This is a genomic window from Eisenbergiella tayi (assembly GCF_001881565.1).
GTDB lineage: Bacteria > Bacillota > Clostridia > Lachnospirales > Lachnospiraceae > Eisenbergiella > Eisenbergiella tayi.
This window is the reverse complement of the sequence record NZ_MPDJ01000001.1, coordinates 1,839,286-1,896,956: the sequence shown is the minus strand read 5'-3', so window position 1 is coordinate 1,896,956 and position 57,671 is coordinate 1,839,286. Positions and strand designations below refer to the sequence as shown.

Genomic DNA, 57,671 nt, shown 5'->3' with positions numbered 1-57,671 from the left:
TACGGAAAACACCTCGGAAAAGATCCGTAACACCTGTATTATGCTGGGACGGGATGTGGTTTATCTTGCCACCAACCCGGATCTGGTCTGTCCGGTAAGCTTCGGCTTTATCCCTGACTGCGGATCCATGAGCATCATGCTGAAAAATGCAACCGGCAAAGAGCCCTTCTTTATCGGAAAGCCGCAGCCTATTATGGTGGACTGTGTGCTGAAAAATACAGGCTGTTCAGCCGGGGAAGCCGTCATTGTGGGAGATCGGCTGTATACTGACATCGCTACCGGCAAAAATGCGGGCGTGGATGCCATCTGTGTGCTTTCCGGCGAAGCTACTTTGAAAGATATCGAAGACGGAGACATCAAACCGGATTTCCTGTTCCGGGATGTAAAGGAAATCTGGCAGAAGCTTCGGTAAGCTTCGGGGTTTCCGATGTGTCGGTTTCCGCACAAAAAAAGTGCAGACCGCATGGATTGCTATCTTATCCACAGCGGTTCTGCACTTTTTCATGTTTATCCACAATTTCAGGAAAATCTTTTTTTGATTTCCTCATATTTCTCAGCCGTAATCAGCGCGTCCCTGTCCAAATCCTTAAAGGCCACTATATAGGTCCAGCGCCCGTAGGGTTCTATCTTTTTGATTTTGGACAGGTTGATAATATAGGATTTATGGCTTCTTAAGAACAGCTCCGGATCCAGCTTCGCCTCGATATCCCCAAGTCCCGCCGAGGTGGTAAAGGAATCCTGTCTGGTGTAAATGACGGTGCTGTTGTTTTCCCGCTGTACCAGGACGATATCCTGGATATCCACAAAGCTCATGCTTTCCCTGCCTTTTACAAGAAGGCGGTCCAGTCCTTTTTCATAGCGCACGATTTTATCCGGGTGCTCCTGCGGCTCCTGCTCCTTCAGGGAAAGGATACGGGCGAGAGTACGATCCACTCTTTCGATATCAAAAGGCTTTACCAGATAGTCGAAGGCATAAACCTCAAAGGCTTCCGGCATATACTCCGCATGGGCGGTGGCAAAGACAATTTTGGTCTTTGGCTCCATGTCCGCAATGATTTTGGCGCAGTCAATGCCGCTGGCCCCATTGATTTCAATATCAAGGAAGACCACCTCCGGCTTCAGCCTGGCGAAAAGACTCACCGCATCCGCCAGGTTATCGCATTCCCCGGCCACTTCAAAGCCATCGTTGCGCTCTATGATTTTTCTCAGAAGCTTCCTTATTCCGCTTTCATCCTCTACTACGATTACCCTGATTGCCATATGCTTTCCTTTTTCTTTTTCTGCAGACCGGTTCGCCGATAATTTCACTTAATACTACCGCTTTCCTGAGAACCGTCCGTCGCTGCGACACAGCCTCCGGACGAGGAATTCTATCCCGGCTCTCCCCTTTTGTTCCTGCCGCTGTTCCCGGCAATGTCCCGGGTGCCTGCTGTTCCTGCCATGTCTTCTGTACGGCAGGGTCCGCGGCATCTTCCTCCGGGGAGAAAATCTCCGAATCCTCTTCCTCCGGGAGTGATACCCCCGGGGGAAAATAAGGATTCCATGCAAACCTGCTGCCTGCCGATTTATTGGACATGAGCACGCAGGACAGCCTTCCAAGCTCTTCCTGCAAACTTCTCTTTTTCATTGCCTAATCATTCCTTCCGTCGCCGGTCAAATCCGAATCAACGATTCCTGTTCCGGAAATAGACGAACGCATATCGGTATCCGCTTTCAGATTCTGAAGCTCATAATAATCCATCACGCCCATTTTTCCTTCACGCAGGGCATAGGCAAGGGCTTTGGGAACTTCCGCCTCCGCTTCCACCACGTACGCACGCATTTCCTGTTCCTTTGCAACAGCCATGGCGCGTCTTTCCTCCGCCTTGGCCTGGGCAATATTTTTATCCGCTTCCGCCTGCAGGGACTGGAGATGGGCGCCGATGTTGCGGCCCACGTCAATATCTGCGATATCAATGGAAAGGATTTCAAAAGCCGTACCGGAATCCAGGCCTTTGCTTAACACACGTTTTGAAATGTCATCCGGGTTTTCCAGCACTTCTTTATGGGATTTGGCAGAACCCACGGTGGTTACGATACCTTCACCGATTCTTGCCAGGATAGTGGCTTCTCCGGCGCCGCCCACCAGGCGTTCCAGATCGGCTCTCACGGTAACTCTGGCCTTAACCAGAAGCTCGATACCATCCTTTGCCACCGCCGATACATTGGTGGTTTCGATTACCTTGGGATTTACGCTCATCTTAACTGCTTCCAGTACGTCACGGCCCGCCAGGTCGATGGCTGCCGCTTTTTCAAAAGGAAGCTCGATTCCCGCTCGTTCCGATGCTATCAGGGCATTGACCACATTATCCACATTTCCGCCTGCCAGATAGTGTGCTTCCAGCTGGTTTACTCCCAGATCCAGCCCTGCCTTCCTCGCTTTGATAAGAGGGATGACGATACGGGAAGGAACCACGCGGCGCAGCTTCATTCCTATCAGGTTGAAAATGCTGATTTTAACATTTGCGGCCAGGGAGGATATCCACAGACCTATAGGTACAAAAATAAAAAACAGGACAATAAGCAGTCCGATGATACCGATAATGCTGATTACTATTATATTACTCATTACAAAGCCCCCTTTACTATTGTTCCTTTACAATTAATTTGGAACCGTTTACCTTTATGATTTCCAGGTTCGTTCCTTTTGATATATATTTTCCTTCCGAAATCACATCAAAATTAACACCCTCAAAATTTCCTACTCCCGTGGGTCTTAAATCAGTCTCCGCAATACCCTTTTTTCCCAGAAGATAATCCAGATCCGTGGAGCTGATATAGCCCTCATCCTTCTTCTGCTCTTCCTCCAGAATAATCGGTGAGTGAATCTTGCCTTTGGACAGCAGCCACACAATGACCGCCATCATAATTCCCAGAAGCGCCAGCACAATAACGGTAATGAACGCTCCTTCCGCCACGGAATCCGCAGTCAGGAAAACTCCTGCAATAAGACAGGCGATTCCGCTGATCCCCGGCGCTCCGAACCCGGGAATTACCATTTCTATGGCAATCAAAATGAAGCCTGCAATGAAAAGGATAATTCCCAATATCATCAATGTATCCATTCCTTTATTCCTCCTTTCCGGCACCGGATTTACATCTGCTGTAAAAGAATATCCCGTACCGCCCTTTCTATGTCTGATTATAGCCGTTTCCTCATTTCAGGAAAGTGGTATTCTGCAACTTATACAAAACGGGGGCTGTAATGTCAGTATCCAGTTTTCAAATGCATGCACAGATACTGCCCCTGTCACATGAAAAACAGGGTGCAGATAAAAAAAGTATTTACCTGGGCAGGCGGATCGCAAAGCAGGTCTCCTTTTCATCGGAGGAAAGGCTGATTTCTCCTTTGGCTTCCTTAACGATCTGGGAAACAATGGCAAGTCCGGTACCGTGGCCTTCTTCTTTTTTGGTGGAAAAACCCTGCTTAAAAATGAGAGCCTGATGCTCTTCGGGAATGGCGGGGCCGTTGTTGCGGACGGCAAAGGTATAGAATCTGCTGTCCTGGCGGATTTCTACCGCCAGCTTTTTTTCTCCCTCTTTTTCTTCCAGGGCTGTAATCCCGTTATCGATGAGATTGGCGAGAAGCTTGCACAGCTCCCACGGCTCCAGCGGAATCTCCTTCAAAGGCGTTCCCACCTCCACAATCATATCGACTCCCTTTTTCTCCGCAGATTCCATTTTGGCCTGAAGCAGGGCGTTTACCGCGGGCTGGGAGGTTTTCATGGCTCTCGTCACCCTGGTGATATCCTTGAATACCGGCTCCATATATTCCCTGGCATCCTCATATTCCCCCAGCTCCAGCAATCCGTAGATCACCTGCAGGTGGTTCATATAATCATGTCTCTGGGCGCGCAGCTTCAGATTCAGGTTTTCCAGGTTCTTCATACTCTCCCGATAGCTGTCATTCTGGTACCTGCTGGCCATATATAATCCCATAATGGTGAGAAGGCTGCTTAACAGCATGATACCTATCGTAAGATAAATAGCGGGATTCACCCTGCCCAGCACCTGGGAGCCTATGACCAGCCAGAGAAGAAAGGCCGCCACAAACTGAAGTCCGTTGATTATGAGGAGTGCCTTAACTGTTTTTTTAATATTCATGTCCTATTCCCTCATTGGATTCTTGCCAGATATTCTTTCGACAGAATTTTCTTTATATTTATACAAAACAGTATTCCCGCTGTTGCCGCAGAAATAATATCGGATATGGGTTCCGCATAATAAATCCCCATCACTCCAAAGAACCGGGGAAGCACAAGCGCCAGGGGCACCAGGAGGATCACCTTTCGGAACATGGCGATAAACAGGGATATTTTGGCCTGTCCCAGAGCGAGGAAGGTGGGCTGGATCCCGTTTTGCAGGCCGAAAAACAGCATTCCGAAAAGAAATACCGGCATGACCTTCGATACCAGGCCGATCAATTCCCTGTCGTTCGTAAACAGGGCGGCATAGGCTCCGGGAAATATCATGGCGGTCAGGTTGGCGGTAAAGGAAATGGCAAAGCTGATTCCTATCATGCTCCGATATAGTTTTTTAACCCGATCAAAATTGCCTGCGCCGTAATTATAGCTGATGATCGGCTGCACTCCCTGGGTAAATCCGGAGAGCGGAGCGGAAAAGAGCTGAAGCACACTCTGCATGATTGTCAGGGAACCTACGTACAAATCTCCTCCGTATATCTGCAGTCCCCGGTTGAGCACAATACTGATCAGGCTTTCCGTGGACCGCATGATAAAGGGGGAAATACCCAGGGAACAAATCTGCCACATAATGCGGAAGGAGGGACGCACATGGCACAGAGACAGGCGGAGGGAGGATTTAGGGCTCATAAGGAATTTCACGTTCCAGGCCGCGCTTACCGCCTGGGAAAGCACGGTGGCTATGGCCGCGCCCTTCACTCCCCAGCCAAATACAAAAATAAACAGAGGATCCAGGGCTATATTTACCACCGCTCCTATCACGATGGATATCATGGCGATCCGGGAGCGGCCCTGGGAAATAATAAAGGGATTCAGCCCGAGGGCCAGCTCCACAAACAGGGTTCCCAACAGATATATGTACATGTAATCCATGGCATAGCCGATGGTGGCATCCGATGCGCCGAACATATAAAGGAACGGCCGGAGAAAACCATAGAAAACAGCCATGAGAAGCACGGTGAAAATAACAAGCAGACAGGTTCCGCTGCCGAGTATTTTTTCCGCGTGCTTCCTGTCCCCTTTTCCCAGCCAGATCGCCGCAAGCGGCGCTCCGCCCATTCCTACGAAGGCTGAAAACGCGGAAATCAGGGTAATGATGGGAAAAGTGATGCCGACGCCGGTAAGCGCCGCCGCACCCACACCGGGGATATGTCCGATATAAATGCGGTCCACAATATTATAAAGTATATTAATTATCTGTGCGATAATGGACGGAACCGCCATACTCACCATCAGCTTCGGTATGCTCTCCGTACCCATCTTCTGTTCGCCTTTTTGATTCATTGGTATCCATCCTCCGGCTTTTTTGAGAACATGCTCCGGGCTGACGAAACATATTCCTCTTTTGTTTTCCAGTATATCATGCTTTTTATTAAAATAAAATGAGGGAAGGACTGGCCTTACCTACGTAAAAGTGGTAATCTTGTATCAGACATAACAGACATCATGCGTAAAGGAGATTCACTGATGAAGGATTATACAGAGTATATTGTGGAGCAGACACAGAAACTGCTTTCCATTGACAGCCCTACAGGCTATACCAAAAATGTGGCGGCTTATTTGATGAAGGTCTATACCGAACTGGGGTATGAACCTATGCTTACCACCAAAGGCGGCGTATTTGTCAAAATTGCGGACGGCGTATCGGAAGACGGGGAAATCTGCGATCCCGCTGCCGGACCGATTCTCATTGAGGCCCATGTGGATACACTGGGGGCAATGGTATCGGAAATCACCTCCGCGGGGCACCTGAACCTGACCCCGTTAGGGGGCATGAACCCTAATAATGCGGAAGCAGAAAACTGCCGCATCGTTACGAGAAGCGGAAACGTATATACAGGTACCTTCCAGCTTCGCAATGCTTCCATCCATGTAAACGGGGAATATAACAATACCAAGAGAGCTTACTCGGAAATGGAAGTCCTCCTGGATGAAGTGGTACGCACCAAAGAGGACGTGCTTGCCCTCGGTATTCTTCCCGGCGATATCGTCTGCTTTGAACCCCGCACAGTGGTGACTCCTTCCGGATTTATCAAGAGCCGTTTTCTGGATGACAAGCTGAGTACGGGAGTTCTGCTGGGCTATGCCAAATATGTAAAGGATGAAAATATCACTCCTGCCCGCAGGATTTACCATCATATTACCGTGTTCGAAGAAGTGGGGCACGGCGGCTGCGCTTCCATTCCGCAGGATGTAATGGAGGTTCTTTCCGTGGATATGGGCTGCGTGGGAGAAGGACTGGGCTGTGATGAATATCAGGTTTCCATCTGTGCCAAAGACAGCAGAGGGCCTTATCATTATGATGTGGTAAGCGCGCTCATTGAAGCGGCGAAAAAGGCCGGCGCGGACTTTGCGGTGGATGTATATCCTTTTTACGGTTCCGATGCGGACGCGGCTCTCACCGCCGGTTATGATGTACGCCACGGGCTGATCGGCCCCGGTGTATATGCCTCCCACGGTTATGAGCGGAGCCATAAGAAGGGCGTAGAGAATACTTTCAGGCTGCTGAAGGCTTACCTTGGCTGAAGCCCATACGAAAACGGAGGTTTTTATGGATTTTCTGCAAAAGATGATACCGGTAACCGCCCTTATCCTGATAGTGCTGTTTGTCCTGATCCTGATTTTCCGCAGGCTCGCCTACAGGCGTACCGCCACCTTTAAATGTCCTGCCTGCGGACAGGTTTTCAGGCCTACCTTAATGCAGCTGATTTTTTCCGTAGGGAGCCGGAAGGGGCAGATCCTATATTGTCCCAACTGCGGGGAAAAGAATTATCTGGAACAATTGGAGAACGAAACACCGGAAAACGACGAGAATGCTGCTCAGAAATGAGCAGCATTCTTGTTACTATCGGTGTATAATCTTTATACAGGAACGTTATCCCATGCTTCCCCAGTCCCCCAAAGGCGCCGGGTTTATGGATAAATATTTATCGGATACGGATATTACAGGGGCGGCCTGGCGGAGGCGTTTTTCAAAGTCGGCATCACCAGCCAGATACTCCTCAGCCATCACATTTTTGATCGTGCAAATGTATATTTCACTCTCCTTTTTGTCATCCAGATGCAGGGTTTTATCCACCTGAAGCTCCAACGTCCACGGGCTGGCTTTCGGCACCGGCACATTCAGGACCCCGCCTTTTTCAGATTCCACTTTCTCCGACTTATCGAACTCATATCCGGGATGGGTTCCGCAGAAATCCGCGGCGGGCAGAAGCGCTTCGCTCACTACGGAAGCGGAAAATACGCCCTCAGCCCTTATTCTGTCACGGGTCAGCTTATCCTGCCCGATACAGGCCACAAATTTAAGCCCTTCATCCCAGCAATAGGTTGCCCAGCAGAACAGCCCGTAATTGGGTTCCCCGTTTTCTTTGTATGTACCATACAGATACAGGCACTGGGGACAGAAATCATTGGATCCTGACATGGAAACTTTTGACATAGTCCGTTCCTCCTTATTTTTTCGTCATGTGAATAACGCAGCAGCCATCCGTTTATTCAAAACGGTACAGCATTTCCCAATGGAACTGATCTTCATCCAGCCTGTATTGGGGCAGAAGCTCAGGCCCGCAGGAATTGGAGCCTACGCCGCTTTGTTTGTAATCGGTGCATACAATGACTGAGCCTGACGGTTCCAGTTCATAGTTATGATGCTTTGCTTCCAGCTCCTGTATGGTATATTCCGAAGCACTGAAGCTGAAGGGCCTGCTGCCGGACGCCTGCAGCCCTCCCACCTGAATGGAGGAGCAGCTGTAATGGCTTCCGTTTTCCTGAGGACGCACATAGTCCACATGAAGCTGGGGCACTGTGGTATGGAATACATCAACATAGCTTGCCTGATGCTTATCGCAGTAGCTTTCATGCGGTCCGTACCCCAGATAGGTTACCTCCTGTTCTTCCTGAGGAAGCTGGAATTTCAGGCCGAACCGGGGAAGGAACGGGAAGGATGTGTCTCTTTTCCCATCCACCGCGACCTTGATTTCCCCTTCGCCGTTTATGCTCCATACCGCATGAAGCCGCAGGAAAGGCTGAATATAAACAGCCGCTATGGAAAAATCACAGGTTATGGCAACCGTGCCCTGTTTCACCCTGGCCTCACAGCCGTATACCTTTACTACACTTCTGTCATATCCGGCCTCTTTCCAGGAAAGAACGATATTGCGGTCATTATCCGTGGGAGCACGGTAAACATTCCATTCTACAGGAGCCGTTATACAGGCTTTTCCGTTTTTCTCCAGCTTCAGGAAGCTTCCCTGCTTTTTCCCGAATTCATAGCATACAGAGCTGTTTTCCATCCGGAAAACATCCGGGGTTTCCGTGAGGATAAGAGGCTCGCCGTTCTTCTGCAGTGTCAGTCTGACATCCTTGTCTTCGGAAAGTGCAAACTGATCAAAGCCCAGCTCATGGCCGATCTGGGTAAGCTTATCCTTTGCCTTCTGATAATAGGTCAGCTTCAGATAGCAGTGATCCTTGGGTTTGCCCGGAAGCTTCAGGGTAATGTCGGTGAAGCCGTGAGGGGCCGCCTCCAGATCCTCTATCATACCTTCTTCCAGGAGGATTCCCTCCTCTTTGATTTCATAATGGATATAGATATAGTCTTTTAAGTTTCTGAAATCCAGTTTGTTGTACAAGCGGATAACACCCTTTTTCCGATCCAGCAGCTCGGCCCTTACCGGACGGATCGCATTTTTCCATTCATAAAGCCCTTCGTGAGGCCTTCTGTCAGGAAATACAAGGCCATCCATGCAGAAGTTTCCGTCGTGGGGAAACTCTCCCGCATCGCCGCCGTAATGGAACATTTCCTTTCCGTTTTCCGCCCTGCCTTCATAGGTGGCATGGTCACACCATTCCCACACAAATCCGCCGCAAAATCCGTCATAGCGGTATATCTGCTGCATGTAGTCTTCAATATCCCCGGGGCCGTTGCCCATAGCGTGTATGAATTCACACTGGACGAAGGGCTTTTTCTCACCCGGTTCTGCAAAATATGCATCGATTTGCTGCGTGGATGCGTACATATGACTTTCCACATCCAGCATGGACTCATCTTTTTCATGCCCTTCCGGCTGGAAATGAACGCTTTCATAATGAAGCAGCCTGGTGGGATCATAATTTTTCACCCAGCGTCCCGCCTCTTCCATATTAGTTCCGAAGCCGGATTCGTTGCCGAGAGACCAGAAAATGACACCGCACTGGTTTTTATCACGGATCACGCTGCGCTGCACTCTGTCCAGAATGGCCATTTTATAGGAAGGATCCTGAACGAAATAGCTGAAGGTTCCTTCGGTGCTGCCTCCGTAAATGGTGGCCGCCCCATGGGATTCAATATCCGCTTCCGCAATCATATAAAAACCATATTCGCTGCACAGCTCCGGGAACCAGGGCGCATTGGGATAATGGCTGGTGCGGATGGCATTGATATTGGCCTCCTTCATGATGCGCAGATCAAACATGGCATCCATCCTGGAAACCACTGCTCCGGTATACGGGCTGCTGTCATGCCGGTTTACCCCTTTGAATTTGACTGGCCTGTTGTTGATGAGCACCACGCCGTCTTTGATGTCAACCGTGCGGATTCCCACCCTCTGGATCAGGATTTCTTCCGGGGTCTTTATTTTCAGTATGTACTGATAAGGCTCTTCCGCATTCCACAGGACAGGGGCCTCCACCGGGAAGGACGCTTTTCCGTCTTCAACAGCGCATTCCCCCAGAAGGTTGTCTTTATCCCATAATTCACAGGTGATCCGAGGATTCCCCGCCACCTCATTGATCCTCACTTCCACTTCCGCCCTGTTTTTCTCAAATTCAACAGGTGTGGTAATGGTATAATCCCTGACATGTTCTGCGGGTCTGAAAAGCAGATGCACGTCACGGAAAATACCGGACATACGGAACTTATCCTGATCCTCCAGATAGCTTCCGTCGCACCATTTCAGCACCAGAACCGCCAGCTTATTCATTCCGGTTTTGGTTTTCCCTGTGATATTAAACTCACTGGGGCTGTGGGATACCTGGCTGTAGCCGACAAACTTTCCGTTTATCCATACATAAAAGCAGGAATCCACTCCTTCAAAATAAAGGTACTGTTCCTTTTTAGCCTCCGCAGCACTGATATCAAAATATTTGATGTAGGCGCCGCAGGGATTCTCGTCGGGTACAAAAGGCGGATCGAAGGGAAAAGGATACCTTATATTGGTATATTGTTTTTGATCAAAGCCAAGCATCTGCCAGCAGGAAGGTACCTCCAGCCTGCCGAAGGCCTCTTCGTCAAAATCCTTTTTGTAAAATTCCGGCACAGACTCCACATTGGGATAATAGCCGAATTTCCAGTCGATCCCGCTTAAGTTTCTAGCGTTTTCCTTTTCCTGCACATCAAGAGGAACATAATAGCACCTGTTCTCTTCTGTCCCGACATGCAGTATTTCCGGGTTTTCATAGAATTTTTCCAGAATCATAAGCTCTCCTTTGGAACAAACGTTCCATCTCCTCTTCTTGAGATTATACTTTTGGTACGCCCCATATTCTGTCAGGGTTCCCGTGCCTGCCCGCCCTTTGCTCCGCGCCTCCTGCCGGTACCTTTTTGCCTTCCCCTCAGGCTATCCCTCCCCGGCGGGTATGTGTACCCTGCGCAGGCACGTTTTCACTCTGCCAAAAACGCAGCGGTACTAAGATTGCAGAGGACGCAATCTAAGGACCGGCGTTTTTAGAAGGCCTTTGCAGGGTACACATACCCGCCGGGGAGGGATAGCCTGAGGGGAAGGCAAAAAGGTACCGGCAGGAGGCGCGGAGCAAAGGGCGGGCAGGCACGGGAACCCTGACAGAATATGGGGAGGGGCCGAACCTTCATTGCTACTGTAAATTATAAAGAAAATATGTTACACTTACAATACAAAAAAGGAAGAATAATCAGAAAAGCCTCAAAAATTCGTTATGGGCAGGATAGTTTGGGAGATAACGAAAAAGCGGCGGAATGTGAGGTAATATGTACGATACTCTTGTTACATTAAAAAAAGGGACCGGGAGGACTTTGAAATCCGGGGGAATGTGGGTTTATGATAATGAAATAGAAAGTATTGCCGGTGATTTTGAAAATGGGGATCTGGTTACAGTTCATGATTTTGACGGGTATTTTCTGGGAATTGGGTTTATTAATACGCAATCGAAGATTACGGTGAGGCTTCTTTCCAGGAAAAAGGGGACGGTAATCGATGAAGCTTTTCTGGAGAAGCGGGTGGAAAATGCGTGGGAGTATCGGAAGCAGACGGTGGATACCGGGTGCTGCAGGGTGATATTCGGTGAGGCGGACTGGCTTCCCGGGCTGGTAGTGGATAAGTTTTCGGATGTGCTTGTGGTGGAGTCCCTGGCGCTGGGAATTGACAGGCTTAAGGCTGTGATTCTGGATTCTCTCTGCCGGATACTGCAAAGGGACGGGATTGAGGTACGGGGAATTTATGAGCGAAGTGATGCCAAGGTACGGCTGCAGGAGGGGATGGAGCGTTTTAAGGGATTTATCAGCGCTCCTTTTGATACGAAGGTACAGATTGAAGAAAATGGGGTTAAGTATATCGTAGATATAGAGGATGGGCAGAAAACAGGGTTTTTTCTGGATCAGAAGTATAACCGGGCGGCTGTTCAGCGGCTGTGCAGGGGGAAAAGGGTTCTGGACTGTTTTACTCATACCGGGTCTTTTGCTTTAAATGCCGGAATTGCAGGGGCGGAAAGTGTTCTCGGGGTGGATTCTTCCCAGACGGGGATTTTGCAGGCTGAGGAAAATGCGAGGCTGAACGGGCTGGAGGATCGGGTGCGTTTTCAATGTGCCGATGTCTTTGAGCTTCTTCCCCGGCTGGAGGGACAGGGAGAAAAATTCGATGTGGTTATCCTGGATCCTCCTGCTTTTACCAAGTCCAGAAATTCCATTAAGAATGCGGTTAAGGGGTATCGTGAGATCAACCTGAGGGGCATGAAGCTTGTGGAAAACGGCGGTTTTCTGGTTACCTGTTCCTGTTCTCATTTTATGGATCCGGAGCTTTTTTCCAAAACGATCAGGGAGGCCGCTGCCGGTTCTCATAAGAGGCTTCGTCAGGTGGAATTCCGCACGCAGTGCTGTGATCATCCTATACTCTGGGCGGCGGATGAATCCTATTATCTGAAATTTTATATTTTCCAGGTATGTGAGGAACTGTAGATATCAGGAATGGTTCCTGGTTATCTGAACTGTTACCAGCTTTCATAATTCGTGCGAGGAAGGGAAATATCTCTTATGTACCAGACGATACTTCATGATTTTGATATGCGTATGCTGATGGATTCGGGACAGGTGTTCCGGATCTGCTGCTGCGGGGAAAATACATATGCGGTTGCATCCGGCCGTCATCTGGTCCGGATACGGCAGACAGCCTGCGGGCCTTCAAAGGAAGGGACTCTGTCGGCTTTCGGAATGTCCGGGGAAGGGGTTTCTGTGGAGTTTTCCTGTTCCCCGCAGGAATTTGATTCCTATTGGCATAATTATTTCGATCTTTCCACTGATTATGGGGCGATGAAAAAAGCGGTGGATCCGAAAGACAGCTTTTTGACGTCTGCGATTTCCTATGGGGGAGGAATACGTATTCTCCGGCAGGATCTGTGGGAAACCATCCTTTGTTTCCTGATATCCCAGAATAATAATATTACCCGTATCCGCAATAGTGTGGATTCCCTGTGCCGCCGGTATGGGGAGCGGCTGGAGCCGGAAGGCTTTCTGACCGGTGAGGAGTCTTTGTCCGAAAGGGATTTTTACTCCTTTCCCGAACCGGAAAAAATTGCCGCCGGAGGTCTGGAAGAGCTGCAGGGGCTGGGGCTTGGCTATCGGGACAAATATATTCTCGCCATGGCCAAACGGTGCTGCAACGGCAGCGGAAAAGAATTCTTCCATTCCCTGCAGAATGCGGATTATGAAGAGGCTATTGCTATTCTTACCGGGGAATTTGGGATTGGGCGCAAGGTGGCCGACTGCATCTGTCTGTTTGCCTTACATCATATCGGCGCTTTTCCAGTGGATACGCATGTAAAACAGATTCTGGCCGCCTATTACCCGAAGGGTTTCCCTTTCGAACGCTATCAGGGCTTCGCAGGGGTAATCCAGCAATATATGTTTTATTATAAGCTGTCACTTCCGTCTTCCCGGACAAAAAAAGAAGCGGTTAAGCCCGCTCCTGCCAGGAAAAAAATAAGCTAAGGGAGGTTTCTATGGATAAAACTGATTCCACCATTCTTTCTATATTAAAAGAAAACAGCCGGGCAAGCGCTTCCGACATCAGCAAACAGGTCTCTCTGTCCGTACCTGCTGTGACGGAACGTATCCGGAAGCTGGAGCAGACAGGGGTGATTGAAAAATATACCATCCGTGTGAATCCCGGCGCTTCCGGCTATAACCTTCTGGCTTTTATCCTTGTAAAAATGGATTATTCCAGGAATATGGAGGCTTTTCAGGATGTGTGCCTGCAGCTTCCCCAGGTGCTGGAATGCCACCATACCGCGGGGCCTGCGGATTTTCTCCTGAAGGTTCTTTTCCGGGATATGCAGGATATCGAGGATTTTCTGTCCTGTACTCTGAAGGATATCAAGGGCGTGACCGATGCCAATACTATCATCTGCCTGTCTACGTTAAAGGAAGAAATTACAGTTTAGGCTGGGAAAAAGGACAGACTTTTATCCTGCGTCAGTTTCTTTTCATAGATCGGATTATCTGTTTGGATTCTGCGGAAACGCTGTGTGATTCGGTGATTTTCTGAAGGGATTTGTTGTAGGTAAAATCGTCCAGGCGGTTGTTATGCAGATAGAGGGTGGTTTGGGCGGGGAATCGGACATAACACATGGAAATGGCCCAGGCGAGCGCCATTTTGACGTAATATCCCTGGTGGGTGATTCGGTCAAAGAGCGGGAAAAGGCTGTCTATGTATTCATCATTGATGTAGTAGTCGAGAAGCATGACGAGAACGAAGCGGAGGGTGAATTCTTCCTGACTGTTCAGGAGGGGCTGGAAAAAATCCCAGAATTCGGATGGGTATTGTGCGGCAATTTTCAGTGTGATGCAGAAGCTGTCACAAACGGACCAGTTGTTTATCCTTGGAAGGAATTGTGTAATCTGGTCAAGAATGACGGGAAGGGGTGCTTTTGCATAGCCAATCAGGAAGCCCCGGAGCATGATTTCTTCGAAGCTGTCCTGGGTACAGAGATTCAGGTTCTGCAGCCAGTTTTCTTTAGCCAGCTTTTTGGCAAGCTTACGGAGGGCGGGCAGTCTCACTCCGAGTATATTTTCCGTGCCGGGAAGCAGGGAGGATGCAAAATCCCTGTAGGCAGGTTCTGCCAGCAGGGATAATTGTTCTTTGATGGTGTTATTGTTTTTTCCGGAAGAAATCAGCATAGTCTTTTCCTTCTTTGATGTAAATCTCTGCATTTCTGCAGTTGCTTTCCACTTCCCGCTCCAGAACCTGGCGTTTTACAGATGCCGGGCTTCCGATGACCATGGAATTATCCGGAACGATGGTGTTCTGGGTTACCAGCGCTCCTGCGCCTATAATGCAGTTTTTACCGATGACTGCTCCGTTTAAAAGGATAGCCCCCATGCCTATGAGGGTATTGTCACCGATCCGGCAGCCGTGGATAATGGCCCCATGTCCGACCGTTACCTGGTTTCCGATGGTTACGGGATGCCCTTTATCCACATGGACTACTGAGTTATCCTGTATATTGGTGCCTTCCCCGATCCGGACAGAGGCATCCTCCGCGCGTATGACCGTATGGAACCATATGCTGCAGTCTTCTCCTATATGTACGTCACCCAGTATTACCGCGTCCGGCGCAACGAATACGCTCTCTGCAATCTCCGGTGTTTTCATTTTATCCGTCCCTTCCTTTAGCCAATCGTAACGTTGAGTTCCCCAAAGCCGGGGAAAACCCCGGGTTCAGGTTTATTATGCCATTCCTTACCCGGGGAGTCAATTACAATATAAGGATCTGCCAAAGAAGATATTTTACAGAGTATCCTGCAAAGTTATGAGACCGCAGGGTTCCAGAATTCCCTGTGAATAGTGAAAAGCCTTCAGTTCAAAGGGATCTAATTCCACCATTATCTCCCTTTCTATAAAAGTAAACCTTGTTTTCCGAGGCTGTGATGAACTATTGTATAAATGTATCAGATATCCTGCATCCGTCCTCTTTAAACATAACAGCTGTATCTGTTCTTCATCGATTTTTATATTTCCTCCGGCTGTGGGCTTGCCGGCATTAGTAAAATACGAACGGGCAAAAGGTGCTTCATTATATACTGCCGCTTCTTTATCTGCCGTGTTCAACTGACACTCCCGCTCCCCTCCATGAATAGAAAACAGAAATGACCGTTCTCCTATATCTATACGGGATAGAAATCTATCCTGGGGAAGAATTATCCTGTCATCAATAGGATGAGCAGTATAGGCAGGCGAACGCAGCAGAGTGAGACGCAGTTCCCCATTTTCAAAGCTGCTGCCGTAGCTTCCCCGGTTTAATATGGTCAGGCCCAGTTTATCATTACATACGGAAATCCACTTTTGTGAAACATTTTCCGTGCCATTTTCATATAAACGGGCTCTGCCAAGCATTTTCTGTCCCCAGCATTCCGCATTCTTCCAGGGAGTCGGAAGAGACAGCTTAACCATATGATTGGGTTCGTTCCACTGCAGGTGTATCTCCAAATCCAGCTTATTAGTAATCGGTTGAAATTTATAATGGACTATGGCAGCCGAACGTTTATAAAGGAAGATTGCTTCAACCACTGTTCTAACGGGGCCATGTTCTATTATATGTACAGGATCTATTGCCTTATCCAAACCACAGATTTTACCCGCCTGTTCTGGAGATGCAGGCGTAAATTCACCGATGATTTCAGGGAAGCTGTTTACTGTCATGCCCCAGGGATCCTCATTGTCCGCAATAACTACCAGACGGGCGGCTCCCGGGCAGAAAAGAGAGATTCCGTCAATCCTGTAGGAACTGATTAGCCCTGACTTTTTATCAATTATCAGCTCTCCCCCGGAGCCTTCCAGCCGGATCTCCGATTCGATTGTCTGAGGTAATTCCGGTTTCCCGGTAAGGACCTTTGGATAGGCGTACAAGGCCGCTGTGGCAAACGGAGGGATATCAGCCATGAATACAAGGCGTTTCCGCCAGTCCAACGGTATGGAGCTTCCCTCTTTTTCCAGCTGCGACGGGATTACTTCCCCTTGATATCTCACCTCGAAATCAGTATAGGTATAATCCCATCCCTGATCCTGAAGCTGGAATTCACACTCCAGAACCGCCTTCACAGGCCATGGATGCGGATTGCATGCAAATATGGGAATGACACCAGGCTCCAGCTTTTCAGTCTGGCGGCAGAGGTGCATAAACGCCCGGGTTTTCTCTTTTTCCAGAAGGGAAATCGCGCCTCCCATTTCTCTTAACGCCGCATCTTCTGCCCGTTGGACGGAAGTGCCCGGAAGGATATCATGAAATTCGTTAAACAAAAGAATCTCTTCAGCCTGTTTCAGCGATTCCCAATCCCCTTCCATACCGGTAAAGATTTCTGCGGCCGCCAGAAGCTTTTCTGTCTGGTACAGCATGTTTTCAAGAAGACAATGTGTTTGCTTGATACGGACCTGTGAGGTGTAGCAGCCGGGCATGGAGGGACCTATTTCCCTGTCAAACAGGGGCAGCTCTGATCCGGAAATGGAATCAAAATACATTTCAGGAGTGCTGTGTATTAACTGGACGCCTTCTTTTTCCCACTCTTTCTGAAGGAGTGATATTTCATCCAGATCTTCCTTAGACGGTCCACCCCCGTGATTCCCAATTCCCCATAATGCCAGTACAGAATTATCTGTTCCTTCCTGCCTGCGGTAATATTCCAGTTTCCTGCGGACTTTGCCAAGTCCGCTGTTGTAGCCTTCCGCTGCCAGATGAACCGGTATACAGGTGCCGTCATATCCTTCCCACAGAAAATCCGGTCCGGGAGCCTTGCACACTTCCAAAGATGGGCGTCCCACCAGATAGGAGGTATATCCGCTTTTGAGAAGAAGCTGTACCAGTCCGCGGTCATGTCCGAAGGAATCCACATTTATAGCTGTACGGGGGCGGCACCCAAACTTTTCTCTGAAATAGTTCAGCCCCTTTTCCATCTGTCTGAAAATTGATTCTCCGCTGCTCATCACACAGTCCGGCTGCAGATACCAGCCCCCCATGATATGCCATTTTCCTTTTTGCACAAGATCCTGTATCTTTTGAAACAGAGGCGGATCATATTCCTCAATCCACTGGTACAGCTTTGCTTCATTATGGTTGAAAATAAATCCGTCATAGGTTTCACAAAATGCGGCGGCTATACGGAAGGTGGACAGCGCCTCTGCCAGGCTTTCATGCCACTCCCACTGCCACACCAGATCAAGATGTGCATTACATACTAAATATAACGTTTTATTGTCTCTCATTTACTATCTCCATTCCGAACCTGCCGGAGATTCCTTCAGATATAATTCCGCATAGGCATTGGCATCCTTACATATTTCCGCAGCAGCGTCCGGAGCCTTTTCCAGAGTTCCGTCCACAATCGTTATCGTGGGGATAATTCCTTTGCGCAGCGGGCATTTTTTTATCGGATTGTATCCCAGTTCATGGACTCCGGTGCTTCCCCGGGAAACATCACCCAGACATAAATGGCCGAAGCCGCGGGCATAGGTGTCAAACATGGGGGCATAGGCCTCGTCATGCCAGTGGAAAACGCCGTCCGTATGACCGCACTGCAGAAGCGGAATGCAGGCGGTAAGACCGTCATACCAGCCTTCGCCGGCCAGGAGCATATCGGGATTATATTTTTTGAATCTTTCCATAAGCTGTTTCACGCCGTCATACAGATAGTGATTGGGATCGTTCATCCATACCGCCGCAATATCAAAAAAGGCGGCGTCAAACCCGAATTCTTCCATTAAGCCGGTGACCTGGCCGTAGAGACGGTTCTGCCACCGGGGCGCGGCGGGATTCAGATTACGGTTGGAATTATGGTCATAATGGCGGGAGCCGTCCCAATCCACACTGCCTCCGTACTGGCTGCCTCCCGGCCCTCTGAATTCGGAAGGAAGCCCCCATTCCTCATAGTTTTCAAAATGGCTGCCCACCACATTTATCCCGAACATGGGCATGACATGGACTCCCAGCTCCTTCGCGCCGTCACATAGCTTCCGGAAGCCTTCTTTTCCTCCCATCCGTTCGTCAGGGACATAATTCCCATATTTCCAGTAATAACGGCCTTCCCACCCTGGAAGGTAGGCGAGCACGCGTTTTCCTTCCACCTGCCTGCAAATTTTTTTCAGGTTTTCCAATACTTGTTCATAGTCATTGAAAATATATCCGGTCCAGTGCTGGCAGTGTATAGAGGCCACCAGGGAAATTTCTCTTGCCCAGCCGGGGACGTCCGTTCTTTCCTCCCAGGGCACAAGTCCGTAACACTTCTCCACGTGCAGTCTGTGAGGCTCATAAATCTCCGCAAGGTTTTTCCCCCATCCGATTTCCCATTCCGGAGCATCAATCCGGTTCGTCATTGAAACTGCCGCTTCTTCAAAAATAAGCTCTGCATTCAGTTTATCTCCGGTACGTACGAAGACAAAGCGTTTGTCTCTTACCTTTTCATCCAGGGAACGGAAATAAAACATCTCATTCTCCGGGGTCTGCATGACCACAAGGGGGGTGCCTACATCCCGCCAGCCCTCCGGATATTTCAGGTTCAGGCCTTCCTGCGGGATTTCACGGGGCTGCGCATTAATTAAATTAACCAGCTTTCCATCCGGGATCCCGTGAACAATGACTTTAATACAGCGGATATCTTCTCCGGGATTCTGTATTTCTGCTGTGGTTTTCACCCGGATGCCATGGCTGCAGATGCGGGCCCTGACTTCAAAACGGCCCGGCATTTCCATCTGGCCGCCTGCCCACCGCAGGCCTTTTCCCTCGGCCCAAAGCGTATCTCCGGGCTGTTCGACGGTCATCTGCGCCTCATCGGGCGCATACACATTCCTGAAGGTATAAATCAGGACGGAAAACTCAAATCCTCCCAGTTGGAAATGAGGTGTTGGAAAAGAAAAACTTAAATCCTGCATAATCTGTTTCCTTTCTTTTTCACCGTTCAGTGCTTTGTCCACCTGTAATTCTTTTTACGCAGCTTCTCCGAGGTCTGTTCTTCCGTGACGGACAGCTCCTGTTTTCCTTCTTCCCAGATCAGCTTTACCAGAGAATATTCTCCCTCTTCATAAGCATAGCTGGCCCCGTCATCCGAGTACAGGGAAAACGAGGCATCCTTTCCCGGATAAATTTGTATATCAATTTCCGTCTGCTCTTCTTTGCTGTTTGGAAGCACTTCCCCCAAAGGAAGCAGGGAGCCTTCCTTTACAAAAAGAGGAAGCTTTTCTATCGGTGCATCCACGGTGATCGTCTGACCGCCGTCCAGTTTTTCATCTGTCCAGAAATCATACCATTTTGTTCCTTCGGGAAGATAAACCTCCCGGGAAACCACCCCCTGTTCGGTTACAGGCGCAACGAGAAGGGCCGGGCCGAACATGAATTCATCCCCGGTAAGCGCACTTTTCCCGTCGGAAAAGTCCATCCACAAAGCCCGCATAAACGGGGCTCCGGTCTGCTCTGTCTGAAATGCGAGGGAATAAATGTAGGGCATCAGACGATAGCGGAGCCTTACATATTTCACCAGGATTTTTTCCGCTTCTTCCCCATAGGACCATACCTCATTATTTCTGCGGGTTCCATGCGTGCGGAATGTGGGGCAGAAAACACCGAACTGAAACCATCTGATATATAGTTCCGTATAATTTTTCTTGGTGACTGCTCCTTTTCCCGAACCGGAGGTCTGAATCAGAAGCTTGCTGTAATCCTCATCCGTGTCCTCATCGGGAAGCGCCTGCCACCCTCCGATATCGGATGACCAGTAGGGCATGCCGCTGGCACAGAAATTGAGGGCTGTGGGTATCTGTCTTTTGAGAACATCCCACTCCGGATAAATATCGGACGACCAGAAGGTGGTACCGTATTTCTGCGCGCCCAGATAAGCGGCCCTGGATAGTGTCAGGCAGCGATGGGAAAATGCTGCTCTGTGGCCTTCATAGATACATTGAGTATGGGTAAGAGGGTAGATATTATGAATGCGCGCTCCGGTTCCTGCATGCAGAAAGGATTCATGAGGGCTGATATCCGGTTCGTCTTCATCCGTCCAATAATATTTATATCCCAGATCACCATAGTTCTTTTTAATCGTATCAAAATACCATTTCCCGCATTCCGGATTGGTGGTGTCAATCAGCGCGCCTCTCTGATCCTCCGGCGTTCCGTAAACGGTATTTCCCCGGGCATCCTTCATGAACCAGCCCTTCTTTTCCAGGAATTCATAATTCTCACTTTCCTTCATAAACCGCGGCCAGCAGGATATCATTGTCTCATAGCCCATTTCCTCAAGCTCCCGGTTCATCTGCGCGCTGTCGGGCCAGAACTTCGTATCCAGGCTCAGATCTCCCAGAACCTTCCAATGGAACCAGTCCACTACAAAAATATCGCAGGGACAGCCCTTCTCCTTATATTTGGATGCAACCTCCAAAAGCTCCTCCTGGGAGGCGTATCTCTGCTTGCATTGAATGAATCCCAGCCCTCTTCTCGGCGGCAGGGGCGCCGCTCCGCAAAGGCATCTGTAGCCCCGGTAAATATCATCCGTTTCCTCTCCCGTTATCAGAAAGAAGGAAACCGCTTCCCCCACCTCGGCCTGCCAAACCGTATGGCCCTCCACACCGGGTACAGCCTTCATCCGGGAAGCATTATCAAAGATGATTCCGTATTTTTTATTCGTAACAAGGAAGGGCACGGCAACGATTTCACCGCCCTTATGGCTGTAATCATGCCACAGGATCTGCTCCCTGCCGCCGAGATCCAGACTGCCGTCCTGATGCTGTCCCAGGCCAAAATATTTCTCATCCTCCGAAGCGGAAAAAACAACCCGGATATGGAAGGTTTTTTCGCCCAGGACAACTGCCGGTTCCAGACGGCAGTCTAAAAGAGTGGTCAGCTTCTCTCCCATGGCCCCGGTAAATGTAATTTCCGCATGATTTCTGCTCACTTCAATTCCTGCGCCGGGCAGGCTGTAGAGGATCCTGTCCTCTTCCTCTGTCACTGCCGGCCGGCTGTCTTTGGACGGCACGGCCTCTATTCCCCACATGGGCAATTTTTCTCTGCCATCTGTTTCCTCCGTCAGGCAGGAGCTGTCATTCTGTGGGTAATATACAAAGTGCAGGATATTGTCTGCATAAGGAACAATCTGCATTACCCCCTGGGCGCATTCCATTGTCAAAATATTTCCCTGCATACCGCAGGACAGAATTTTTTCCGGTCTGATCATGTGTTTCCTCTCATCCTGCCGTAAATACGGCTTTTGCTGCTGTATCAATACCTATCCTTTCACCGCGCTGTCAATGGTCCCCTGAATAAAATATTTCTGGAGGAAGATGTAGGCGATGATCAAAGGGAAAATCGCAACACATGCGGCCGCCGCCGCACCGTTCAAGTCTTTCCCTCCTGCGGAGAAGTATTGAGATATCATCAGGGTCAATGTGTACATTTTGGGTTTCTGGAGAATGTACAGGCTGTATGCGTATTCATTCCATATGGAAACCCCGTTTAATATTACGATGGTTACCGTTACAGGCTTCAGCTGGGGCAGAATAATATAAAAGAAGGTCTGCGCCACCCCGCAGCCGTCAATAGCACTGGCTTCATCAAGGGAAGGAGGGATAGCCCCGATGAAGTTGGTAAAGAGGTAAATGGTCATGGGGAGCCCGAACGCGGATGACACGAGGATAATTCCCCAGAGAGTGGATATTCCTTTTATGGATACAAGCAGGGAATAGACACCGACCAGGATACTCAGAGACGGTATCATCATAATCCCCATTATAATACCTTTTATAAGCCCGTTCCATTTGCTTTTATTTCTGGAAAGCGGATAGGAAGCAAGCCCGCCGACCACAATTTCAATCAGAAGGACACAGACCGTCACAATGATTGTGTTCCTGAGGGCAGACGGAATGTTCCCGGACTGGAAAACCTTGACAAAATTAGCCGTATATACCTTTTCGGGCAGGGAAAGCAGAGAGGAGGAATCCGACATGCTTTTGAATGCCATTACTACCAGTACATAGATGGGCAGGACATGAAAAATAATGATGGCGACGCCCAGCAGATATTTCCACCAGTCCTTCAGCAGTGTCTTTTTCATTACATATCCACCTCCTTTTTACTGAAATAATTAGTGAAGATATTGGAAACTACCATGATAAATAAGAAGGTGAATATTCCCACCGCAGCGGAATATCCCGCATTCTGCGCTTTAAAATACTGGTTGCTCACGTAGGAAGCCAGGGAATGGGTGGAGAATCCCGGCCCTCCTCCGGAAAGGGATATGATAACGTCGTAAAGCTTCAGGCCTCCGATCAGATTGAGCACAACCGCTGATGATATGGAAGGAAGCAGCAGCGGAAAGGTAATGTGCCGGAAACGCTGCCAGGGGCTCGCGCCGTCTATTTCCGCCGCTTCCAGATACATCTGGGGAATGTTCTGAAGGCCCGCCATGTATATGACCATGGCGATACCTACATACTGCCAGGAATTCATCAATGTTATGATGATAACCCCTCTGGTTCCGGAGGCCATCCAGTCAATGGGCGCCATTCCGAAAATACCTATCATTTCATTAAAAATACCTCTGTTGTATTGAACAAAGAAGTAAATGATATAGCCCATGATCAGACTGGATATCATGACCGGCATATATATAAAGGTACGTACTACGGAATGACCTTTAAACCGGGAATTTAAGAATACTGCATAGGCGAGTCCCAGCAGATTCTGAAGCAGCGTACTGCCAAAACCATAGATGATGGTGTTACGGAAGGCGATCAGGAAGTTACTGTCCTTAAACAATTTAAGATAGTTTTTTAAGCCTATGTATTGATAATCCTGGGAATACCCGTTCCACTGCGTGAAAGAAATCCGGAACGCCTCTATCAGCGGCCACAGAACAAAAAACAGGATAAGAAGCAGTGCAGGAATATAAAATACATTCATTCTTAGGTTTCGTTTTTTCATATTATATAACCATACCTTTCCGACTCAGCTCCGCCGGCAGCCGTGCTGCCGGTTTTCATCCGGGACACAAGTAAGCCGCCGCGTATGAACCAGTCCATCACGCGGCGGCCCGCCTGCTTAAGCCAGCGCCCTGAAAATAGTATCTGAAAAATTACTGGCTGATTTTTTCATCATATGCGGTCTTAATTGTTTCCACACATTTTTCAATGCCTTTTCCCGGATTCATAAATATTTCATTTCCGGCTACTCCCATATCATTCCACATACCGCTGGGAAGGAATTCTCTGTCAAAATAATTCACATAGAGGAGATCATCGCCGAAGGCATTCATCATGATATTAAATTCTTTGGTCACATATTCATTATCATTGGTAACACCTTCCATAGCGGGAATCTTTCCGTTTATGGTGGCAACCTTTACAGAGACATCATCTCTTGCCAGATATTCAAGGAGCTTTCTGCTTTCCTCCGGATATTCGGTATCCTTCCAAATACCATAGCAGGCGCCTTCTCCTGAAGACACATAAACTTTGCCGCCTTCATTGGGTGAAGGAATTGCCATGATTCCAAGCCTTGCATCGGGATTATAGGAAAGAGCCTGTGTAATCGTATGATTTCCGCTGATTACAATAGCGCCGTCGCCATTGGCAAGGGCCTGAATGGAGGCATCATCACTTGCAGTCAGAATGTCCTTATTGAAGTATCCCTTCTGCTGCCAGTCATCCAGCATCTGTGCAAGAGGCGTCCAGTATTTTTCCCAGTCAAAGCTTCCGTCCAGCAGAGCCGCTCCCTGGTTATCCGCAACATCTTCATTCGTGAGGAATCCGGGGGCCATAACTTCAAACAGATTGGCAATGTTATTAACGGATTTTCCGCCTACATATACCGGCACCTTTCCGGTTGTAAGAAGCTTGTCACATGCCGCTTCGAAATCCGCCCATGTACGGATTGTTGTCGCATCTACGCCGGCCTCTTCAAAAATATCCCTGTTATAGCAAATGGATGCCGGATCAATGGACAGCGGGACCACATAAATATTTCCCTGTGAATCGGTGACTGTCTTTTTGATGGACTCTTTCACATGAGATACCCATGGCTCGTCATTTAAAGGGGTAAGATATTCGGAATATCTTGTAGTGCTCCATCCATGAGTTTCCCATAAATCAGGAAGATCTCCGGAAGCCATTCTGGTTTTCATTACATTTTCGTAATCATCCCCGGGTGAAATCACTTCAACCCCGATACCTGTTTCCGCTGTAAAATCATCCATGATCTGCTGAAGTCCTTCCAGCATTTCACCGGTCCATGTTGTCTCCAGCTCCAATACCACATCAGAAGCGGGCTGTGCCGCCTGTTCTGCGGAATCAGCTGTTTGTGCGGCTGCTTCGGTTTTGCTTTCCTCATCCTGCGCGGCCGGGGCCTGATCTGCCGTCTGGCTGTCCCCTCCCGAAGAACAACCGGACAGTAATGCTGCCGCCATCGCTGCAGTACATAACAGAGCTGTCAATTTCTTTGCATGCCTTTTCATAACTTAACCCTTCCTTTCCCATAACCTGCAGATTTACTTTCGTAAACTGCCTTAATTTCCGTATTCTTACCGGATGTATTCAGTTTATCATTATAAAAAACTATTCTAAAGTCTGTTTTTTTGTGTATATTGTACTTTTTTTTGTCATTTACAGGACTTTTTTTATTAATTTGACAAACCATTTTAGTTGTGCATATAATTACACCTGAAATAATTATGAATATTTCATTTTATCAGGGAGTGACATATGATATGAATTCTATAAAAAAGGCTCTGAAAAAAAACCGTTCCTTAAAATCCACTTCTATGCTTGCCTTTATTGTATCCTTCTTCATCCCTTCTTTTCTGCTTATATTGCTTTTGTTTATGTGTTATATACAGATTACAGTTAAGGCACAGGAAAAAGAGTATAAAAATACCTTAAACATTTTGTCCTCCCATCTGGTGAATCATATAAACGCCAACTCCGGATTATCACTCACTTATCTGTTTGATCCTGAGATTTCAAGTATGTTTTTTTATCTGAACAAAAAAGAATATACTGAGGACCTGATTACTTATACCCGTCTGTCCCAGAATTATACTGCCACATTAAATAACCGTATGACTCTGATCGGAAACAGTATTACCGGCATTGGTTTTATCCCCAGCAAGTCTAACAGTGATACTCTTTTTTACCTGAAAAAATATAATACCCTTCTTATCAACGAAGATTATGAGTATATGGACTCCGACTGGTACAAACAGCTTCAGAGGAATAACCAGGCCGCCCTATTCGTTCCCTCCAATACCGCTTCTGCGGCGAATACCATTTCTTTGATACGGACGGTTAAAAATATTGATAAACGTCAGGTGGTAGGATATGAGATTCTGGATATCTCCCTGGATTTTATTTTTGAGTCCCTGAAGGATATTTCCATGAGCCAGTACTCTGGGATCTTTTTGGAATCTCCCAAGCAGGAACTGCTTTTTTCCACCAATGAAGCGCTCACTCCTGTCCTCTCTTCCCTCCTCGGAGCGGATAACGGCATAAAGCAGCCGGAAAGAGGTTATGACTTATATTCTTATCGGGATAAGAACTTCGGCTTTACCTTTTATTATCTTTCCTCACGCTATGACCTGTACCGCAACCTGCGTTTTGCCACAGGCCTGGTCCTGCTTTTCTATTTCGGCATGGTCGTAATGGCCGCGTTTATCTTCGGACGCACCTCCCGCAGCTTAAGCAGCTCCATCAGCCCTGTCCTGGATACCATGGATAAATATCATGCAGGTGATTCCCATATCCAATGTGACATCTCCCAATGCAGTATTTCAGAAATTGAAACGATTGCGGTAAACCTGAATGAAATGATAGAAAAAATAAATACGCACATTGACAATGAATATAAATTTCAAATGGAACAAAAAATAGCGGAATACCAGACGCTGCAGTCGGAAATCAATCCTCATTTTCTGCATAACACACTGAATATCCTGATTGCGCTGAACCGGCTGGGGGATCGGAAAGGCCTGGAACAGTCCATTATCAGCCTCTCCCGCCTGTACCGGTATACCTGTGAGCATAATTTTAACAGCACCATTCAGCATGAATTTAATTTTATAAAGGATTATCTGTACCTTCAGAAGACCCGTTTTGATGAACGGCTGGATTTCCAGATATTTATAGAGCCGGGACTGGAGGATTTCGAAATCCCCAAGTTCCTTGTACAGCCGTTAATTGAAAATGCTATTGTCCATGGGTTAGAGCCTTCAGACCGCAATGAATTTATTCAGCTTTCGGCTTTTACTACAGAAAGCCGGAACGGAGAGGATTTTACGGTCATTACAGTGATTAACAGCGGCCTGCCCTATATTGAGAATAAATCCTACAAACGGGTGGGACTTAAAAATATTGAAGAGCGGCTGACTATTTTTTCTCCCAATTCCTTCTTTATTATCCGGGGAGGAATCGATAAACCTACCAAATGCACCATAATGATACCCAAGCCCCATACGGAGAAAGGAAAATGACATGTTTATACTGATCGCCGATGATGAAAAAATGATTCGTTTAAGCCTGCAGTCCATGCTGGAGGAGCTTTATCCCAATGAACACATGTATATTCATGCTTCCAATGGGCAGGCCGCCATAGCACAGGTGCAAAAGCTTCCTCCGGATATCGCATTTCTGGATATCCGCATGCCGCTCATGAACGGGCTGGAGGCCCTGGAAACCTGCCGTAAGCTATCTCCCTCCACGAAATGGATTATTCTCAGCGGTTATGCCGATTTCGAATATGCTCAAAAGGCCATAACACTGTCCGCCTATTCCTATCTGCTCAAGCCGGTGGATCTGGCAACGCTGAAGCAGGTGATGGATGATATTGTCGTGTTAAAGAATCAGGAAAAAGAACACGATAATAAATTATTTACATTGGATGTCATCCGCTCCTTCAATATGGCGGATCAGCTGGGCAGTGATGAGACGTCTTTTCTGCCTTACGGAACTAACTCTTACGTTATTTATCAGATCTATATTGATGAACAGGAAAAAGAACGGCAGCACATGCTCAAGCATGATTTATTCCGCAGTATTGATGATTTTTGTCGAAGAAACTTATTTTTATTTTATCATGCGGTATTTTTCAACACCAACGGGGAGCTTTGTGTTATCTGTTCCGTAAAAGATCCTTCTCACCTTACTTTTTTTATCAATTCCCAGATACGCTCCTATCCTCATGACATGATTTCCGTGTTTACCGCCGCAGCCGGTTCCTTATCGGAAATCTATGAAGAAAGCCGCCAAATCTCCCGCCTTTCGGAAATCCGTCTTGTATATGACTGCCGTTCCGCGGCGGATATCCGTTCACTGACAGAAATCCCCATACTACATGATCTTCTGTCTTTTTGTGAACAAATTGACCTCTTTATCCAGAACGCCCTTGTGGGCAGCAGGGAAACCATCCGACAGCTTTCCGCCGCTTTTATACAAAACCCAAAAATGAAAAAGATATTTGATAATATCTGCCTGAGTACCCTGTATCTTTATCTGGAGGACGTACTGGCTCATTCATTTACGGCGGATGACTTTGCCGGCTTTGTCAAAGAGCTGCATGCCGCGGCGGCGGAATTGTCCCATAACGAACCACTGAGGAATTTTGATATAACAGTTATCAAAGATTTTGTACACCAAAATTATGCAAAGGATGTCAGCATTGCTTATGTGAGCGAATATTTTAATCTGTCCCCCACCTATTTCAGCAAGCTGTTCCACGAAAAGACGGGACAGAAATATATTGACTTCGTAACGGAAGTCCGCATAGAAAATGCGAAAAAACTGATACGCAGCAATGCCAATATTTCTGTCAAGCAGACGGCTGAAGCCGTAGGTTATACAAGTGTGAGGCACTTTTCGAAAATATTCCAGAAGTATACAGGGGTGCTGCCTTCTAATTATTGATTTGTTAAGGCCATTTTGAAAAAACATAATTTTCGAAAAAACCATTGACATTTTTCTTTATATTTTGTATTATTGAATGGCTATATAAAGCCAGATCGAAGCGTGGCTCAGTTTGGTAGAGCGCTGCGTTCGGGACGCAGAGGTCGCGTGTTCGAATCACGTCGCTTCGACTTAGGGAAAGCCCGGGAACTTAATGTTTCCGGGCTTTTATATTTTTCAAATTTTCATTCTGATTGGTATTCAGATAAAAATATACTTATAGGTTGTATTTATCCTAAGTTTGTATATACTTATCCTATGGGCTAATTAAAATAAATTAACCTTTCAATTACTTAATTACTTGTATACTTTATATGCAGATAGGAGTAAGCATGCTTATAAATACAGATGTATTAATACCTATGACCGATGCAAATCAAAATTTTTCTAAGGTAGTTCGTCTTGTTGATGAACAGGGAGCCGTTGTTATTCTAAAGAACAACAAACCACGATATGCCGTAATAAGCTTTTCTGAATATGATGGCTTTCTGGAATATCAAAAGAGTATGAATAACCAAACTGCAGACTAAATGAAGAGAGGTAAATGGCTTTGGATGATGTTAAGTTGACTTTTCTACAAAGTGTTTCAGATTTATTGGAGCAAGCAAAAAAGAATGCAAAAACAGCAGTGAATCTTTCTATGGTCTATACATACTACGAAGTTGGAAAAAGAATTTTTCAAGAGGAGCAAAACGGCAAGGAAAGAGCTGGTTATGGAAAGTATTTATTAAAAGAATTATCTGATTATTTGTCGAAGCAATTTGGCAAGGGTTTTTCAGTCACAAATCTGAAGCAGATGAGACAATTTTATTTGACTTATCGTAATGATCAAATTGGTCAGAAGGTGTCTGACCAATTCAATCATTTACCAACTGTGGATAATGGCAGAAAATTTTTCCTGAGTTGGTCACATTATCTGAAACTTATGAGAATAGATAATATTGATGAGCGGCATTTTTATGAAATTGAGTCCGCAAAAAATGATTGGAGCCTTACGGAATTAAAAAGGCAATATGACAGTTCCCTATATGAACGTATCTTATTAAGTACTGACAAGGATAAAGTATATCTCTTATCACAGGAGGGACAGGTAATAGAAAAGTCAGGGGACATGGTAAAGGATCCATATGTATTAGAATTTTTAGGTTTACCTGAGCTGCCTGAATATTCAGAAACAGATTTGGAATCCAAGATCATTGATCATTTGCAGACATTCCTGCTTGAACTCGGTACCGGATTTGCTTTTATTGGACGTCAGGTCAGGTTTACCTTTGAAGAAGAACATTTTCGGGTAGACTTAGTATTCTATAATAGATTGCTGAGATGTTTTGTACTTTTTGATTTGAAAATAGGTGAACTAAAGCATCAGGATATTGGACAAATGCAAATGTATGTTAATTATTATGACAGGAAGGTAAAGCTGCCGGATGAGAATCCGACAATCGGTATCATTCTGTGTAAAGATAAAAATCAGTCAATAGTAGAGATGACCTTGCCAGAAGATAACAGTCAGATTTTTGCAAGCAAATATCAAACCGTTTTGCCAAGTAAAGAGGAATTACAAAGACTTTTAGATGATCAGATATAATCAGAAGAATAAGAAACACCTTATCACAAATCAGCCAATACGGAGGTACTACTATTGAAAAACACCTTACTGCTGGAGAGCATTACCGGCGAGGAGATATCTGCCAATTTAAAGCCCCTGGATAATATCAGGGGATATGAAGTCAGGCCCGGATTTTATGAGGTTAACGGCGCTTCTGCCCTGCCCGGCGGCGTTAATTTCACTCTTGCCTCTCACAACGCCACATCCTGTGAGCTTGTGCTTTTCCACAGAAAATCCTTCCGGCCGTTCGTCAGTATTCCTTTTCCGGAACACTATCGGATCGGGAATGTCTTTTCCATGATTGTTTTCGGCCTGAAGATAGACGAATTCGAATATGCTTACTGCCTGGATGGCCCTTACGATCCGGAAAAGGGACTGATATTTGATAAAAGCAAATATATTCTCGACCCTTATGCAAAGGCTGTTACCGGCCAGAGCGAATGGGGCGTCCACCGGATTTACGAGCCGGACTGTCTGTACAAATCCCGTGTGGTAAGAAATAACTTTGACTGGGGCAACTGTAAGCAGCCGCTCATTCCCATAAAGGATAATATTATCTATGAGCTTCATGTAAGAGGCTTTACCAAAGATGCTTCTTCCGGGGCTTCCCATCCCGGCACTTTCGCCGGTTTAATGGAAAAAATCCCCTATCTGAAAGAGTTGGGAATCAACGCGGTGGAATTGATGCCTATCTTTGAATTCGATGAAATGGCCGGCTGCCGGGAGGTGGACGGACGGATGCTTCTGGATTACTGGGGGTATAATCCCGTGTGTTTCTTTGCCCCCAATACCGGTTATACCGCACAGCTTGAATATAACCAGGAAGGGCTGGAGCTGAAAACGCTTATCAGGGCCCTGAATGAAAATGGGATTGAAGTAATCCTGGATGTGGTATTCAACCATACTGCAGAAGGGAATGAACAGGGGCCGTTCTTTTCTTTTAAAGGGCTGGATAATAATATTTATTACATGCTCACCCCTGATGGCTATTACTATAATTTCAGCGGCTGCGGCAATACGCTGAACTGCAACCACCCTATCGTCCGGCAGCTGATTCTGGACTGCCTGCGATACTGGGTCATCAATTACCGTGTGGACGGTTTCCGCTTCGATCTGGCTTCTATTCTCGGTCGGAATGAGGATGCGGCTCCTATGAGCAACCCTCCCCTTCTGGAAAGCCTTGCCTATGATCCTATCCTGGGAAGCGTGGATTTGATCGCTGAAGCCTGGGACGCAGGCGGCCTGTATCAGGTCGGTTCGTTTCCCTCCTGGAACCGTTGGTCGGAATGGAACGGTAAATACCGGGATGATATGCGCAGCTTCCTGAAAGGGGATGACGGCTATGCTGCTGCCGCCGCTCAGCGTATTATAGGATCTCCTGATCTTTATCCTCCGGAAAAAAGAGGCTCCAACGCATCCGTTAATTTTCTTACCTGCCATGACGGCTTTACTTTATATGATCTTTATTCCTATAACAGCAAGCATAATGAAGCGAACGGCTGGAACAATACGGATGGCGCCGACGATAACCGGAGCTGGAACTGCGGACAGGAGGGCCCGTCCGACAGTGAGGAAATCCGGCAGCTGAGGTTCCGGATGATCAAAAATGCCTGTGCGGTTCTCATGTGCAGCCGCGGCACTCCCATGTTTCTTGCCGGAGACGAATTCGGGAATACGCAGTTCGGCAATAATAATTCCTATTGCCAGGACAATGAAATATCCTGGCTTGACTGGACTTTAGCAGAGGAAAATAAAGAAATTCATGATTTTTTCCGGTACATGATCTCCTTCCGCCGGGAACACGGGGTGATACGGGATAATACCGCTCCCTGCAGTCTTGGTTTTCCGTCTATGAGTATTCATTCGCTGAAGCCCTGGGATGATAATTTTGACTGGAACAGCAAAATGGTGGGCGTAATGTTCGCCGGAATCTATCCCTCCGGCAGGGATGATATCCTGTATATCGGCATCAATACTTTCTGGAATCCTCTGACAGTGGAGCTTCCGGAGCTGTCCCCCGATAAATACTGGATTCCCGCAGTAGATACCTCAAGAGGAACAGCAGCAGTCATTACTCGTGAGGAAATACTGGATGAAAATGTTTATATTATGGGCCCACGCTCCGTATTGGTGTGTCTTGTAAAAGACCGGGCCTAACTAAAAAACGCGATTCTCCAGCCGGCTGCATAGCCTTTCATCAAAACTATAATAAAAAACGAAGCCATCTGACAGCATGTCGCCAGCGGGCTTCGTTTTTCTTTAAGTGAAGTTAATCGATCAATATATACAGCAAAGTAAGCAGAAGTCCCAAACAGGCAAGGAAAAGTCCGAAGGACAGGCTTCTTCCGATAATCGTTCCATTTTCCTGTAAATCATCATGCATCATAGCAAGCTTATGCTCATATCTGCCTTCTGCGTGCTGCCTTATATAGATATCTTCAGCTATCTCTTCCTCTGTGGCATCAGGATGATTGAAATACTCCGTGACCCCGTCCAGAACAATTCCCACCATATGAGTCATGGGTGTTCCTTCTTTTATTTCATGCGGAATTCTGCTATCTCTGTAAATAGTCTTTCTTAACAGGACCACTATTGCATCCATCAGTCTGTCAGCCAGCCTGCACAGGGTTCCGAATAGCAGGGGAAGGATCTTAAGAAGGACAGGCCGGTACAGCAGATTCTCCAAATCCAGCCAGCCGGGCCAGCGATCCCGGTAAATCCTGTTTCCGTCCTGCACAGTTTCCATCCATTTGCGTACCACCAATACATAAAGCAGCAGACCTATAAGAATCGAAACTCCGGCTCCCTTTAAATTGATCAGGGAGAAATAAGCAACCACTGTTTCCAGGCTTTCCGCATTCAGGAAAGCGGCGGACATATCCGCCAGCCTGTCTGTTATCAGATGGGGGAGAATCCCCAGCAGCGGAAGGAGCACGGCGCTGCCCGCCAGGGCAAAACCGCTCAGGCCGTTCATATAATGCTTCATTCCGTCGAATCGTTCCTGACACTTTCTGTCATTATTTTTTTCCACAAAGAGACAGATGTAAAGCTTGAGCATATACGCCACCGTCATGCCTCCGCTGATTAGGAAAATCCATTCCACAGCCTGCATCCAGCCAGCCCCGCCTGCATTTGCTGAGACGAGCATATGCCTGTATTCCACGATGGATTCATGCAGCAGCGTCTTGCTCGTATATCCGTTCCACAGAGGCATTCCGCCGATACCCAGCGCCCCCATCAGAAAACAGAAGTTCAGCAGCGGCTTCTTTCTGCCGAATCCTTTTATTTTGTTCAGGTTCAGTTCATGAAGGTTCATAAATACGACGCCTGCAGCCATAAAAAGCACCAGCTTGATCAGGGAGTGGTTTACCATGTGAAGCAGGCTTCCCCGTATGGCCACGCTGCTCTCTTCTCCGATAAGCCCCTGCATGCCGATCCCGATCAGAATAAATCCGATTTGAGACACGGAGGAACAGGCCAGCGTCCTTTTAAGATTCACGGAGAATAAGGCAAGGAGCGCACCGGTAAACATCGTGAGAACACCCAAAACCAGCAGCAGTCTGCCCCACGCCATATCAAAAGGAAGAATAGCGCTGCTGATGACAAGAACACCAAAAATACCGGCTTTAGTAAGTATGCCGGAAAGAAGGGCGGATGCCGGCGCAGGCGCTACGGGATGGGCCTTGGGCAGCCAGATGTGCAGAGGGAAGACACCGGCTTTTGCCCCGAAACCAAACAGCAGGCAGACAGAGGCGGTGAATATCCGTACATATCCTCCTCTTCCATCTGAACGGCTCTTCTCCGCCGCTTGCGCAAGCCGGGTAAATTCCAGCGTTCCCAGTTCCCCGTACAAGAGAAACAGGCCCATCAGCATTACCAGCCCGCCGATGACTGCCACAGCCAGATAGGTTTCGGCCGCACGCAGGGCTTCTTTCGTCTCTTCATGCGCCACCCATGTATAGGAAGTAAAGGACATGATTTCAAAGAAAATAAAAACAGTGAAAAGATCTGCCGATAGGAACACACCGATGGTGGCTCCCAGCGTAAACAGAGTAAAAAAACGGTATCTTCCCCTGTTCCTGTAGCTTTTCATATATTCGGCGGAAAACAGCGTCGTCATCATCCACATAAGAGAAGCGATCAGGCCATACAGGGCACGGAACCCATCCATACACAGATGCAGCCCCATTCCGCAGAAGCCTTCCCAACGGAAATCATACCGGATTCCCTCATTGCCGCCCTTCCAGAACAGGCCGAACAAAACGGCAAAGCAGAGCATCTCTGAAACAGTTACCAGACCGGCCCCTATATCTGCAGTTGTCTTTCTTTTTCTGTCCGTATCATTTCCCGCTCCCTCTCCTCTTCCCAGCAGCGCTACCACGAATGCCCCCAGAAAGGGAAAACACAGGATTAATAACAGCATATAATCACCAGTCATGTCAGGTTCCTCCAACCTCTCTTTACAAATTTCCGCCGGCTATTTCCTGAAAGAAATTTACAATCGGTGCGGAATGCAGGCCGAAAATAAGGATAGCTATCGCAAAAATACACAAAGGCACCAGCATCATCCATCCCGGATCCCTGGCTTCCTCCGGAATGTTCAGCTGCTTCTCCTTATCAGGGAAAAAGGCCCGGATAACGATAGAGAGCATATAGATGGCCGTTAAAAGCGCAGATATCAGAAGGGCCCCGATCCCCACATAGGCCATGACATTATCGCTCATTACCGCCGCCGTCGCCAGATTCCACTTGCTGATAAATCCGGCAAGGCCGGGCACTCCCATCAGTCCGAGGGACGCTATGGTAAAAATTCCGAACACCACCGGCATACGCCTTCCGAAACCGTCTATTTCATGCACATACTGCTTTCCCGTTTTATACATCACCGCACCCACACAGAAGAAGGAGCATATCTTCATAACAGCATGGAATACCATATGGCTTAAGGCACCTACCAGACCCAGGGGCGTCATGATACATACGCCGAAAAGGATATAGGAAAGGTTGCTTATGGTGGAATACGCAAGCCTCCTTTTCAAATGCGTCTCCTTCAGCGCGCGGCTGCAGCCGTAAACAATGGTAAAAATCACGATCCCCATTACCACATTCTGCGCCCAGGTTCCTCTGACAAAGTCCGGGCCAAAGCTGTAATAGGTCAGCCTGATGATAGCAAAGGCTCCCGCCTTTACCACGGCTACCGCATGCAGAAGCGCAGTGACCGGGGTAGGCGCCACGCCCGCCTGGGGAAGCCAGGAATTAAAGGGACAGACAGCCGCTTTTACCCCAAAGCCGCAGAAGGCGATGCAGTATATGAGCAGCAGCATGGATCTCTTATCTCCTCCCGTCACGGAAGCATCCAGGACTCCCCCGAAGGTAAAGTTGATGGTCGTGCCATAGGTCAGCAGGAAGATCAGCCCCAGAAAAGCAAATGCGGCGCCTCCCAGGGAGTAATACAGATACTTCCGGCTGGCAAGGATCGCCTCTCTGGTCAGCGTATGCAGCACCAAGGGTACGGTAACCAGCGTGAGCAGCTCATAAAAGAAATACATGGTGAGCATATCCTCTGAAAAAGCAATACCCAGCGTAATACCATAGGTAATGGTGTAAAACATGAAGAAAAACCGTTCTCTTTTTTCATGCTTCATATATTCAAAGGAATACAGCGTCGCCAGCGGCCACAAGGCGGCCACCAGACCCGCAAAAACCATGGATAACCCGTCAATCTTCAGGGACAGAGACAGATTGCTCACAAACCGGACGATAGGAAATGCATCCGCAGGCCGGTTTACCAGCAGCCCCGCCACAATCAGGCTGGTCGCCACCACTATGCATTCAACATATACCGTCATATATATTCTTTTTTTAAAGGGTATCAAGGGCACCACAGCGCCGCCGAGCACAGGCAGCAGTACGGCCACAAGCATCATTTCTGGTTTCATAGATGAACACCTTTCTTTTTCCCTGGTACGGACTTACCATCCGTTTTCTTCCGTCTGCCTACATCTGGAACAGCTGCTGTGCAATATTGCTGATAAGGGAAATCAGGCCTCCCGGGAACATACCCAGCACAACAGCCAGGACAGCCAGCAGAAGGATGGGAACCAGCATTACGGAATCCGCTTCCTTCCGTACAAAGCCTTTTCGTGATTCTTCTTCCCCGGGGAAAAACCCCTTCATGGTTATGGGGAGCAGATAGCCCGCCGTGAGCAGCGCGGACAGCAGCAGTACCACCGGCCCCAGCCAGCTGTAAAAGCCGGTTTCCGAGGACAGCGAGCCGACGGCCAGATACCATTTGCTGACAAATCCGCTTGCAGGAGGAATGCCTATTAAAGCAAGGGACAGAAGGGTCATACAGCCGATGGTTACCGGCATTTCCTTCCCGATTCCCCTCAGCTCGTCCACCCGCGTTTTACCTGTCCGGAATATGATCGCTCCGGCGCAGAGGAACAGGCCGGATTTAATGACCGCATGGAAAATCACATGCAGGAATGCCCCTGTCATACCGGCCGGATTCAGCAGAAGAAGCCCGAAGAGAATATAGGAAACCTGGCTTACCGTTGAATAGGCCAGCCTTTTTTTCAGTCCTTTTTCCAGATAAGCGAGCATGGAACCCAGGAATACCGTTCCCAGGGCCAGTCCCAGGAATACCTTCTGTACCCAGCTTCCCTTCAGGAACTCCGCTCCGAAAATAAAGTAAACCACACGGATTATCCCCAGCACCCCTGATTTGACAATAATCCCGGACAGCACAGCCGATGCGGGGGCAGGGGCTACCGGGTGCGCCGCAGGCAGCCAGCCCTGCATGGGAAACAGCCCGGCTTTTACACCGAACCCCATAAGCATCAGAAAGGCAACCACCAGCAATAATCCTTCATGCCCTTCCACAAGTGAAAAATCCAGCACTCCGCCGGCTGTAAAGGTCAGCGTATTCCCATAGCGGTTGATAAAATACAGGCCAAACAAAGCCAGATAGGCGCCGGCCAGGGAATAGAACAGATATTTCAGCCCCGCCATAACCGCCTCCCTTGTACGGGTATGGAATACAAGAGGAAGGGACAGCAGAGTCATGCACTCGTAAAAGAGGTAAAAGGTAATCAGGTTGCCGGAAAAATCCAGCCCTACAAGAACGCCGTATACAATCAGATAAAATCCGAAATATCTTTTATTGCAATCCTCGTGCTGCATATACCGGAATGCATAGATGCCGGCGAGAACCCAGACAATTGTGACCACCGACACAAACAGCCGCCCCACCGCATCCACCTTAAAATAGACAGGAAGCCGCATGGTCAGCTGAAACAGCGTAAAGGCAGTCTCTCCGCTGCCGATCACCCCGATGACTGCTATCGCCGTCCCGAAAAGGCCTATGGCGGTAAGGGTTATCATGGCAGCCCTTTTTATTGAATTTTTCAAAAGCAGCAACAGAATTCCCATGATTATCGGAAAAAATATGGGAAAGAGAAGCATGCCTGATTCCTTCATATAAAGCTCCTGTCTGCGCGCCGTTTCCGCGCCTGGTAAGAATTTGATAAAATCAGCCGAACATAGCCAGCCCCGACTGGATCCATTTCACAATGGGCTGGGACAGCATGCCCAGGGCTATATTAAGGCAGATAAAAAGGACAATGGTAACCGTATAGGTTTTTTCTGCGCCGATAGTGATTACCTCACAGTCCGTACGCCTTTCCGGAACAAAAATCCGGATCACCGTTTTCATGAAATAAATAGCATTCAATACCGTGCTGATTCCCAGTACGATAAGGGCAGGAAGCATTTTATAAGCATGTCCGATGGAAGCCTGGGCAAAGAGCAGCTTGCTCACGAAGCCGGATAACATAGGCATTCCTACCATGGACAAAGAACCCACGGTAAAACCGATTCCCGCGATTTTATGCCTGTAGGCCGCCCCCGTAAGATCCTGGAATTTCCTGCTGCCTTTGGAAACATCCGTAAGGCCGATAGCGGAGATAAACAGGAGTGATTTGGTGGCGGCATGGGAAAGGATATGAAAAATACTGGCAACCATGCCGATCTCCGTACCCAGTCCGAAGCCCATGTAAATATATCCAATCTGGGCCACACTGGAAAAAGAGATCATCCTTCGGATATCATTTTCCTTTATGGCGCTCAGGGAGCCGAATATCATCCCCATGAGCCCGAATACGAAGAATACGTTGATTATCTTGTTCTCCGCAATAAAATCAAAGCCGATTACCCTGTAAATAATCTTAATCAGCAGAAAAATATAACCCTTGGATACCAGGCTGGAAAGCATGGCCGCCGAAGATACGGTGGAATAGCCATAGGCATCAGGCAGCCAGGAGTGAAAGGGAAACAGGGCGCTTTTTATGGCAAGGCCCACGCAGATTAAGCCGATGGTCACCACCAGCGGCATCCGGAATTCCCCCTGGGCGACTATCTCTCCCACGGTTTCCTTGATATTGCTCATGAGCAGATGGCCTGTCATATCGTAGAGCATGCTGATTCCCACCAGCAGAAGTCCACTGCCCAGAAGGCTCATGATCATATATCTGACCGCCGCTTCAATCGTCCTTCCGTTCTGCCTGATCATGATCAGGCCGCAGGCGGATATGGTATTGATTTCCACAAATACATAGGCGGTGAACAGGTCGTTGGTATATACAAGGGCCAAAAGGGAACTGAGCAGCAAATCCGTGAGGATATAATAAAGATTGTGCTTGCTGTATTCCACCTCGCCCAGAAGCTTCTTGCGCCCGCCCATCAGGGAAAGGAGCATGATAATACAGAAAAAGAGGGCCATACCCGCTTCCAGAACTCCCGCGCGGATTTCATTTCCCCAGGGCGCCGGAAAATGGCCCATCATATAGGTATAGCTGGTTCCTTTACCCATGAGGTACACCAGCAGCACGGCGGACATACAGCCCACGGCTCCGATAACAACCGTATTCAGCCACTTGGCGGCCTTTGCCGGAAGAACCGAGCTCACCGTGCCGGAAAACATGGATAAAATAATGGAGAAGAAGGGAAAGTTCTGTACAAAATCCATTTACAGTCCCTCCTTTTTCAGTCTGGCGGAAATCTCGTCCAGATCCAGCGTATGGTACCTGCGGTACAGACGGATTGTCAGAGACAGCATCAGCGCCGTTACCGAAACCGACACCACGATGCCGGTGAGTACCAGCCCGCTGGGAACCGGATTGATATAGCTTACCACCGTCTGGACCCCATCCACCACGATAGGAGCCTTACGTCCCATGATATAGCCTTTTTCTGCAAGGAACAGGTAAACTGCGGTATCCATGATATTCAGTCCGATTATTTTCTTTATCAGGTTCTTCTGCAAAAGCAGGTTGGAGAATCCGATGCCGAACAGGATCATGGCAATCGCTTCCCCGTAATTGGATAAAAGGTTGCCGCCCATCCTAGAATCCCCCCTTCCTGAACAACGCATAAAAAGCGTACATGGTACAGGTCACCACCAGGCCCACGCAAATATTAAGTACCAGTATCAGGCCGCTGCTCAGTATGGCTCCGGGTGTCCCCAAGGGTATCCCGCTTGGCAGATGGTTGGCGCCCATATAAAAGGAATAGCTTTTCGCCAGACAGTAGCAGGTCAGGGAACAAAAGCAAATCCATTTATAAGTCTTTTCCGTGAAAAAACGTTCTGTTTTCGCAAACCCGAAGGCATTCAGATACAGGATGAGTCCCGCGCCGATAATCGCGCCGCCCGAAAACCCGCCGCCGGGGGACAGATGGCCGTTCAGAATGACATAAATGCCGAATATAATAATGAGCGGCACCAGAAAACCCGCTACCTTCTGCAGGATCAAATCATTTTTTGGCTCATAAATACGGTCGTTCTCGTCGGCTTCAGCCCGGGTCAGAGCATTATCCCTGCTTTCCCCTTCCTTCTTGTCCGTCTTGTCAATACGCAGCAAGATAAGAACCGTGACCGTGGCGATAAACAGAACGTTGGATTCCCCAAATGTATCAAAGGCCCTGTAATCCAGGATCATGCCGGTAACAATGTTTACCGCCCCTGTTTCCTGAAGCCCTTTGGTAATATACCGCTCCGACACCTCATTATTATCCGGATTGGAGGCATTTCCCGTCCTGGGAAGATAAGAAACCGTCACCAGCATAATGGCAATCAGGCAGATACAGAAAATAACGCCCATCACCCGGTAAGCCTTATTAAACAGCAGGAGCTTCTTATTATGCTCCATATCATAAACCTTTTCCTGAAGCTGCCGGTATTCCCGCATCCTTTCCTGGACGCTGGCTTCCTCTTCCTTATATTCCTTCTGCGGCTTCATTTCCACCTTGCCTAACAGGGGATCCTCTTCCCCATAAAACCAGCGGGAAAAACGGCTATTCTTCTTTTCTGTCATCTTCGTCGTCCTCCCTCCGGATAGCATGGATCTTTTTCAGCGTCACAAAGAAAAGCACGCTGGTAACCCCTGCCCCCACAGCCGCTTCCGTAATTGCCAGATCCGGGGATTCCAGAAGAATCCATATGATCGACATAACCAGACTGTAAGACATGAAAATCAAAATGGAATTCAGCAGGTTCCTGGAGAAGCTCACCGAAACAGCACATACTACCAGAAAGCCCATCAGCAGGTAAGTAAATGTCTGCATATCATTCTCCTTTCTCCTCCCGATCCAGCCTGTCATCCTCTTCATAGTCCAGTTCACAGTGCTCCTTCAGGGTTTCATCCGTCATAACCTCCAGACGGGAAATCAAATGGGAGGAAACAGGGGATGCGAACCACAGAAACATGATTACCAGGAGCATCTTCAGGCTGGTAAAATTCAGCCCGGAAATGATGATAAGGCCTGTCAGGGAAATTCCGATCCCCAGCGTGTCCCCCAGCGCGGCAGCATGCATCCGGTTCAGTACAAATTCAAAACGGTAGGATCCGAATACCTCCATCGCAAAGGTAAGCAGCCCTGCTGCAAGAACCACCGTTCCGATTATAAAACGGAGCAATTCAAGATTCATGAGCATTTTCCTCCTCCGGCGTATCCTTTTTCCTGTCTTTTTTCCTGGTTTCCTGATAAACTCCCATGTATACCTTGGTCAGCACAATGACTGCAAGAAAGCTTATCATGGCGTAGATAATACAGATATCCACCAGATAGCCTTCCTGCAGCAAAAGCGCAAGGATGGCTATCATAACCATGACCATGGTGCCCATCATATTTACGGCCACCAGCCTGTCCGCCACACGAGGCCCCCTCACAGCCCTTATGAGGCATAGAAGGAGCATAAAGCCGAGAAAAATCAACGCTGCTGTAAACACAGCTTCATATGCATTTTCCAAACCGTTCATCCTGCCACCTGCCCTTCTATTTTGTGCAGAAGCCGCACAAAAACGCTGTCCGAAAGCCCTTCACTGAAACGCCTGTCCAGACAATGCACCGTATACTCATTGTCCTGCAGGGCTACCGTAATGGTTCCCGGCGTAAGGGTGATGGAATTAGCCAGAAGCACTCTGGCAGTTTTTGTTTTCAAATCCGTTTTAAAGCGGACAATAACAGGCTGAACCCTGATATGAGGGGATGCTACGAGCTTAAGAGTTGCCGCATTGGCTTTGACGATTTCCCAGATAAGCACGCCCAGATAGGCAATAATATAACCGAACTTACGCATGATAAGCCAGTCCTTCCGGGGACTGTAGTCCAGGAACTTACAGCAGAAGGCATAAACGGCCCCTGCTATTACAATTCCGAACAGTACTATTTCCAGCGTAACCTTCCCGTTAAAGATTACCCACAGCAAAAAAAAGAGTATGTACATAAAATGCCTTCCCCTCATCAATCAAAAAATTCATCTGTCATCCGGATTACAATTACATCATGAGAAAACGGACGCTGGCTGTTAAGCCAACGTCTGCTCCAGTTTGTTTATTAATTCATTTTTGGATACCGCGCCCACTATTCTGGCTTTTTCCTGGCCATCCTTGAAAATCAGGAAGGTGGGGATATTCATCACACTGTATTTCTCGGCAATATCCATATTCTCATCAATATTAAGCTTACCAACCTTGGCTTTTCCATCCATTTCTTCCGCCAGCTGCTCCACAACCGGCGCCATCATCTTACAGGGACCGCACCAGTCCGCAAAAAAATCAACTAATACAGGCTTGTCCGACTGCAGCACCTCTTTTTCAAAATCTCCTGTCGTAAATTTATATTCCATGATAAAACCTCCTTCTTATTTTCTGTCTCTCTATTTATTCTTGACCATTTTCTGAGTTCCATACAATCAGCTGCCTCTGTCAGCATAAAACGGAGACATAAGTTTATGGTATAAGCATATTACACATTTTTGTGCTTTGCAAGGACAAAAATGCTTAAAAATTGCACATATTAGGTTACAGTACCCACCAGCCCCGTGCTTCGCCTCTTCCGCCGGTGTGTGCGCAGTCCATAAAAAACTTTCTCTTTCGCAATCGTAAAAAAAGAGGGCAAAAAAATACATGGATAATCCACTCATTATCCATGTACTTTCAGGTTTTTATATGACATGTTAAATTAATAAAACATGATATCCTTCAGATCCATCAGCTTTCCGGCAATCCCGGTGAATTTTATGTAAACCGCATGCACTCCCGAAGGGACACGCACAGGACTGTCAAATTGCTGAAAATCAAATTTTCCGCCGGTCCTCTTTATCTCGACTTTGGCGAGGCATTCTGATTCCATGCTGTCAATATAGATCTCCGCAGTACCTCCATAGGTGCTGCTGGAACAGGAGAGGGAAATACCCCGGATTTCACAGTTGAAATCCATATACCGGATAACGCCCCAGTCGCCGTTGTGGATATTGGTTAAATACTCATAATGCATATCCCTGCTGCTGTAGGCATCAAAGTAGCATTTCCCCGACAGCCGGCACAAAGCCGATGCGGGAAGTTTTCTTTTGCAGGGTATCGGGGGTTCCGTTCCCTGGCTCGTCATCAGAACCTCTCTTATCGTTCCGTCCTCTTCAAAAAATATCTCTTCCACACAGACTCTGCGGCTGAATTCACTGTTATGAGAGGAACGATGATAAAAGACATACCATTTTCCCTGATATTCTTCGATCGATCCATGGTTGTTCCAGCTTGCCGGATCACATCCTGTATTATCAATGATAATCCCTTTTTTCGTATAGGGGCCGAGCGGCTTATCACTCATCGCATATCCCAGGCATGTCGGCCTTCCGCGGGAGCTGTCCGCATAGACGAGATAATAGATACCGTTTCTTTTTCTGATTGATATTCCCTCATGAAAACCATCTCTGTCTTCCGTTAATATTCCCTTAACCATCGTCTCGGGAATCACTTCCGATAAATCCTCCGACAGTTTTCCCCCTCTCAGGCTTCCCTGGCCCCAAAAATAGTACACCTGGCCGTCATCATCCTTAAAAACAGCGGGATCAATCTGTGTTCCGTCCGCTCCGGCTATAGGAACCGCATCCGTGAAGGGGCCTGTTGGACTTTCCGAAAAAGCCACGCCTTCCGATCCATCCGACAAGCAATAAAACAGACAATATCTGTCCTTGATTTTCAGACAATCCGGCGCATATAAAGGCATTTTTCCATGGGCTGCCATGTGGGAGGCCTCATCATAGGAAATAAAAGACACAGGATGTGCCTGGAAATTCTTCATGTCACTGCTGGAAAACACCTGATATTCGTAGCTGCAGTATTCATCATTGCCGCAGCAGTCTTTTGAGCCATATAAATAAATATTGCCATCCTCATCTTTTCGAGCCTCAACATCCGGTATATAATACTGGGACGGTAAAATCGGGTTCATAATATAATTCCTTTCTTCATTAACCTTTTACGGCTCCCGCCGTCAATCCTTCTGTAATAGTACGTGATACAAATGCGTATACAATCATTATGGGGACAATCGACATGGCGATAGCCAGATAGGTAGCTCCGTAATCCCTGTTAAAGGTTCCCCTAAGATTCATAATAAGCAGGGGAAGCGTAAAATTTTTCTGGTTAAACAACACAATCATAGGCGTCATGAAGTTATTCCAGCTTCCCACAAAGTTGAAAATAGACATCGTTGCAATAGCCGGTTTTACCATCGGCAGAGCGATTCTGTTAAAGATAATAAACTCGTTGCAGCCCTCTATCCTGGCGCTTTCCAGCAGAGAATCCGGCAAAGAGGATTTCATATACTGCATAATGAAAAACACCGTACTCGCATTGGCAATCCCGGGCAGGATAAGCGGGAAAAAGGTATCTAAGATCCCCATGAACTTACATAACCGGAAGAACCCGATGATTCCCAGCTGCGAAGGAATCATCATGGAAACCATGACGATACCGAATACAATACCCTGGCCTTTGAACTTGTATTTGGAAAGGCCAAAAGCGGTCAGCGCGCCGAAATAGGCGCTCAGCAGCGTGGAGGAAAAGGAAATAATCACGCTGTTCAAAAATCCTCTGCCAATCTGTATCATTTCTCTCATATTCAAATAATTCTGAAGGATGGAGGTTCCGGGAAGTAAATACAAGCCTGTCATCAGCTCATTGCTGGAATGTGTGGCATTAATGATCATGATATAAAAAGGCAGAAAACAAATGACTGTAAGCAATATCAGTAAAATATAGATAATGATTCTGGAGAGCTTTATCTTTTTCATGACTCCTCTCCTTCCTGCTTAGGGTTGAGAACTCTGAAAAACAGAACAGATACTATCAGGATTATTATGAATAATCCATAAGAAACCGTTGCCCCGTATGCATAATTTTTATTCTTAAATGCGGTGTTATATAAATATAAAACCATTGTCATAAGCGACTTCTGGGGTTCTCCGGTTCCTCCCGTCAGGGCCATCGGGATATCAAAAATCTGCATTCCGCCAATCAGAGAAGTGACTGCAACATATAATAAAGTGGGTCTTATCAGAGGCATTGTAATGTAAAAAAATCTTTGTCTGCTGTTAGATCCGTCTACCACGGCGGCTTCAATCACATCCGTAGAAATTGCCTTGATTCCTGCCGTAAGAATGATCGTGCTGTGCCCGAACCACATCCACCATTGGATGAGAGAGGTCAGGCCTCTGGCAAATACCGGATTTCCCATCCATTTTACAGGTTCATGGATCAGATTCATGGATAATAAGATTTTATTGACGGTACCCGTCTGCCAGTCAAGCAGCACGCTGAACAGAATACCGATTGAGGCAGCCGTAACTAAATTGGGCAGATAGAACATTGCCTGAAACACATTGGCGCCTTTCAGTTTGTACTGGCATAAAAGGACGGCCAGCACCAGCGCGGATATAATCTGCGGTATGATACAGCCAAGCCAGATAATCCAGGTGTTTCCCACACTTTTCCAAAACACTTCGTCAACAGCAAGACGCTGATAATTCTTCAGGCCAATAAATCCCGCCGTTGCTCCGTCTTCCATACTTAAAAAGAATGTATAAATAATCGGGTACAACTGAAATATAAGAAAAACAACGATATAAGGTAAAACAAAGAGAAAGCCATACCGGGCTCTTTTCTTAGCCATACTTTTTACTACCCCCTTACCTTGTTTGAAAAAGGAAAAGCAGTTCCTGTTTATGGGCTGCTTTTCCTTTCGTTTACTACTCTACCGTAATGGACTGATATGCATTTGCCACATCTTTTTTAAATTGTTCCAGGGCCTCTTCCTTCGTTACCTCTCCCTGGGCATATAACTCCGCATTCTGAAGGAGCAGATTATTGATGGTATCATCATACTTTGTTACAAGGGAAGCATTTATTTTACCGGCTTCCTCTTTGAAAAATGCAAATGTATTCTGGCCTCCGCACCATGTATCCGAGTAGGATTCCACCAGCTCGTCCTCCACAGATACCAACGCCGGGAAATCTGATTTATCTATCGCATACTGTCTGCTGTAATCAGGATCCAGAGTGATAAATTTCAGATATTCCCATGCCAGTTCCTTCTGGGTGCTCTTTTTGTAAATTCCCATATAGGTTCCGCCGTTAAAGTAAGATGCTGGCATACTTGCAATCGCCCAGTCTCCTTTGGAATCCGGCGCGCTTCCTTGGATTACATACTGCATTCCCCAGGTAGGCAGGACATAACCGAACAGAGAATCGTCCGCTGCGGCTGCATACCATGCGGTACTCCATGCATCCAGTTTGGCGTCATAACCGTTTTCCCGGAATGTTTTTCCCAAATCAAGGAATTCCGGCACATAATCGTCCATGATGAATTTACCGTCTTTTACCCAGGGCTCCTTACGCTGTCCATAGCAGGACATCATCCATAAATCCTGGAAGTTTGTCACAAACGCTGTTTTTCCATTGCTTTTATCATGAATCGTCTTGGCAACATCCAGCATTCCCTCTGTGCTTGACAGCATTTTGGAAACCTCTTCCGGATCATCCGTTCCCAGATATTCTTTTGCCATGCTGCGCTTATACCAGAGCCCGCCCGGCGTAGCCTGCCAGCATAAAGCTCTCAGATTTCCCTGGGCATCGGAACCGATTTCTTTGGTATAGCCTATTACGTCTTCTGCAAGTGCTGTGGCATTATAGGGTTCAGCCGATAAATTTTCCCAGGCATCCGATTCCAGATAATTCTTCACTACCTTGGCGTCCGCACAGAAAATGTCGGGGCCGTCTGCCTCATTATCCACGATAGTCTGCATCTTGACATCATAGTCTTCACCAATCTGGGTAAATTCCACCTTTACATTAGGGTAAACCTTATTAAATGCTTCGATCTGGTATTTGGGATCGTCTGTCCAGGACCATATTGTAATTGTGCCGCTGTACTCCGACGGATCCTTTGCTTCAAAAGCTGCTGTTTCTTTTTCTTTGGACGGGCTGCTTCCACAGCCGGCCATGCTTCCCAATACCATTAATACTGCTAAACAAACACATAGTTTCTTTTTCATCTTGCCTCTCCTTCTCTTGAATAATGATTTATCTGCAAAATGGTAGCGCTCCCATTTTTTGCCACGAAAAAACTACACCGAACATGTAGTCTCTTTCTCTGAAATTACAGCAGGGAAAATTTTACGTAACTCCACACTTTTCCCTTCCACCTCTGCAATCATTGTTTCTGCAAGATATCTCCCCATTTCCCTTACCGGCTGCTTTACAGTGGACAGCTTGATATAAGGGCCATAGTTCATGAAGATAATATCATCATATCCCAAAACGGATATATCCTCAGGCACCCTGTAGTTTGCGTCCTTTGCTCCTCTTGCGAAGCCATGTGCCATAACATCGTTAAAACAAAATACTGCCGTTGCCTTTGTATCTATGATATCTCTGGCACGTTCAAGTCCTATGTCATAGGAAAATTCACCATCAAAAATCAAAGATTCCTCATAGGGAATATGATTTTCCTCCAAAGCCCTGCGGTATCCTTCCAAACGGCCCAGTGTTTCATAATTGTTCCATTTTCCTGTTAAAACTGCTATTCTTCTATGTCCAAGGCCTATGAGATAATTGGTGCCGTCATATGCTGCCTTTACATTATCAATATCTGCCTCAATTACTCCGTCCACCTGAATCCCCGTCTTAAACGCTGCTGCCGGCATTCCCATTTTAACAAGCTTTTCCAGCTGTTTTCTGGATACCGAACCTTCCCCCAGATAAATGAATCCATCCACTTTTCCATTAAGGATATCAATAGGATCCTTGTGCCCGCTTTCATCGGCACGGTTTACCACGAACAGAGTGCTGTAACCTCTTTTTTCACAAATATGGTAAATCTCCTCACTGACTATGGAATAGAAAGGATCATTGAAGGTATAACAGCTGATCACACCGATATTCATGCTTCTTCTCGATGCCAGGGTCCTGGCTGCTGTATTAGGGCTGTAATTCATTTCTTCAATAACCTGCAGAACTCTTTCTTTTGTCGCAGGCTTAACCTTGTCGCTGCCTAATAAAACTCTTGATACGGTTGTCTTGGAAACTCCGGCTTTCTTAGCCACATCAATTATACTTGTCATGTTATCACCTTTTTCACATAGTAACATAAAATGGGAACGGTTTCAATGTATATAATGTACAATATTTTCTCAATCATTTTTGCAGTAATGTATAGAAAGAGCTGAAATATATTTAAATTTTTCCTGATTTTACAGATAAAGACTTTAAATATAATTCAGCTCTTATTCTCTTTCAAATACCGTATTACAGGAATATTGCAGGAATGAATGCTTCCGTCACCGCCGTATCACATACTTACAGATAGGGTTGCCCGCCGCGGAAAACCGCTCTTCATACTCCGTCATGATATTTCCCCGGACAAGAGCCTCATCCGCATGAAGATCAAAGGTGACTGTATCAGCTTTCCAGCCCGCAGGCTCCAGCTCCTCCAGTGCAAAATCAAACAGGACTCTGTTGTCTGTTTTGAATTCCAGTGTTCCGTCCTTTTTTAAGATCTCGTCGTATCTGGCAAGGAACTGTCTGGAGGGCAGGCGTCTTTTCGCATGCCTGTCCTTGGGCCAGGGATCCGAGAAATTCAGATATATCCTGCTGACCTCCCCTTTATCAAATACATTGCAGATATCCTCTGCATCCATACGGATAAAACGTACGTTGGGAAGCTCTTCTTCCTCCATTTTCTGTATGGCGCGCAGCAGTACGCTGGAATACTTTTCAATTCCGATAAAATTTACTTCCGGATGCTGTCCGGCCATTCCCATAATAAATCTTCCCTTGCCCATTCCAATCTCTATATGAATGGGGTTCTCATTCCCGAAGACCTCTTTCCATTTTCCCTTCTGTAATTCCGGTTCATGTATGACAAATCGGCTCTCTCCGATAACCTCCCTGGAGCCGGGTACATTCTTAAGTCTCATTCGTTTTCCTCTCTATCCGCAGTCTTTCATGGATATCCACGTCCTTATTTCCATGAAAGCATTATAGCTTATTATAATTTTATTGTAAACACAGGTTCGTTAAAGTGTTGACTTTATTTTAAAACAACGTTAATATATTTTCAGAGAAGCCGATAACGGAATTATAGATTAGTAAATGAACGCAAGTACATTGAAAAAGAAACAGAGTGCCTGATATCCTAGTGATGTCAGGCCTCTTTTTCAAGAGAGGTAAGAGGCTGAAAAGCTTTTCTTTCAGCCTCTCTGATTTATATGCGGCATATGCCGCGTGCGTACATAATGTGCGCAGAAGGGAGTAAAAATGAAGAACAATGCGAAAACGGACACGCCCTTCTGGGATCCTTCCCTTCCTTTTGAAGAGCGGCTGGACTGGCTTTTATCAGAAATGACAATGGATGAAAAGCTGTCCTGTATGGCTACCAGGGTTCCTGATCTGGAACGATTAGGGATACCGGGATTTTCTGTAGGCGGTGAAGCCGCTCATGGTGTGGAGGCAAGAAATGATCAAAATGATTTGGGCGCTGCGGAACCTACCACTTCTTTCCCCCAGCCTATCGGTATGAGCGCCACATGGGATCCGGATCTTATCAAAAAAGCCGGTGAGGTGACCGGAACGGAGGCACGGGTTATTTATCACCGCCATCCCGATCGCGGGCTGAGCAGGTGGGCGCCTACCGTTGATTTGGAACGGGATCCCCGGTGGGGAAGAACGGAGGAAGGCTATGGGGAAGATCCGGTTCTTACCGGTGTCATGTCTTCTGCTTATATCCAGGGCATGCAGGGGGATGATCCGAAGTATCTTCGTGTCGCTGCTACCCTCAAGCATTTTTATGCGAACAACACCGAAGCGGGCCGGGGATGGAAGTCTTCCTGCGTAGATCCCAGAAACCGGCAGGAGCTGTATCTGGAACCCTTCCGGAGAGCCTTAATGAACGGCCGGGCGGAAGGCGTAATGACGGCTTATAATAAAATTAACGGGATTCCCGGAATGCTCAACCCGGAAGTGAGGGAAATCCTGAAAAAGGAATACGGCCTGAAGGGGCATGTTGTCTGTGACGGAGGTGCAATGGAGCTTGTGGCCAATCTTCATCATTATTACGGCCTTCATGCCGAAACTCTTGCCAATGCGGTTAAAGCAGGCGTAGACGGTATGTCCGACCGACCGGAAGCAGTAGCTCAGGCAGCCCGGGAGGCCTGGGATCTTGGCCTCATAACAGAGGAGGAAATCGACGAAGCCCTGCGGAATATATTCCGCACAAAGCTGCGTCTTGGTATTTATGACAGGGAGCCCTGCAACCCTTATGACAGGGTGATGGAAGAAGATCTGAATTCTCCCCTCAATAAGCAAATCTGCCTGCAGCTGTCCCGGGAAGCCATTGTTCTTCTCAAGAATGAAAATAAAATGCTTCCTTTGGATCCTGCTGTCCCGGCAGAAACCATGGCTCTGGTCGGTCCGCTGGCGGACAGCTGGTATCAGGACTGGTATGGGGGAACTCCTCCTTATGTAACCACACTGCGCCAGGGAATGAAAGAAATACAGGGAACACAGGTACCTTTTGCCGACGGTCTTGACCGGGTGATATTCCGCTGCGGCCAGAAGGGTGTGGCGGCGGCAGCGGACGGAAGATTGTACCTGTCGGAAGAACCGGATGTCTTTGTCAGGGACGACTGGGGAGAAGGCAGCTATACCTTCCGCTGTGAACGTACCGGGAAGTATATGAATACAAGAATGGGCCAATCCGATAAGGAATCCTCGGAAACGGGATGGATTGCTGCGGAAAAGGACGCTCCTTTTGACTGGTTTGTCATGGAGATTTTCCATGTACTGGAACAGGGGAACGGCATGATACAGCTTACCAACCGTTTTCATTCTCCCGTGGAAATTGACGAAAAGGATTTTCTTGTTTCCATGAGAGAAGGATCTGCCGCACAATTCCGGATGGAAATTGTGGAAAACGGACTGGAAAAGGCCTGCAGCCTGGTTCAGGGAAAGGAAAAAGTCATTCTTGCCCTTGGCTGCAATTCCATGATCAATGCAAAGGAAGAAGTGGATCGTACTACCATTGCCCTTCCTCCGGCACAGGAGCATCTGCTGGAAGAAATTTACCGTATCAATCCTAACGTTGTTCTCGTACTGTTCTCTAATTATCCTTATGCCATCAACACGGCGCAGGAAAAGCTGCCCGCTGTTATATGGAGTGCAACCGGAAGCCAGGATATGGGGACAGCTATGGCAGAAACACTTTTCGGGAATAATGCCCCTGCGGGACGTCTCAATATGACCTGGTACCGTTCGGATGAGCAGCTGCCGGATATTGATGATTACGATATCATAAAGGGAAAACGGACTTACCGCTATTTTGATGGTGATGTACTGTATCCTTTCGGATATGGCCTCACCTATTCCTCCTTTACATATACGGATTTTTCCGCAGCGCCTGAGGATAACCGAAAGCTACGGGTATCCTTCTGTGTAACCAATACTGGTGACCGGGTCAGCGATGAAGTGGCACAGATTTATGGAACCGCTCCAGCCTCCCGGGTAAAAAAACCGTTAAAACAGCTTCTTGGGTTCCGCCGCCTGAAGGATATCCTTCCCGGAGAGATCCGGAAAGCAGAATTTATGATACCGATTGATGAATTCCGTTTTTATGATGTAATCAGCAGAACAATGATGGTAGAGGAAGGATGCTACCGGATCTTTGTCGGCCCTTCCAGTGCACAGCCTCAGTTGGAGGCTTTTGTGGAGATTCCCGGCAGGAACCCCGGACTGCGTGATTTAAAAAAAAGGATACCGGCAGATCATTATGATGATTACGAAAATATCACTCTGACAGAAGGGCATTTCGGCTTCACCGCCGCTCTTCCCGTAAACACGGAGAAAACGGGCACCCTGATATACCGCAGCTGCAGGCCCGAATTCGGTTCAAAAAATGCCTTCTTCCATTTAAAGAGTGAAAAAGGCGGAAGTCTGGAGCTATGGATAGATGGGAAAAGAGCGGGTGAATGGGAAGGTGATACAAGAACCTACGAGGCAGTACCTCCCTTTTTACCGGATGAAAATGCCCGGAAGGAAGCCATAGAACGGACAAAATACAGAATTCCTGTTTATACGGATGTGAAAATTTCGCTTCAGGATATCCCGGAATGTCCTGAAGGAGAAGCCGAACTGCAGATACGGCTGCATGGAGATATCAAGCTGTGTTATTTCCGCTTTGAGTAATTTTTTATTTTCGGTACTTCGAACATAAGATCGTGTTCACCTAAGCTTCACTGCTTCCGTGAACACGATTTTTTATGAATTTTCCTTTAAATATTACCATCAGACAGCGTATGATGATATAACTCTCAATCGTTTTCCTCCCTATATTCTCCAGTCGGAAATTCTCTTTTTGCAGCATATTTACCTTTCTTTTGTAATCAATTTGATATTGGTGCTGGTACGGATAAGCTCCTTCATTTCCTCTTCCACTCCTCTACGTCTTGCATAACGGAACATTTTCTTTTGGTCTATCAGGTATTTGGAAAATGCCTCCTCATAAACAGCGGGATATTCCGCACGTTCAATCAGGTGTCCGGTCAGTTTCCTGCTGAACAAATCCACCAGCAGTTTCTCCAGGGGGGCACTATAGGGCTGTCCGACAGGCTTTGGCGCCTCTGAAATCAATTTTAAAATAACAATGGTCTGTTCTGGAGATCTATACCGGTAAAATGTCTCTTCCGATGGGAAAAGCAACACACAGGGAAACTTACTTTTTAAAGTATGGAATACAGCTTCCTCCAACATATCTTCCACTTCGATAAATACTGTGTTATGTGCGATCTGGTGGTTTACAAACTCATTGAGCTGGATCAGTTCCCACGCCTGGAAATCTACAAGAGGATACTCTTTTTCAATACCAGAAACAATTTGATTCCACTCGCTGGAGTGTTCATAGGTATAAGGCATCTTCTGTTTCTCCTGACAGACAGTTTCAAAAATGTTTTTGCCTAGTTTCTGTATTTTGTTTTCCTGCTGGAGCTTCCGCAGCAGCCAATAGACAGAACGTTCACTGTACTGAGGATTGACTTCATGTATCAAATCAGCAAATTCATTTTTTGTAAAAATCCATCCTGGCTTCGGTAGCAGACTTTGCAGTTGGTTCATTTCCATAATACCACATCCTCTAATATCGCTTTGCAGTTTTGGCATTTTTATTAATTATTGCCGAAACTGCAATTTATTATAATCAATAAGAACAAAAATGTCAATATAGCAGCTCCATCCCATTTTCGATACCGGAACAAATTTTTTCTGAAGGAATGATTCTGGTATATCAGAAATGGATGTCAGAAACAAAAACTGCTTCCGTGAACACGATCTTTTTATGAATTTTTCCTTAAATCCCTTAAATTTTATCATCAGATAGTGTATGATGATAACGGTAAAAACGTATCATACACATATGAGTATCTCAAAATCATACGATTTTGAGTTTAAATAAGAAATATAAGGTGAAATAAATGGCAATGCACCACAGAACAAAACATAAATTTATACTTTTTCTGACCTTCTTCTTTTTATGCCCGGCACTTGTTTTTTCCATACCTTTGTCTGCAGCTGCCGCACCCGCTTCCGGAAACAGCTTCCAGGAAGAAGCGGAGGCGCGCAAGGAGATGCCTGTGGAATCCAACGCACGGGAAAACTGGCCGGCAGGCCCTCTCATCGGTGCCCAGTCCGCTATTTTGATGGAAGCCAATACTGGGGCTATCCTTTATGAAAAAAATATCCACGACAAGCTTTATCCTGCCAGCATAACCAAAATTCTTACAGCCCTGATCGCCATGGAAAGCTGTCCCCTGGATGATATCGTCACCTATTCCAATGAAGCGGTTAACAGTATTGACTGGCTGACCGATTCCAATATGGGGATCAAGGCGGGTGAACAGATTACCATGGAGCAGTCTCTTTACGGGCTTCTGGTCGGATCCGCCAATGAAGCAGGAAACGCTATCGGAGAACATATCAGCGGAAGCATTGATTCCTTCGTGGACTTAATGAATAAAAAAGCCAAAGAACTCGGATGCCGGGATTCCCACTTTGTTACTTCCAATGGAATTTTTGATGAGAACCATTATACCTCGGCTTATGATATGGCTTTAATTGCCCAGGCCTTCTTTTCCAATGACCTGCTGTGCAAAATGGCAAGTACGGCAAATTACACCATTCCCGTGTCCTCCACTGTGAGCCAGGAAATGAATGTACACAGTAAAAACCAGCTTTTTGCCAATAAACCTTATGCTTATGAATATCTGGTCGGCAGCAAGACCGGCTATACCTCGGAGGCCAGACAGACGCTGGTATCCTGTGCCCAGAAAGACGGGCTGAAGCTTATCTGCGTCATTATGAAGGAAGAATCGCCTTCCCAATATACAGATACCATAGATCTGTTTAATTACGGGTTCAGCAATTTCTATGCCGTTAATATTTCGGAAACGGATACGAAATATACAGTGGGAAACAACAGCTTTTTTGAATCGGACAGCGATGTTTTCGGTAATTCCGCTCCGCTGCTGGCTATCAATTCTTCCGATATTATCGTACTTCCAAACACCGCTGATTATAAAGATGTGGAATCAGAACTGGATTATGAGGGCGGAAATGAAAAGGCTGCTGCCATAATTAATTTTACTTACAACGGCTCGTATGTGGGAAGCGCTTCTGTGGAAATTGTGCAGGATACCCCTGCCGTTTCAAAGACAGGGGACAGCGCAAAAACCGCCGTGGGGCAGGTTTATTATATTAATATAAAAAATGTCCTGATTATTGTTGTCGCCGTTGTTGTTTCGCTGTTTGCGCTGATATCCATTGTGTCCCTGATTAGAAATTACAGCTTTGGAAAGCGCAGGAAAATCAGCCTGAAACGAAGCAAACGGCGTAAAAAGGATGGGATTGATTTTGACAGGTATACGAAAGGACCGGACGGCTTCTGATTTTAATCAGATAACTCCTGTCCGGCCCTGATATTTCTTATGGATTTTGCCTTTTCAGCTTTCCTTATGCTTCCTGAGCCTGCGAAGTTCGCGGGCTCTTTCTTTCTTTTTAAATATATCCGCCGCATCCTCTTCCGTAATAAACTTCATGGTCTTTACCGCATAAACCCGGTCGTCCTCCGTTTTGCGGACCCGTATTTTGCCTTTCATAAAACCATGTTTTTCACAATAGGATACACTGTAATAATGCTTTCCGTTTGGTGTGAACCACCGGATCTTCTTTTTCAGGTTGCGGTGGCACAGATAGCATTTGGTGGAAGAAACCTCCTTGTCAGCAAGAAGCTCCTGCTTATCCGCAAAATCCCTGGAGATATACTTGGCATAATCATCAAAGACAATATGAACCTCTTCTTTTTTGTTATGAGGCACAATAAAGCCGTCAAAGGATATCATCTGCAGTACCTGGGGATCTTTGATTTTGGCCAGTACGCGTCCGGTATAATAGGCATCGCTCAGCGCCCTGTGAAATGGTATATCTTTGGATATGGCAAGAAAATCAACCGCATATTCCAGATTGCGGCGTGATTTCTTATCCTCGAAGGCTATACTGAAAAGCTTCTGTACATCATAGAATTTCATGGGCTTTTTATCAAGAGGCTCCATCCCATAGAACTTCATATTCCGCTGCAGCTCCGTCAGATCCTGAGGCCCCCAGGTTCCGAACATATAGTCCTCCCCGCACCAGGCAAGGAAGCTCTTTATTACCTGAAGAAAACTGCGCCCTGACTGAAGCTCCTCCATATCAAGGTGAAGAAGCTTTTTCGTCATATAATGCATTTCTTTATAAACCTGCGGCCGTATAAGTTCATGAAAGCTGTCGCATATTTCCATGCGGCTGTTTAACTTAACGGCGCCTATTTCTATAATCTCAAACGGCAGTTCCTTCAGCTGTTTTTCTTTCTGTTCATTCCCCTGGTTCCATTCCAGATCCAATATGATATAATTCATATACTATTATGCTTCTTTCGTCAGCTTCTTTTCCAGTTTCCCTGCCATTTCCTTCAGACAGCCTTCCTCAAAGGGAAGCTTCAGTCCCACTTCTTTAATCATGTTATTAAAGAAATCTGCGGCGGACAGGCGGCAGAGCTTCAGATAGCTCTTCCATGCGGCCTCAAAATCTTCATCCATCCACAGTTTATATTCAAAAGCAACCGTCTGTGCGATAACATAATCAATATAATAAAAAGGAAAGCTGTAAATGTGATGCTGCTGCTGCCAGTATCCTCCCTTTCCGAAGAATTCATCCCCTTCATAATCCAGATGAGGCTTGTATTCCTTTTCCAGCCTGCTCCATGCTTCTTTCCTCTGGGCGGGCGTCAAATCCGGATTGGCATATACGATATGCTGGAATTCATCCACCATACAGCCATAAGGTATGAACATCATGGCGTCCTCAAAATGCATTTCCCTATACGCGTCCGCCTTGTCCCCGAAGAACCAGTCCATCCATTTCTCCGTGAAGAATTCCATGGACATGGAATGGCATTCCGCGGTTTCCATTGTGATATCCCCATGCTCCCGGATTTCATCCATTCCTGACAGATAGCCCTGGAAGGCATGGCCGCATTCATGGGTAATAACATCCACATCGGCGCTTGTTCCGTTAAAGTTGGCAAATATAAAGGGAGACCTGTATACGGGAAGATAGGTCATATATCCCCCCACTCTTTTATTATTGCGCCCCAGCACATCAAAAAGTTCATTTTCCATCATGAAATCAAAGAATTCTTTGGTTTCCGGAGAAAGCTGTCCGTACATTCTCTGCCCTGCTTCCAGAATTTCTTCCGGAGTGCCGACGGGATTGGGATTCCCTTCTTTAAAATATACTCCTTCATCAATAAAGGAAAGCTTGTCAAGTCCCAGGCGTTCCCTTCTCCTGTCATGTAGCTTCTCCACAAAAGGAACAAAATCCTTTTTCACCTGATCCCGAAAGGCTTCTACCTGTTCTCTTGTATAGCAGTTCCGGTTCATTCGGTAATAGCCCAGTTCCACATAATTTTCATAACCAAGCTCTTTTGCCTGCCTGGTCCTGTTCTTTACCAGCTTATCATAAATATCGTCCAGCTCTTCTTCATGCGCTTTGAAGAAAGCGGAAAATTTTTCCCACGCTTTTCTGCGGACATTCCTGTCCGGATTTTTCAAATAGGCTTTTAACCGGGAAATATTTACCTTTTCCCCGTCCCAGTCAAATTCCGCAGAAGCGGGGATTTTCTCATAGGCAGTCGTCAGGGCATTTTCCTCCTGAACAAGGGGAATCAGCTTCTCCTGCATGGATTTCTGGGACAATTCCATATTTTTAAAGGCTACCAGCCCTATCTTATCCTCCAGAACATTGCGGTAAGGGGACTCGTACAGCAGCTTCTCGTAATTAATTACCATATTGCTGTAACGAGGGCTTTCCTCATCGTAGTAATCCTGCTCGGCACTGTAAAATTCATCCGCAGTATTCACATCGTGGCGGATATGGGCAATTGTCATCAGGGTATCCACCCTGTCACGCAGCTCATAATATTTTCGGTGCACTGCAAACTGTTCTTCCCCGTTTCGGGCCTCTTTAAACTCTTTCATAAGCTGAGTGAATTCTTCTTCCACTTTATTGAAATCCACTCTTTCGTAAGGCATTTGTGAAAATTTCATATTTGCTCCCCTCTGTCCGCTTTAACGGGCGTTTGATTCCGGAAAACTGAAGCTATCATTTTCAGCTGTTCCATCTTATTTTCTTATTTTATCTCACAGGTACCTGTCTC

At 47.0% G+C, this 57,671-nt stretch carries 49 protein-coding genes and 1 tRNA gene (1 of these 50 running past the window's edge); 14 read left to right on the top strand and 36 right to left on the bottom strand.

All coding sequences use genetic code 11. From position 1 onward, the window contains the following. Window positions 1–412 carry the 3' portion of an HAD-IIA family hydrolase gene (locus BLA28_RS08120; protein WP_171905575.1) on the top strand. Its footprint begins 407 nt before the window's first position, so the window shows 412 of its 819 coding nt (coding positions 408–819); the start codon falls outside the window, past its left edge; the stop codon is at window positions 410–412. Between the two features lie 107 nt (window positions 413–519). On the opposite strand, the gene BLA28_RS08115 is transcribed toward BLA28_RS08120, so the two are convergent. The 6 genes from BLA28_RS08115 to BLA28_RS08090 all read right to left on the bottom strand — a co-directional run bounded on the left by BLA28_RS08115 (window position 520) and on the right by BLA28_RS08090 (window position 5,525). Beyond that, window positions 520–1,260, bottom strand: coding sequence for a LytR/AlgR family response regulator transcription factor (locus BLA28_RS08115; protein ID WP_009256286.1), 741 nt, complete (start codon window positions 1,258–1,260; stop codon window positions 520–522). Next, window positions 1,229–1,627: a hypothetical protein gene (locus tag BLA28_RS08110; RefSeq protein WP_069159190.1), complete on the bottom strand. Its 399-nt coding sequence runs from the start codon at window positions 1,625–1,627 to the stop codon at window positions 1,229–1,231. The genes BLA28_RS08115 and BLA28_RS08110 overlap by 32 nt, the downstream gene beginning before the upstream one ends. Before the next feature lie 3 nt (window positions 1,628–1,630). Next, a complete protein-coding gene (gene floA, locus BLA28_RS08105; RefSeq protein ID WP_009256288.1) occupies window positions 1,631–2,608 on the bottom strand; it encodes a flotillin-like protein FloA in 978 nt (325 codons plus the stop codon). A gap of 16 nt (window positions 2,609–2,624) precedes the next feature. Continuing rightward, window positions 2,625–3,104, bottom strand: a complete 480-nt coding sequence (locus tag BLA28_RS08100; protein WP_009256289.1) for an NfeD family protein — start codon at window positions 3,102–3,104, stop codon at window positions 2,625–2,627. 220 nt (window positions 3,105–3,324) lie between these two features. Beyond that, entirely contained in the window at window positions 3,325–4,143 is an 819-nt protein-coding gene (locus BLA28_RS08095; protein ID WP_069151370.1) for a sensor histidine kinase, read from the bottom strand. Window positions 4,144–4,154: 11 nt separating this feature from the next. Continuing rightward, window positions 4,155–5,525 carry an MATE family efflux transporter gene (locus BLA28_RS08090; protein WP_044963239.1) on the bottom strand — a complete coding sequence of 457 codons (1,371 nt, stop codon included), beginning with the start codon at window positions 5,523–5,525 and terminating at the stop codon, window positions 4,155–4,157. A 183-nt stretch (window positions 5,526–5,708) separates the two neighbouring features. On the opposite strand from BLA28_RS08090, the gene BLA28_RS08085 reads away from it, so the two are divergent. Both BLA28_RS08085 and BLA28_RS08080 read left to right on the top strand, forming a co-directional pair. After that, window positions 5,709–6,767 (top strand): M42 family metallopeptidase, encoded by a 1,059-nt coding sequence (locus BLA28_RS08085; RefSeq protein ID WP_069159191.1) that lies wholly within the window; start codon window positions 5,709–5,711, stop codon window positions 6,765–6,767. Between the two features lie 25 nt (window positions 6,768–6,792). After that, the gene (locus tag BLA28_RS08080; RefSeq protein WP_009256293.1) at window positions 6,793–7,071 is read left to right on the top strand and encodes a hypothetical protein; all 279 of its coding nucleotides are present in this window, start codon (window positions 6,793–6,795) and stop codon (window positions 7,069–7,071) included. A 45-nt stretch (window positions 7,072–7,116) separates the two neighbouring features. Here BLA28_RS08080 and BLA28_RS08075 read toward each other — a convergent pair whose 3' ends face one another. Next, entirely contained in the window at window positions 7,117–7,680 is a 564-nt protein-coding gene (locus BLA28_RS08075) for a flavin reductase family protein (protein ID WP_009256294.1), read from the bottom strand. Between the two features lie 52 nt (window positions 7,681–7,732). Continuing rightward, window positions 7,733–10,693 carry a glycoside hydrolase family 2 TIM barrel-domain containing protein gene (locus BLA28_RS08070; RefSeq protein WP_069159192.1) on the bottom strand — a complete coding sequence of 987 codons (2,961 nt, stop codon included), beginning with the start codon at window positions 10,691–10,693 and terminating at the stop codon, window positions 7,733–7,735. A 527-nt stretch (window positions 10,694–11,220) separates the two neighbouring features. Between BLA28_RS08070 and BLA28_RS08065 the strand changes: the two genes are divergently transcribed. From BLA28_RS08065 to BLA28_RS08055, 3 genes are all read left to right on the top strand, one after another. After that, window positions 11,221–12,423: a class I SAM-dependent rRNA methyltransferase gene (locus BLA28_RS08065; protein WP_069159193.1), complete on the top strand. Its 1,203-nt coding sequence runs from the start codon at window positions 11,221–11,223 to the stop codon at window positions 12,421–12,423. 75 nt (window positions 12,424–12,498) lie between these two features. Then, complete coding sequence (locus BLA28_RS08060) at window positions 12,499–13,452, top strand: DNA-3-methyladenine glycosylase family protein (RefSeq protein ID WP_069159194.1); 954 nt, start codon at window positions 12,499–12,501, stop codon at window positions 13,450–13,452. An 11-nt stretch (window positions 13,453–13,463) separates the two neighbouring features. Continuing rightward, complete coding sequence (locus tag BLA28_RS08055; RefSeq protein ID WP_009256298.1) at window positions 13,464–13,904, top strand: Lrp/AsnC family transcriptional regulator; 441 nt, start codon at window positions 13,464–13,466, stop codon at window positions 13,902–13,904. A gap of 31 nt (window positions 13,905–13,935) precedes the next feature. Here the strand turns inward: BLA28_RS08055 and BLA28_RS08050 are convergent, their stop codons facing one another. The 8 genes from BLA28_RS08050 to BLA28_RS08015 form a co-directional block, all read right to left on the bottom strand. After that, window positions 13,936–14,640: a DNA alkylation repair protein gene (locus BLA28_RS08050; protein WP_069159195.1), complete on the bottom strand. Its 705-nt coding sequence runs from the start codon at window positions 14,638–14,640 to the stop codon at window positions 13,936–13,938. Next, a complete protein-coding gene (locus tag BLA28_RS08045) occupies window positions 14,612–15,115 on the bottom strand; it encodes a gamma carbonic anhydrase family protein (RefSeq protein WP_069159196.1) in 504 nt (167 codons plus the stop codon). The genes BLA28_RS08050 and BLA28_RS08045 overlap by 29 nt, the downstream gene beginning before the upstream one ends. A 135-nt stretch (window positions 15,116–15,250) precedes the next feature. Continuing rightward, a complete protein-coding gene (locus BLA28_RS08040) occupies window positions 15,251–17,719 on the bottom strand; it encodes a glycoside hydrolase family 38 N-terminal domain-containing protein (RefSeq protein ID WP_069159197.1) in 2,469 nt (822 codons plus the stop codon). A gap of 3 nt (window positions 17,720–17,722) precedes the next feature. Beyond that, window positions 17,723–19,381 carry a DUF6259 domain-containing protein gene (locus tag BLA28_RS08035; protein ID WP_069159323.1) on the bottom strand — a complete coding sequence of 553 codons (1,659 nt, stop codon included), beginning with the start codon at window positions 19,379–19,381 and terminating at the stop codon, window positions 17,723–17,725. Between the two features lie 26 nt (window positions 19,382–19,407). After that, window positions 19,408–21,675 (bottom strand): glycoside hydrolase family 31 protein, encoded by a 2,268-nt coding sequence (locus BLA28_RS08030; protein WP_069159198.1) that lies wholly within the window; start codon window positions 21,673–21,675, stop codon window positions 19,408–19,410. A gap of 51 nt (window positions 21,676–21,726) precedes the next feature. Beyond that, a complete protein-coding gene (locus tag BLA28_RS08025; RefSeq protein WP_009256304.1) occupies window positions 21,727–22,551 on the bottom strand; it encodes a carbohydrate ABC transporter permease in 825 nt (274 codons plus the stop codon). Next, entirely contained in the window at window positions 22,551–23,420 is an 870-nt protein-coding gene (locus BLA28_RS08020) for a carbohydrate ABC transporter permease (protein ID WP_069159199.1), read from the bottom strand. The genes BLA28_RS08025 and BLA28_RS08020 overlap by 1 nt, the downstream gene beginning before the upstream one ends. Before the next feature lie 151 nt (window positions 23,421–23,571). Beyond that, a complete protein-coding gene (locus BLA28_RS08015) occupies window positions 23,572–24,948 on the bottom strand; it encodes an ABC transporter substrate-binding protein (RefSeq protein WP_069159200.1) in 1,377 nt (458 codons plus the stop codon). A gap of 252 nt (window positions 24,949–25,200) precedes the next feature. Here BLA28_RS08015 and BLA28_RS08005 point away from each other — a divergent pair, with 252 nt between their 5' ends. The 6 genes from BLA28_RS08005 to BLA28_RS07980 all read left to right on the top strand — a co-directional run bounded on the left by BLA28_RS08005 (window position 25,201) and on the right by BLA28_RS07980 (window position 32,192). Next, window positions 25,201–26,958 (top strand): sensor histidine kinase, encoded by a 1,758-nt coding sequence (locus BLA28_RS08005; protein ID WP_169897210.1) that lies wholly within the window; start codon window positions 25,201–25,203, stop codon window positions 26,956–26,958. Window position 26,959: 1 nt separating this feature from the next. Further along, window positions 26,960–28,387 (top strand): response regulator, encoded by a 1,428-nt coding sequence (locus BLA28_RS08000; RefSeq protein ID WP_069159203.1) that lies wholly within the window; start codon window positions 26,960–26,962, stop codon window positions 28,385–28,387. A 96-nt stretch (window positions 28,388–28,483) separates the two neighbouring features. Beyond that, window positions 28,484–28,557: transfer RNA gene (locus tag BLA28_RS07995), tRNA-Pro, on the top strand. A 201-nt stretch (window positions 28,558–28,758) separates the two neighbouring features. Continuing rightward, window positions 28,759–28,956, top strand: coding sequence for a type II toxin-antitoxin system Phd/YefM family antitoxin (locus BLA28_RS07990; RefSeq protein WP_069159204.1), 198 nt, complete (start codon window positions 28,759–28,761; stop codon window positions 28,954–28,956). A gap of 14 nt (window positions 28,957–28,970) precedes the next feature. Continuing rightward, window positions 28,971–30,014: a PDDEXK nuclease domain-containing protein gene (locus tag BLA28_RS07985; RefSeq protein WP_069159205.1), complete on the top strand. Its 1,044-nt coding sequence runs from the start codon at window positions 28,971–28,973 to the stop codon at window positions 30,012–30,014. 54 nt (window positions 30,015–30,068) lie between these two features. Continuing rightward, the gene (locus BLA28_RS07980) at window positions 30,069–32,192 is read left to right on the top strand and encodes a glycogen debranching protein (protein WP_069159206.1); all 2,124 of its coding nucleotides are present in this window, start codon (window positions 30,069–30,071) and stop codon (window positions 32,190–32,192) included. 112 nt (window positions 32,193–32,304) lie between these two features. On the opposite strand, the gene BLA28_RS07975 is transcribed toward BLA28_RS07980, so the two are convergent. From BLA28_RS07975 to trmB, 17 genes are all read right to left on the bottom strand, one after another. Beyond that, on the bottom strand, window positions 32,305–34,473 hold the full coding sequence (locus BLA28_RS07975) for a complex I subunit 5 family protein (protein WP_069159207.1): 2,169 nt from the start codon (window positions 34,471–34,473) through the stop codon (window positions 32,305–32,307). Window positions 34,474–34,495: 22 nt separating this feature from the next. Next, complete coding sequence (locus tag BLA28_RS07970) at window positions 34,496–35,974, bottom strand: complex I subunit 5 family protein (RefSeq protein ID WP_069151384.1); 1,479 nt, start codon at window positions 35,972–35,974, stop codon at window positions 34,496–34,498. A 58-nt stretch (window positions 35,975–36,032) separates the two neighbouring features. Beyond that, window positions 36,033–37,517 (bottom strand): complex I subunit 5 family protein, encoded by a 1,485-nt coding sequence (locus tag BLA28_RS07965; RefSeq protein WP_069159208.1) that lies wholly within the window; start codon window positions 37,515–37,517, stop codon window positions 36,033–36,035. Between the two features lie 52 nt (window positions 37,518–37,569). Continuing rightward, window positions 37,570–39,063 carry a complex I subunit 5 family protein gene (locus BLA28_RS07960; RefSeq protein ID WP_009256315.1) on the bottom strand — a complete coding sequence of 498 codons (1,494 nt, stop codon included), beginning with the start codon at window positions 39,061–39,063 and terminating at the stop codon, window positions 37,570–37,572. Next, window positions 39,064–39,438: a sodium:proton antiporter gene (locus tag BLA28_RS07955; protein ID WP_009256316.1), complete on the bottom strand. Its 375-nt coding sequence runs from the start codon at window positions 39,436–39,438 to the stop codon at window positions 39,064–39,066. 1 nt (window position 39,439) lies between these two features. Further along, entirely contained in the window at window positions 39,440–40,408 is a 969-nt protein-coding gene (mbhE, locus tag BLA28_RS07950) for a hydrogen gas-evolving membrane-bound hydrogenase subunit E (protein ID WP_081330211.1), read from the bottom strand. After that, on the bottom strand, window positions 40,389–40,658 hold the full coding sequence (locus tag BLA28_RS07945) for a hydrogenase subunit MbhD domain-containing protein (RefSeq protein ID WP_009256318.1): 270 nt from the start codon (window positions 40,656–40,658) through the stop codon (window positions 40,389–40,391). Before BLA28_RS07945 ends, mbhE begins: the two co-directional genes overlap by 20 nt. Window position 40,659: 1 nt before the next feature. Beyond that, window positions 40,660–41,022 (bottom strand): cation:proton antiporter, encoded by a 363-nt coding sequence (locus tag BLA28_RS07940; RefSeq protein ID WP_009256319.1) that lies wholly within the window; start codon window positions 41,020–41,022, stop codon window positions 40,660–40,662. Continuing rightward, entirely contained in the window at window positions 41,012–41,353 is a 342-nt protein-coding gene (locus tag BLA28_RS07935) for a monovalent cation/H+ antiporter complex subunit F (protein WP_009256320.1), read from the bottom strand. Before BLA28_RS07935 ends, BLA28_RS07940 begins: the two co-directional genes overlap by 11 nt. After that, window positions 41,350–41,820: a Na+/H+ antiporter subunit E gene (locus BLA28_RS07930; protein ID WP_009256321.1), complete on the bottom strand. Its 471-nt coding sequence runs from the start codon at window positions 41,818–41,820 to the stop codon at window positions 41,350–41,352. Before BLA28_RS07930 ends, BLA28_RS07935 begins: the two co-directional genes overlap by 4 nt. Before the next feature lie 81 nt (window positions 41,821–41,901). Beyond that, entirely contained in the window at window positions 41,902–42,222 is a 321-nt protein-coding gene (gene trxA, locus BLA28_RS07925) for a thioredoxin (protein WP_009256322.1), read from the bottom strand. Window positions 42,223–42,557: 335 nt separating this feature from the next. Beyond that, on the bottom strand, window positions 42,558–43,826 hold the full coding sequence (locus tag BLA28_RS07920) for a family 43 glycosylhydrolase (protein ID WP_069159209.1): 1,269 nt from the start codon (window positions 43,824–43,826) through the stop codon (window positions 42,558–42,560). Window positions 43,827–43,845: 19 nt separating this feature from the next. Beyond that, window positions 43,846–44,670, bottom strand: coding sequence for a carbohydrate ABC transporter permease (locus tag BLA28_RS07915; RefSeq protein ID WP_069159210.1), 825 nt, complete (start codon window positions 44,668–44,670; stop codon window positions 43,846–43,848). Beyond that, a complete protein-coding gene (locus BLA28_RS07910; protein WP_069159211.1) occupies window positions 44,667–45,548 on the bottom strand; it encodes a carbohydrate ABC transporter permease in 882 nt (293 codons plus the stop codon). The genes BLA28_RS07915 and BLA28_RS07910 overlap by 4 nt, the downstream gene beginning before the upstream one ends. Before the next feature lie 76 nt (window positions 45,549–45,624). Next, window positions 45,625–46,929, bottom strand: a complete 1,305-nt coding sequence (locus tag BLA28_RS07905; RefSeq protein ID WP_069159212.1) for an ABC transporter substrate-binding protein — start codon at window positions 46,927–46,929, stop codon at window positions 45,625–45,627. Between the two features lie 72 nt (window positions 46,930–47,001). Next, window positions 47,002–47,997, bottom strand: coding sequence for a LacI family DNA-binding transcriptional regulator (locus BLA28_RS07900; protein WP_009256332.1), 996 nt, complete (start codon window positions 47,995–47,997; stop codon window positions 47,002–47,004). A gap of 216 nt (window positions 47,998–48,213) precedes the next feature. Next, window positions 48,214–48,852: a tRNA (guanosine(46)-N7)-methyltransferase TrmB gene (trmB, locus tag BLA28_RS07895; protein WP_069159213.1), complete on the bottom strand. Its 639-nt coding sequence runs from the start codon at window positions 48,850–48,852 to the stop codon at window positions 48,214–48,216. Window positions 48,853–49,192: 340 nt separating this feature from the next. Here trmB and BLA28_RS07890 point away from each other — a divergent pair, with 340 nt between their 5' ends. Beyond that, window positions 49,193–52,114: a beta-glucosidase gene (locus tag BLA28_RS07890; RefSeq protein ID WP_069159214.1), complete on the top strand. Its 2,922-nt coding sequence runs from the start codon at window positions 49,193–49,195 to the stop codon at window positions 52,112–52,114. A 180-nt stretch (window positions 52,115–52,294) separates the two neighbouring features. Here the strand turns inward: BLA28_RS07890 and BLA28_RS07885 are convergent, their stop codons facing one another. Beyond that, complete coding sequence (locus BLA28_RS07885; protein WP_050018515.1) at window positions 52,295–53,044, bottom strand: DUF6577 family protein; 750 nt, start codon at window positions 53,042–53,044, stop codon at window positions 52,295–52,297. 503 nt (window positions 53,045–53,547) lie between these two features. Between BLA28_RS07885 and BLA28_RS07880 the strand changes: the two genes are divergently transcribed. Next, window positions 53,548–54,864 carry a D-alanyl-D-alanine carboxypeptidase family protein gene (locus BLA28_RS07880; RefSeq protein WP_408607637.1) on the top strand — a complete coding sequence of 439 codons (1,317 nt, stop codon included), beginning with the start codon at window positions 53,548–53,550 and terminating at the stop codon, window positions 54,862–54,864. A gap of 54 nt (window positions 54,865–54,918) precedes the next feature. On the opposite strand, the gene BLA28_RS07875 is transcribed toward BLA28_RS07880, so the two are convergent. Both BLA28_RS07875 and BLA28_RS07870 read right to left on the bottom strand, forming a co-directional pair. Further along, window positions 54,919–55,872 (bottom strand): 3'-5' exonuclease, encoded by a 954-nt coding sequence (locus BLA28_RS07875; protein ID WP_009256343.1) that lies wholly within the window; start codon window positions 55,870–55,872, stop codon window positions 54,919–54,921. A gap of 6 nt (window positions 55,873–55,878) precedes the next feature. Then, complete coding sequence (locus BLA28_RS07870) at window positions 55,879–57,561, bottom strand: M3 family oligoendopeptidase (RefSeq protein ID WP_009256344.1); 1,683 nt, start codon at window positions 57,559–57,561, stop codon at window positions 55,879–55,881. Window positions 57,562–57,671 lie beyond the last annotated feature (110 nt).

Coding starts and splice junctions, on each gene's coding strand:
- BLA28_RS07975 (WP_069159207.1), bottom strand. CDS start 34,473: ATGACTGGTGATTATATGCTGTTATTAATCCTGTGTTTTCCCTTTCTG.
- BLA28_RS08095 (WP_069151370.1), bottom strand. CDS start 4,143: ATGAATATTAAAAAAACAGTTAAGGCACTCCTCATAATCAACGGACTT.
- BLA28_RS08000 (WP_069159203.1), top strand. CDS start 26,960: ATGTTTATACTGATCGCCGATGATGAAAAAATGATTCGTTTAAGCCTG.
- BLA28_RS07890 (WP_069159214.1), top strand. CDS start 49,193: ATGAAGAACAATGCGAAAACGGACACGCCCTTCTGGGATCCTTCCCTT.
- BLA28_RS07905 (WP_069159212.1), bottom strand. CDS start 46,929: ATGAAAAAGAAACTATGTGTTTGTTTAGCAGTATTAATGGTATTGGGA.
- BLA28_RS07965 (WP_069159208.1), bottom strand. CDS start 37,517: ATGAAGGAATCAGGCATGCTTCTCTTTCCCATATTTTTTCCGATAATC.
- BLA28_RS07990 (WP_069159204.1), top strand. CDS start 28,759: ATGCTTATAAATACAGATGTATTAATACCTATGACCGATGCAAATCAA.
- BLA28_RS07915 (WP_069159210.1), bottom strand. CDS start 44,670: ATGAAAAAGATAAAGCTCTCCAGAATCATTATCTATATTTTACTGATA.
- BLA28_RS08055 (WP_009256298.1), top strand. CDS start 13,464: ATGGATAAAACTGATTCCACCATTCTTTCTATATTAAAAGAAAACAGC.
- BLA28_RS07935 (WP_009256320.1), bottom strand. CDS start 41,353: ATGAACGGTTTGGAAAATGCATATGAAGCTGTGTTTACAGCAGCGTTG.
- BLA28_RS08060 (WP_069159194.1), top strand. CDS start 12,499: ATGTACCAGACGATACTTCATGATTTTGATATGCGTATGCTGATGGAT.
- BLA28_RS07870 (WP_009256344.1), bottom strand. CDS start 57,561: ATGAAATTTTCACAAATGCCTTACGAAAGAGTGGATTTCAATAAAGTG.
- BLA28_RS08080 (WP_009256293.1), top strand. CDS start 6,793: ATGGATTTTCTGCAAAAGATGATACCGGTAACCGCCCTTATCCTGATA.
- BLA28_RS08045 (WP_069159196.1), bottom strand. CDS start 15,115: ATGAAAACACCGGAGATTGCAGAGAGCGTATTCGTTGCGCCGGACGCG.
- BLA28_RS07940 (WP_009256319.1), bottom strand. CDS start 41,022: ATGAATCTTGAATTGCTCCGTTTTATAATCGGAACGGTGGTTCTTGCA.
- BLA28_RS08070 (WP_069159192.1), bottom strand. CDS start 10,693: ATGATTCTGGAAAAATTCTATGAAAACCCGGAAATACTGCATGTCGGG.
- BLA28_RS07920 (WP_069159209.1), bottom strand. CDS start 43,826: ATGAACCCGATTTTACCGTCCCAGTATTATATACCGGATGTTGAGGCT.
- BLA28_RS07900 (WP_009256332.1), bottom strand. CDS start 47,997: ATGACAAGTATAATTGATGTGGCTAAGAAAGCCGGAGTTTCCAAGACA.
- BLA28_RS08035 (WP_069159323.1), bottom strand. CDS start 19,381: ATGCAGGATTTAAGTTTTTCTTTTCCAACACCTCATTTCCAACTGGGA.
- BLA28_RS07930 (WP_009256321.1), bottom strand. CDS start 41,820: ATGTACATACTCTTTTTTTTGCTGTGGGTAATCTTTAACGGGAAGGTT.
- mbhE (WP_081330211.1), bottom strand. CDS start 40,408: ATGACAGAAAAGAAGAATAGCCGTTTTTCCCGCTGGTTTTATGGGGAA.
- BLA28_RS07955 (WP_009256316.1), bottom strand. CDS start 39,438: ATGGGCGGCAACCTTTTATCCAATTACGGGGAAGCGATTGCCATGATC.
- BLA28_RS08075 (WP_009256294.1), bottom strand. CDS start 7,680: ATGTCAAAAGTTTCCATGTCAGGATCCAATGATTTCTGTCCCCAGTGC.
- BLA28_RS08020 (WP_069159199.1), bottom strand. CDS start 23,420: ATGAAAAAACGAAACCTAAGAATGAATGTATTTTATATTCCTGCACTG.
- BLA28_RS08085 (WP_069159191.1), top strand. CDS start 5,709: ATGAAGGATTATACAGAGTATATTGTGGAGCAGACACAGAAACTGCTT.
- BLA28_RS08090 (WP_044963239.1), bottom strand. CDS start 5,525: ATGAATCAAAAAGGCGAACAGAAGATGGGTACGGAGAGCATACCGAAG.
- BLA28_RS07880 (WP_408607637.1), top strand. CDS start 53,548: ATGCCTGTGGAATCCAACGCACGGGAAAACTGGCCGGCAGGCCCTCTC.
- BLA28_RS08025 (WP_009256304.1), bottom strand. CDS start 22,551: ATGAAAAAGACACTGCTGAAGGACTGGTGGAAATATCTGCTGGGCGTC.
- BLA28_RS07945 (WP_009256318.1), bottom strand. CDS start 40,658: ATGCAGACATTTACTTACCTGCTGATGGGCTTTCTGGTAGTATGTGCT.
- BLA28_RS08040 (WP_069159197.1), bottom strand. CDS start 17,719: ATGAGAGACAATAAAACGTTATATTTAGTATGTAATGCACATCTTGAT.
- BLA28_RS07960 (WP_009256315.1), bottom strand. CDS start 39,063: ATGGATTTTGTACAGAACTTTCCCTTCTTCTCCATTATTTTATCCATG.
- BLA28_RS07910 (WP_069159211.1), bottom strand. CDS start 45,548: ATGGCTAAGAAAAGAGCCCGGTATGGCTTTCTCTTTGTTTTACCTTAT.
- floA (WP_009256288.1), bottom strand. CDS start 2,608: ATGAGTAATATAATAGTAATCAGCATTATCGGTATCATCGGACTGCTT.
- BLA28_RS08100 (WP_009256289.1), bottom strand. CDS start 3,104: ATGGATACATTGATGATATTGGGAATTATCCTTTTCATTGCAGGCTTC.
- trmB (WP_069159213.1), bottom strand. CDS start 48,852: ATGAGACTTAAGAATGTACCCGGCTCCAGGGAGGTTATCGGAGAGAGC.
- BLA28_RS08030 (WP_069159198.1), bottom strand. CDS start 21,675: ATGATCAGACCGGAAAAAATTCTGTCCTGCGGTATGCAGGGAAATATT.
- BLA28_RS08115 (WP_009256286.1), bottom strand. CDS start 1,260: ATGGCAATCAGGGTAATCGTAGTAGAGGATGAAAGCGGAATAAGGAAG.
- BLA28_RS08050 (WP_069159195.1), bottom strand. CDS start 14,640: ATGCTGATTTCTTCCGGAAAAAACAATAACACCATCAAAGAACAATTA.
- BLA28_RS08110 (WP_069159190.1), bottom strand. CDS start 1,627: ATGAAAAAGAGAAGTTTGCAGGAAGAGCTTGGAAGGCTGTCCTGCGTG.
- BLA28_RS07970 (WP_069151384.1), bottom strand. CDS start 35,974: ATGAAACCAGAAATGATGCTTGTGGCCGTACTGCTGCCTGTGCTCGGC.
- trxA (WP_009256322.1), bottom strand. CDS start 42,222: ATGGAATATAAATTTACGACAGGAGATTTTGAAAAAGAGGTGCTGCAG.
- BLA28_RS08015 (WP_069159200.1), bottom strand. CDS start 24,948: ATGAAAAGGCATGCAAAGAAATTGACAGCTCTGTTATGTACTGCAGCG.
- BLA28_RS08065 (WP_069159193.1), top strand. CDS start 11,221: ATGTACGATACTCTTGTTACATTAAAAAAAGGGACCGGGAGGACTTTG.
- BLA28_RS07875 (WP_009256343.1), bottom strand. CDS start 55,872: ATGAATTATATCATATTGGATCTGGAATGGAACCAGGGGAATGAACAG.
- BLA28_RS07985 (WP_069159205.1), top strand. CDS start 28,971: ATGGCTTTGGATGATGTTAAGTTGACTTTTCTACAAAGTGTTTCAGAT.
- BLA28_RS08005 (WP_169897210.1), top strand. CDS start 25,201: ATGAATTCTATAAAAAAGGCTCTGAAAAAAAACCGTTCCTTAAAATCC.
- BLA28_RS07885 (WP_050018515.1), bottom strand. CDS start 53,044: ATGGAAATGAACCAACTGCAAAGTCTGCTACCGAAGCCAGGATGGATT.